Below are 56,414 nucleotides of genomic sequence, written 5' to 3' on the forward strand. Positions count from 1 at the left end.
CCCCTTCCTTTTCGATCACGCCTCTTGGACACTCGGCATGCTCACGTTTCCCCCCACCCCAAGAGGTCCCCGCACTCATGCCTGAACTCAATCGCCGCCGCTTCCTCCAGATCGCCGGCGCGTCCGCCGGCGCCGCCGCACTGGCCGGCAGCATCGGCCGGGCCGCGGCCATCCCCGCCAACCGCCGCTCCGGCACCATCGACGATGTCGAGCACATCGTCGTCCTGATGCAGGAGAACCGGTCCTTCGACCACTACTTCGGCGCGCTGAAGGGCGTCCGCGGATTCGGCGACCCGCGCCCGGTGCAGCTGCCCAGCGGCAAGTCCGTCTGGTATCAGTCGGACGGCGCGAAGGACGTACTGCCCTACCACCCGGACGCCGACAACCTCGGGATGCAGTTCATCGCGGGTCTCAACCACGACTGGGCGGGCGGTCACAAGGCCTGGAACCAGGGCAAGTACGACAACTGGATCCCCGCGAAGTCGACGGGGGCGATGGCGTACCTGACCCGCGAGGACATCCCGTTCCACTACGCGCTCGCCGACGCGTTCACCGTGTGCGACGCCTATCACAGCTCGTTCATGGGGGCCACCGACCCCAACCGCTACTACATGCTGTCGGGCCACACCGGCAATGACGGCAAGGGCGGCGGCCCGGTCCTGGGCAACGACGAACTCGGGTACGACTGGACGACGTACCCGGAGCGGCTGGAGCAGGCCGACGTCTCGTGGAAGGTCTACCAGGACATCGGCGACGGCCTGAACGCCGCGGGCAAGTGGGGCTGGATCGAGGACGCGTACCGCGGCAACTACGGCGACAACTCGCTGCTGTACTTCAACACGTACCGCAACGCCGAGCCCGGCAACCCGCTCTACGACAAGGCCCGCACCGGCACCGACGTCAAGAAGGGCGGCGGCTTCTTCGACATCCTCAAGGCCGACGTCGCGGCCGACAAGCTCCCGCAGATCTCCTGGATCGCCGCCCCGGAGGCCTTCACCGAGCACCCCAACTTCCCGTCGAACTACGGGGCCTGGTACATCTCGCAGGTGCTGGACGCGCTCACGTCCAACCCGGAGGTGTGGGCGAAGACCGCCCTGTTCATCACCTATGACGAGAACGACGGTTACTTCGACCACGTCCCGCCGCCCCACCCGCCGGCCTCCGCCGCCCAGGGTCTGTCCACCGCAGACACCGCGCTGGACAACTTCGCCGGTAACGGCAGTTATGCGGCCGGCCCCTACGGCCTCGGCCAGCGCGTGCCCATGCTCGTCGTGTCCCCCTGGAGCACCGGCGGCTTCGTCTGCTCGGAGGTCTTCGACCACACATCCATCATCCGGTTCATGGAGAGCCGCTTCGGCGTCGACGAGCCGAACATCTCGCCCTGGCGGCGCGAGGTCTGCGGCGACCTCAGCTCGGCCTTCGACTTCGGCCTCCAGGACACCGCCCCCGCCGTGCTCCCGGACACCGACGGATACACCCCGCCGGACAAGGAGCGGCACGACAGCTATGTGCCCAAGCCGCCCGCCAACCCCGCGATGCCCAAGCAGGAGAAGGGGGCGAGGCCGGCCAGGCCGCTGCCGTACGCGCCCCTGGTGGACGGCGTGGCGACGCCGTCCACGGGGAAGTTCACGCTGACCTTCAGCGCGGGCGAGCAGGCCGGGGCGTGTTTCTCCGTCAGGTCGGCGAACCGCACGGACGGGCCGTGGACCTACACGGCGGGGGCCGGTAAGAAGCTCTCCGACACCTGGAGCACGAAGTACTCCAAGGGCGCGTACGACCTCTCCGTGTTCGGCCCGAACGGCTTCCTGCGCACTTTCAAGGGCCCCGGCACCACCGCGGGCCCGGAGGTGGGCGCCCGCCACGACGCCGCCAGTGGCCGCGTCGTGCTGACCCTGACGAATCCGACGGGCGCGGACTGTCACCTCACGCTCACGAACGCGTACGGCGGCAAGAAGGAGACGTTCACCGTGCGGGCGGGTGGCAAGGTGGTGCACCCGGTGGACCTACGCGGCAGCAAGCGGTGGTACGACCTGTCCGTGGTGTCCGACAAGGACGCCTCGTTCCTGCGCAGGTTCGCCGGGCACGTGGAGACGGGTGAGCCCGGCGTGAGCGACCCGGCGATCATCACCGGCTAGTTCCCGCGTCGCGGTGGGTGTCCGCGGCTGTCCGTGCCCCGGCCCCCGAGGAGAGTCGGGGCGGGAGGCTCAGCGGGGGCCGGGTGGCCGGGACGCTCAGCGGGGCAGGGTGGTCGAGTCCACGAAGGCCGGTACGGCCGCCTGCGGCTGGTTGCGCGCGGGGCCGTCAGCGGGTCCCAGGCGTTGGTGTGCCAGACGTTCTGCATGAACGCCGAGGGCTTCTTGGGGATCCGGTTGGGGGGTGTCTCTCCCCCATGCCTGCCGTGCGTGTTGTGCCTGCACCCTGCCGGTGATGCTGCTTCGAGAACGCTTTGAGAATGCTTCGTGAGTGCCTTGTGAGTACCTTGAGGGCGCTCTCACGGCACTCACGGAGTGGCGCTGCGTGGCGTGCCTGTCAATGGTCTAGACGAGACGCCTCGGGGCTCCCACGAGAGAGGCGCGGGCCGCACACCCGTACGGGTGACAGCGCGGCGTGGCCGTTTGCGGGCCGCTGTTGCGCCGGATGGCCTGGGATCTCCCCGACACCGAGCCCCAGGAGTTCCGGATGACACCCCGAGCCGCCTTCTTCGCCGCCGCGCTGCTCACCCTCGTGGCGTCCGCCCCGGCCGCCGCGGTCCAGCCGGCCGAGGGCTCCGCCCCGGCGCGCAGCCTGTACCTCGCCATCTCCGGGTCCGAGCGCACCTGGAGCCGCAGTGTCATCCTCGACTGCCCGCCCGGCGCCGAACCGCCGCACCCTCGTGCGCGGGCCGCGTGCGACGCCATCACCTGGGCGCGCGGCGACCTCGACGCGCTGCGGGGCGAGCCGCACGCCTGCACCATGGAACTCGACCCGGTGACGGTGAGCGCCACGGGCCGCGGGCAGAGCGCGCCCAAGGCCTGGCGCAAGACCTACGCCAATGCCTGCGTGATGGACGCGACCACCGGCCCTGTCTTCCGCTTCTGACCCGCACCACGCCCGCGTCGCGCGTACGGAGGCGTTTCAGCTGCTGCGCGACGCGACCATCCCGAGAGTCACCAGACCGAGCAGCACCCAGCCGAACCACAGCCAGCCGTTGCTGCCGAGTGCCGCCGTGTACGCCGTGACTACCACCAGCGTCCCGACGGTGAGCACCCCCATGGACTTCGTGGAACCGGGCATGCGCGCCCCCTCCTTCGGAGTGGATGCCATCGTCACCCGTGGAACGCTCCGGCGCTACCGTGCCTACCGGACCCGCGGGTCCGAAAACCGCTGGCCGGGCTACCGGCTTCGCGCGTTCAGCGAGGCCAGATAGGCGTTGTACGCCACCAGCTCCTTGTCGCCGTCACGGTCCGCGGCGCGGTCCGAGCGCCGCGCCACCCGCTGCTCGGACCGGTACCACTGGAAGACCAGCGCGATCAGGACCAGCACGGACGGGATCTCGCTGAACGCCCAGGCGATGCCGCCCGCCGCGTTCTGGTCGGTCAGCGCGTCGATGCCGAGCGACGCGGGCGGGTTCTCGTACGTGCTGATCATGGGCTGGGTCGCCATCATCAGGGCGATGCCGAAGAACGCGTGGAAGGGCATCCCTGCGAACAGCTCCAGCATCCGCATCACATAGCCGGGGCGGTGCGGGCCCGGGTCGATGCCCATGATCGGCCAGAAGAAGACCAGGCCGACGGCGAGGAAGTGCACCATCATCGCGAGGTGCCCCGGCTTGCTCTCCATCAGGAAGTCGAAGAGCGGCGTGAAGTAGAGCCCGTACAGGCTCGCGATGAACAGCGGGATGGTGAACGCCGGGTGCGTGACGATCTTCATATAGCGGCTGTGCAGCAGCATCAGCAGGATCTCGCGCGGGCCCTTGCGATTGCCGCGCCCCGCCACCGGCAGCGCGCGCAGCGCCAGCGTGACCGGGGCGCCGAGCAGCAGCAGGATCGGGGTCAGCATGCTGATGATCATGTGCTGCACCATGTGCACGCTGAACATGACCATGCCGTAGTCGTTGAGCTTGGTGCACATCACCAGCGCGATGCTCAGCACACCGATCACGTAGAAGATCATCCGGCCGACCGGCCAGCTGTCGCCCCGCCGGTGCAGCCGCACCACACCCCAGCCGTAGGCCCCCAGGGCCAGCACGCAGCCGATCAGGAAGAAGGGGTCCGGGGAGAACTCGAGGCCCCGTCCCAGCGTGAACGGCGGCAGATCCATGTTCATGCCGTGCCCGCTGTGATCCATCTGTCTCTCCCGAGGGGGTTACGCATTTCGTGCCGGTTGTCCGCTCCAGACTAGAACCGCCCCCGGCCGCTCTTGCGGCCGGGGGCGGTCGGTGGAACGGGCAATAAAGTCAGAGCACGCACTCGGCCTCGGCGTACCGCTCGCTCGGCACGGTCTTCAGCGTTTCCACGGCCTCGGCCAGCGGAACCATCGTGATGTCCGTGCCGCGCAGCGCCGTCATCATGCCGAACTCGCCGCGGTGCGCCGCCTCCACCGCGTGCCAGCCGAAGCGGGTCGCCAGCACCCGGTCGTACGCCGTCGGGGTCCCGCCGCGCTGCACATGGCCGAGGATGACCGGGCGGGCCTCCTTGCCGAGGCGCTCCTCCAGCTCGACCGACAACTGCGTGGCCACGCCGGTGAAGCGCTCGTGGCCGTAGACGTCCTTGACTCCGACGTCGAAGTCCATGGAGCCCGCGCGCGGCTTGGCGCCCTCCGCGACCACGACGATCGCGAACCGCTTGCCCGCCGAGAAGCGCTTGCCGACCAGCGCGGTCAGCTCGTCGATGTCGAAGGGCCGCTCGGGGACGACGATCGCGTGCGCGCCGGCCGCCATGCCCGAGTGGAGCGCGATCCAGCCGGTGTGCCGCCCCATGACCTCGACGATCAGCACGCGCTGGTGCGACTCCGCGGTGGTCTTGAGCCGGTCCAGGGCCTCGGTCGCCACTCCGACGGCCGTGTCGAACCCGAAGGTGACATCGGTCGATGAGATGTCGTTGTCGATGGTCTTGGGTACGCCGACGATCGGCAGCCCCGCCTCGGCGAGCAGGTTCGCCGCCTTCAGCGTGCCTTCGCCGCCGATCGGGATGATCGCGTCGAGGCCCAGGTCCCTGACATGGCCACGGGCCTGCTCGACGCCGCCGCGCAGCTGCGCGGGCTGCACCCGCGAGGAGCCGAGGATCGTTCCGCCGCGGGCAAGGATGCCGCCGACCGCGTCCAGGTCAAGCTTGCGGTAGTCGCACTCCAGAAGACCCTTCCACCCGTCGTGGAAGCCGATGACCTCGTCACCGTGGTCGACGACGGCGCGGTGTACGACCGAGCGGATGACGGCGTTCAGGCCGGGGCAGTCGCCGCCGGAGGTGAGTACACCAATTCGCATGCCCGAAAACCTTTGCAACGTGGGCCGAGGACCGGACCACGTCGTCCGGGTTGGGTCCCGTCACCCTACTCGCGCAGGGTGACGGGACCGAACTGGACGTCCGACTGCTGGACACCGCAAATTTTGTACGAACCCACCAGGAGCCCGGCGGTGGGTCAGGCGGGCTGCGTCGCTGCGCCGATGCGCTCGGCGCGCAGCGCCTCGTACCACCGGTCGTCGGCGGGCGGCAGCGCGTTGACGTCGAGGGCCAGCTTCAGCAGCAGGTCCGCGATGAGCGGGTTGCGGGCCAGCACCGGGCCGTGCATGTAGGTACCGAAGACGGTGTCGTTGTACGCGCCCTCCGTGCCGTCGCCGGTTCCGTTGCCCTTGCCGATCTGTACCCGGGCGAACGGCCGCGCCGTCGGGCCGAGATGGGTGATGCCCTGGTGGTTCTCGAAGCCGGTCAGCTGCGGGAGGTTCAGCCGGTCGTCGATGTCGCCGAGGACATCGCCGACACACCGCTCGCCCTCACCGCGGGTGCTGACCACGTCGAGCAGCCCGAGGCCCTGCTCGCGCTCGCCGAGGTCGTTGACGAACTCGTGGCCGAGGATCTGGTATCCGGCGCAGACCGAGAAGACGATCGCGCCGTTGGACACCGCGCGGCTGAGGCCGCCGTCGCGGCGCAGCCGCTCCGAGGCCAGTCGCTGCGGCCGGTCCTCGCCGCCACCGATCAGATAGATGTCGCCCGAGGTGGGGATCGGCTGGTCGCTGCGTACGTCCACACGCTGCACGTCGAGGCCGCGCTGACGGGCCCGGCGCTCGACGACCAGGGCATTGCCCTGGTCGCCGTACGTGCTCAGCAGGTCCGGGTAGATCCACACCAGGCGCAGGCTGCTGTCGCTCATGCTTGCTTGTCCATTTCTTCCGGTGTACGCGGCCTGGTCCTAGTTGCCGACGCGGCGGCGCAGGTCCTGGAAGGCGGTGTAGTTGGCGATCGTCTCGATCCGCCCGGGGGGTGCGAGCTGCACGGCCTCGTCGAGGGTCTCGCACACCCGGAAGTCCAGGTTCGCTACCTCCAGGCGCACGGCCAGGTCCAGCTTGCGGTCGCCGAGCACGAAGATCGGGTGACCGGCGAGCCTGGTGTAGTCGACGTCCCACAGCCACGAGGTGTCCGTGCCGTCCGCGCCGCGCGCGTTGACAGCCAGGATCACCGGGGTGGGCGGCGGGTCGATCAGGGAAAACGTTTCGAGCCAGCCCGCCGGGTTCTTCGCGAGGAGCAGTCGCAGGTCGCGGTTCTGGAACTGCACCACGTCGTAGCGCCCCGCCACCGCCTGCACCTGGTACATGCGCTCCAGCGCCACCTGTGGCGGCACACCGAAGGTGGCGGCGACCGCGGCCGAGGTGGCGGCGTTCGCCTTGTTGGCGCGGCCCGGCAGCTGAAGATGGATCGGCCAGGCCGAGCCGTGCGGGTCCAGAACGTGGTCGCCGCTCAGCACCCAGCTGGGGGTGGGACGGCGGAAGCCGCAGTCGCCGCAGTACCAGTCGTCGCCGGGGCGCTGCATCACACCGCCGCAGGACGGGCAGGACCAGGCGTCGTCCTTCCACTCCTGGCCGGCCGCCACCCACACCACATTGGGGGAGGAGGAGGCTGCCCAGACGATCAGCGGGTCGTCCGCGTTCGCGATGACCACGGCCTTGTTGCCCGAAAGACCCTCGCGCCAGTGCTCGGCGAGCATCCGCGTCTCCGCGGCCCGGTCGAGCTGGTCGCGGGAGAGGTTGAGCAGGGCGATCGCCTTGGGCGTCACATCGCGAGCGACCCCCGCGAGGTACTTCTCGTCGACCTCGATCACGCCGTACTTCGCGTCCGAGCCGCCGGCCAGCGCGGACGTGATGCCCGCCGGCATGTTGGCGCCCAGCGCGTTGGAGACAACCGGGCCGCTGGCCCGCAGCGCCTCGGCGATCAGCCGGGTCGTCGTCGTCTTGCCGTTCGTCGCAGAGACAAGCACGACGTCGAGATGCTGGGCGAGCCGCCCGAGCAGATCGGGGTCGAGCCTGAGCGCCACCTTGCCGCCGATCACGGATCCGCTGCCGCGTCCCGCGGCGCGGGACACCGCCGCCGCCGCCTTGCCTGCCGTCACGGCCAGCTTGGCCCGCGGCGACAACGGCTCCGTGTTGCCTGCCATCGTCACTGATCCTCCTTGCATCCGGCGCCGCACTTGCCCCAGGTCCACCGGTCAACAGTCGGGGCTCAGCCTATCGAGATCCAGCCGTGGCCCCGAACCGCGGCACCGCCCGGAGGCTGTGGTACCTGGCGGAACGTAGGCTTACGGCCATGCGACATCGCCCAATTCCCGGCAGTTCCGGGCTCGTACGACCCATGACCATGCTGGGTGATCCGGTGCTGCATGCCACCTGTGAAGCCGTGACCGAATTCGGCCCCTCGCTCGTCGGTCTCGTCGAGGACATGTTCGCGACGATGTACGCGGCCGACGGGGTCGGCCTCGCGGCGAACCAGATCGGCCTGCCGCTGCGCGTCTTCGTATACGACTGTCCGGACGACGAGGACGTCCGGCACGTGGGGCACATCGTCAACCCACGCCTGATCGAGGCGGAGGTCGACGCCATCACCGTACGCGGTCCCGAGGGCTGCCTGTCGCTGCCGGGCGTCGAAGCGGGCACCGAACGCTTCGACCACACCGTCGTCGAAGGGGTGTTGGTCACGGGCGAGCCGGTACGGATCGACGCCACCGGGTTCTTCGCCCGCTGTCTCCAGCACGAGTGCGACCACTTGGAGGGCCTGGTCTACACGGACCGGCTGGCCGGGTGGCGACGGGCGCGGGCACTGCGTGCGGCGCGGCGGGCGGGCCGGGGAGCGGCGCCGAAGGAGTGAGCGGGGCTCAGAAGCCGGGGCCGCCCGTGCGGTCGCCCGCGGTGGCCAGCCTGCCCCACAGCAGGTCCGCGAGGCTGGACACCAACTGGGCGCGGGAGCAGGGCCGTTCGCCCAGCCACCAGTCGCCGGCCGCGTGCATCATGCCGACGATTCCATGTCCCCATACCCGGGCGAGCTGCTCACTGCCTGGGCCCAGCTCCACCCGCTCGGCGATGACCTTCGCCAGCTCCTCGCCGAGCCGGCGCAGCAGCGGCGCCGAGTGCCGGCCGACGTCGAAGCCCTGCTCGGGCTGGTACGCCTCCTCGGAGGGGTGCATCAGGAACCGGTAGACCTGCGGCCGGGCCTCGATCGCCGAGAGGTAGGTGTCGAGCGTCGCCTCCACCCGCTCGCGCCGCTCGGCCGGCGCGTCGAGCGCCGCCCGCAGCGCGTCGAGCAGGGCGTCGGTGTGGCGCTTGGCCAGGGCCCGGTAAAGACCGCCCTTGTCGCCGAAGTGCCGGTAGAGAATGGGCTTGGTGATCCCTGCTTCGGCGGCTATGGCGTTCATGGAAGCCTGTGGGCCGTCCCGGAGTACCACGCGGTCGGCCGCTTCGAGCAGTTCCCGCCGTCGTCGTGCGGCCGCGGAGCGCTGCTGCGCATCCTGCTGTGTGGTGTCCATGGTGTGTCTCCCCGCCCAAGCGATTCCGTGACGCTTGGGAAACGTAACACTGTGGCCAAGGCCCGTGCCGATCCACCCGGCACTGGTTGACAGGGTCTACTTGCCAGTAACAGACTCGGGTTACCGTAAGTAACGTTGATTTTGAACGCAGTGCTGGAGGGGACATGGCCGAGTTCACGCTCGAACTCAACGATGACCAGAAGCAGGTCCGCGACTGGATCCACGGGTTCGCCGCAGATGTGATGCGCCCGGCCGCCGCCGAGTGGGACGAGCGTGAGGAGACTCCCTGGCCCGTCATCCAGGAGGCGGCCAAACTCGGCATCTACTCCCTGGACTTCTACGCCCAGCAGTTCTTCGACCCGACGGGCCTGGGCATCCCGATGGCGATGGAGGAGCTGTTCTGGGGCGACGCGGGCATCGGTCTGTCCATCGTCGGCACGGGCCTGGCCGCCGTCGGTGTCCTCGCCAACGGCACCGAGGAGCAGATCGGCACCTGGATCCCGCAGATGTACGGCGACGCCGCCGACGTCAAGGTCGCAGCCTTCTGCTCCTCGGAGCCCGACGCGGGCTCCGACGTGTCGGCGATGCGTACCCGCGCGGTGTACGACGAGGCCAAGGACGAGTGGGTGCTCAACGGCACCAAGACCTGGGCGACCAACGGCGGCATCGCCAACGTCCATGTCGTGGTCGCCCTCGTCGACCCCGAGCTCGGCACCAAGGGCCACGCCTCGTTCATCGTCCCGCCGAACACCCCCGGCCTTTCCCAGGGGCAGAAGTTCAAGAAGCACGGCATCCGCGCCTCGCACACCGCCGAGGTCGTCCTGGAGGACGTACGCGTTCCCGGACACTGCCTGCTCGGCGGCAAGGAGAAGCTCGACGAGCGCCTCGCCCGCTCCCGTGAGCGCGCCAAGAAGGGCGGCGAGCGCGTGAAGAACGCGGCGATGGCCACCTTCGAGGCGTCGCGCCCGGCGGTCGGCGCGATGGCCGTGGGCACCGCCCGCGCCGCGTACGAGGTCGCACTCGACTACGCCAAGACCCGTGAGCAGTTCGGCCGTCCGATCATCGACAACCAGGGCGTCGCCTTCCAGCTCGCCGACATGCGCACCCAGATCGACGCGGCGCGGCTGCTGGTGTGGCGGGCGTCCTGGATGGCGACGGCGGGCAAGCCGTTCACCTCGGCCGAGGGCTCCATGTCGAAGCTGTTCGCCAGCGAGACGGCCAAGACGGTCACGGCCCAGGCGATTCAGATCCTCGGCGGCAACGGCTACACCCGGGAGTACCCGGTGGAGCGCATGCACAGGGACGCCGCGATCTACACGATCTTCGAGGGCACCAGCGAGATCCAGCGCCTGGTGATCGCCCGCACCCTGTCGGGCATGCCGATCCGCTGATCCGAGCGTCAGAGGTACGAAAAGCGCCGCCCCCACTTCAATGAGACGGGGCGGCGCTTTCTGTATGAGGCGGGTCAGGCCGGAAGCTGCGCCTCGATGGCCGCGACGACCTCGGGGGCGTCGGGCTCCGTGCGCGGGCGGAAGCGCCCGACGATCTCACCCCGGGCGGAAATGACGAACTTCTCGAAGTTCCACTGGACGTCGCCGGCCTCGCCGTCCGCGTCCTTGACCTCCGTCAGCTCCTTGTACAGCGGGTGCCGGTGGTCGCCGTTCACCTCGATCTTCTCAATCAGCGGAAACGTCACGCCGTAGCTCGCCGAGCAGAACGTCTGGATCTCCTCCGCGCTGCCCGGCTCCTGGCCCGCGAACTGGTTGCACGGCACCCCGAGCACCGTGAAGCCGCGGTCCGCGTAGCTGTGCTGGAGCCGCTCCAGGCCCGCGTACTGCGGCGTCAGGCCGCACTTGGACGCCACGTTCACCACCAGCACCGCCTTGCCCCGGTACGCCTCCAGGGTCACGGGCTCGCCGGTCAGGGTGTTCAGCGGGATGTCGTACAGGCTCATCGCCGTCTCCTCATGTGCGGGTCGGTACAGGTCGGGCAGTGGTACGTACTGTTCCAGAGGCGGGCCGGCCCGAAGCCGACGGGCCTGCTCCGGCGAGCGGTTGCCGGCCGGCCCCTCACGCGTCGAGCGTGCGGAAGAGCCCCTCCTGCACCACGGAGACCAGAAGGTTGCCCGCACGGTCGTAGATCCGGCCGCGCGCCAGCCCCCGCGCGCCCGTCGCGATCGGCGACTCCTGGTCGTAGAGGAACCACTCGTCCGCGCGGAACGGCCGATGGAACCACATCGCGTGGTCCAGCGACGCGATGTCGAAGCTGCGCGGGCCCCAGAGCGGCTCGACCGGGATCCGGACGGCGTCGAGCAGCGTCATGTCGCTCGCGTACGCCAGCGCGCAGGTGTGGACGAGCTGATCGTCGCCCAGCGGCCCGACCGCGCGCATCCACACCGCGCTGCGCGGGTCCGCGCCCTTGATCTCGTCCGGCGTCCAGCGCAGCCGGTCGACGTAGCGGATCTCGAAGGGCTGGCGCCGCGCCATGCGCTCCAGCGACTCCGGGAGGCCGCCCAGGTGCTCACGGACCTCGTCGGCCACGGTCGGAAGCGACTCGGGGTCCGGCACCTCGCGGGCCGGCGGCAGCTGGTGCTCGAAGGTGCCCTCCTCCGGTTTGTGGAAGGAAGCCGTCAGATTGAAGATCGTGCGGCCCTGCTGGATCGCGGTGACCCGGCGCGTGGTGAAGGAACGCCCGTCCCTGACCCGCTCGACCTGGTAGACGATCGGCACCCCGGGGCGGCCCGGCCGCAGGAAGTACGCGTGCAGCGAGTGGACCGGCCGGTCGCCGTCCGTGGTGCGGCCCGCCGCGACCAGCGCCTGGCCGGCGACCTGCCCGCCGAAGACCCGTTGCAGGGACTCCTCGGGGCTGCGCCCGCGGAAGATGTTGACCTCGATCCGCTCCAGGTCGAGCAGGTCCACCAGATGCTCGGCGGGGGTCGGCGTGTGCGTCATCGCGGGCCTCTCCACTCTCACAGCCGGCCGACGTCGGTGACCCGGACGACGGCGCGGCCCTCCTCGTCGGAGGCCGCGAGATCGACCTCCGCGCTGATACCCCAGTCATGGTCGCCGTTCGGGTCGGCGAAGGCCTGGCGGACGCGCCACAGGTCGTGCTCGGCGTCCTCCTCGATCATCAGAAGCTTGGGGCCGCGCGCGTCGGGGCCCGTCCCCAGGTCCTCGTACTCGTCCCAGTACCCGTCCATCGCCTTGCCCCAGGCCTCTTCGTTCCAGCCGGACTCGGCGTCCAGCTCGCCCAGCTCCCGCACCCGGTCCAGGGCGGCCATCTCCACGCGGCGGAACATCGCGTTGCGTACCAGCACCCGGAAGGCCCGCGCGTTCGCGGTGACCGGCTTGACCTGGTCGGCGCGGTCCTGCGCCTGCTCGGCCGTCTCCACCTCGGGGTTGGCCAGCTGCTCCCACTCGTCGAGGAGGCTGGAGTCGACCTGGCGGACCAGCTCGCCGAGCCACGCCGTGAGGTCCTCCAGGTCCTCGGACTTGAGGTCGTCCGGGATGGTGTGCTCCAGGGCCTTGTACGCACCCGCCAGGTACCGAAGGACGATGCCCTCGGTGCGGGCCAGCTCGTAGAAGGACGTGAACTCGGTGAAGATCATGGCGCGTTCGTACATGTCGCGGATCACGGACTTCGGCGACACCGGGTGGTCACCGACCCACGGGTGGCTCTGGCGGTACACGTTGTACGCGTGGGCCAGCAGTTCCTCCAGCGGCTTCGGGTACATGATGTCCTGGAGCCGCTCCATGCGCTCCTCGTACTCGATGCCGTCCGCCTTCATCTGGCCGATCGCCTCGCCGCGCGCCTTGTTCTGCTGGGCGGCCAGGATCTGACGCGGATCGTCCAGCGTGGACTCCACGACGGACACCATGTCCAGCGCGTACGAGGGGGAGTCGGGGTCGAGCAGCTCGAACGAGGCCAGCGCGAACGTCGACAGCGGCTGGTTCAGTGCGAAGTTCTGCTGGAGATCGACCGTCAGCCGCACGATCCGGCCCTCGGCGTCCGGGGTGTCGAGACGCTCCACGACACCGCCGTCGAGCAGCGAGCGGTAGATGGCGATGGCCCGCCGGATGTGCCGCAACTGCGCCTTGCGCGGCTCGTGGTTGTCCTCCAGGAGGTGCCGCATCGCCTCGAAGGCGTTGCCGGGCCTGGCGATGACCGAGAGCAGCATGGTGTGCGTCACCTTGAAGCGCGAAGTCAGCGGCTCCGGTGCGGAGTTGATGAGCTTTTCGAAAGTGGCGTCGGACCAGGCGATGAACCCCTCGGGGGCCTTCTTGCGGACCACCTTGCGGCGCTTCTTGGGGTCGTCGCCCGCCTTGGCGAGCGCCTTCTCGTTCTCCACGACGTGCTCGGGCGCCTGGGCGATGACATAGCCCGCCGTGTCGAAGCCGGCCCGCCCGGCGCGGCCCGCGATCTGGTGGAACTCACGGGCGCGCAGCGTGCGTACACGGGTGCCGTCGTACTTCGACAGGGCCGTGAACAGCACTGTGCGGATGGGTACGTTGACGCCGACGCCCAGGGTGTCCGTACCGCAGATGACCTTGAGCAGACCGGCCTGCGCGAGCTTCTCCACCAGGCGGCGGTACTTGGGGAGCATGCCGGCGTGGTGGACGCCGATCCCGTGGCGCACATAGCGCGACAGGTTGCGGCCGAACTTGGTGGTGAAGCGGAAGTTGCCGATGAGCTCGGCGATCTGGTCCTTCTCCGTGCGCGAGCACATGTTGATGCTCATCAGCGACTGCGCGCGCTCGACGGCCGATGCCTGTGTGAAATGCACGATGTAGACCGGCGCCTGCTTGGTCTCCAGGAGCTCGGTCAGCGTCTCGGTGATCGGCGTCTTGCGGTACTCGTACGACAGCGGGACCGGCCGGGTCGCCGAGTGTACGACGGACGTGGGCCGGCCCGTGCGGCGGGTCAGGTCCTTCTCGAACATCGAGACGTCACCGAGGGTCGCCGACATCAGGATGAACTGGGCCTGCGGCAGCTCCAGGATCGGAATCTGCCAGGCCCAGCCGCGGTCCGCTTCGGCGTAGAAGTGGAACTCGTCCATCACGACCTGGCCGATGTCCGCGTTCTTGCCGTCACGCAGCGCGATGGAGGCCAGCACCTCGGCGGTGCAGCAGATGACCGGGGCATCGCTGTTGACGGACGCGTCGCCCGTCAGCATGCCGACGTTCTCCGTGCCGAAGATCTTGCACAGGTCGAAGAACTTCTCCGAGACCAGCGCCTTGATGGGCGCGGTGTAGAAGGTGACCTTGTCCTGGGCCAGGGCGGTGAAGTGCGCACCCGCCGCGACCAGACTCTTTCCGGAGCCGGTGGGGGTGGACAAGATCACGTTCGCCCCTGAGACCACCTCGATCAGCGCCTCTTCCTGGGCGGGGTAGAGGGTGATGCCCCGGTCCTCGGCCCATGAGGAGAAAGCCTCGAAGAGGGCATCGGGGTCGGCGGTCGGAGGCATCTGATCGATAAGGGTCACACCCCCCATCTTGCCTGCCTTCCGCCCGGATGAGGGAACCGGACGACGGTACGAAGATCACGAGCGCTACGCTGCCTTCTCGGCAGGGCGTCGACAGGGCGTCAACTCGGCCTCGGCCGAGGCACGTACAATTGCAACGGGGCGGAACGACCATGATGGGACCGGCGCACTCACTGTCAGGAGCAGCGGCCTGGCTGGGGGTGGGGGCGGCGGCCGCCGCGGCCGGCCATCCGATGCCCTGGCCCGTCCTGGCGGTCGGAGCCCTGATCTGTGCGGGCGCCGCGCTCGCTCCCGACCTCGACCACAAGTCCGCGACCATCTCGCGCGCCTTCGGTCCCATCTCCAAGGGCCTGTGCGAGATCGTCGACAAGCTGTCGTACGCCGTCTACAAGGCGACCAGGAAGCAGGGCGACCCTCGCAGGACCGGTGGCCACCGCACGCTCACCCACACCTGGCTCTGGGCGGTCATGATCGGCGCTGGAGCGTCGGCGGCTGCGGTCACCGGCGGTCGCTGGGCGGTCCTCGCGCTGCTCTTCGTCCACCTGGTCCTGGCCGTGGAGGGCCTGCTGTGGAAGGCCGCCCGGGTCTCCAGCGACGTCCTGGTGTGGCTGCTCGGCGCGACGAGCGCCTGGATCCTCGCCGGCGTACTGGACAAACCGGGCAACGGCGCGGACTGGCTGTTCGCGGCGCCGGGCCAGGAGTACCTGTGGCTCGGCCTGCCGATCGTCCTGGGCGCCCTGGTGCACGACATCGGCGACGCGCTCACCGTCTCCGGCTGCCCGATCCTGTGGCCGATCCCGATCGGCCGCAAGCGCTGGTACCCGATCGGACCGCCGAAGCTGATGCGGTTCCGGGCCGGCAGCTGGGTGGAGCTGAAGGTGCTGATGCCCGTGTTCATGCTGCTCGGGGGAGTGGGCGGGGCCGCCGCGCTGAACTTCATCTGATTCCGCTCTCCCCGCGGGATCCAGCAACCTGTACCTGCTGAACCGTCACCTGCTGAACCCTCATCTGCTGAAGGGACCGAGAAGTGACCACCGAACGTCCGGCCCCACCGCTCACCGGCGGCGAACGCGAGATGCTGCGCGCCTTCCTCGACTACCACCGTGCGACGCTCGCCATGAAGTGCGACGGCCTCGGTGACGAGGACCTGCGCCTCCGGTCCATGCCCCCGTCGACGCTGTCCCTGCTCGGCCTGGTGCGGCACATGGCCGAGGTGGAGCGGGTCTGGTTCCGGCTGGTGATCGACAAGCAGGACGTCGGGCGTGTCTGGTCGGACGACGGCGACTTCCAGGCGGCGTACGACGCGAGTGCGTCGACCCGGGCGGAGGCGTTCGACGCCTGGCAGGCCGAGGTCGCGCACGCGCGCCGCATCGAGGAGCAGGCCCCCTCCCTCGACGTGACGGGCTTCCACGCCAAGATGGGCGGGGAGGTGTCGCTGCGCCTGGTGATGCTGCACATGATTCACGAGTACGCCCGGCACAACGGCCACGCCGACTTTCTGCGCGAGGGAATCGACGGGACCGTCGGGGCCTGAGGGGGCGCGGCGCGGCGTACCGCAGGAGTCGAGGGACCGGCTGCGCCGCATCGGGCGGGTCGTCGGCGGGGATCCCCGGCGCAGCCCTCAGCTGTTTGCGCGCGGCTGCCGCCGACGTGCTCTGGTCAGGCGCGGCGCGCGGCCCACCCGGTGCGTTCGGTACGAACGGCGAGGTCGGCGCGGCGCAGGATGCTCAGCGGGCTGTCGGTGTCGAGCAGCTGGTCGAGGGCGGTGAGGTCCTCGGCGCCGAGCCTGGCGGCGGCGCTGTCGCGCAGGCGCTTCAGGCTGCTGAGCGCGTAGGGGCCGACCGCCTCGCTGTGGGAGCCGTCGACGTTCACGGTGATCGTGCGCTCGCCTTCGACGGTGGACCCTGCGGTGGCCGGCATGGGGCCCAGTCCGCACCGCGGTGCGGCACGTGCTCGGCGTGGTGGTGCGCGAGGGCGGTGTGGCAGCGCTCCTCGAGGCCGGGCCGCTCCTTGGGAGCGTCGCCGGGCAGGAAGCGCGGGAGCCATGAGCGGCCCCCTTGGCGGGACGTTCCCGGGGGGTGCCCGGACGGGCGGCGAGGCGCCGGGGACAGCACCACGTGCTGTCCCCGGCGCCCGTTGCGCGCCCTACCCGTGCCAGGAGCGCCAGAGCGCCGCGTACGCGCCGTCCGCCGCCACCAGCTCGTCGTGGCTGCCCAGTTCGCTGATCCGGCCCTCCTCGACCACCGCGATCACATCCGCGTCGTGCGCGGTGTGCAGCCGGTGCGCGATGGCCACGACCGTACGGCCGTCGAGCACCCGCGCCAGCGAGCGCTCCAGGTGCCGGGCCGCACGCGGGTCCAGCAGGGACGTCGCCTCGTCCAGGACAAGGGTGTGCGGGTCGGCGAGGACCAGCCGGGCCAGCGCGATCTGCTGGGCCTGCGCCGGGGTCAGTACGTGCCCGCCCGAGCCGACCTCGGTGTCCAGGCCGTCGCCCAGAGCCCGCGCCCAGTCCTGCGCGTCGACCGCGCTCAGCGCCGCCCACAGCTGCGCGTCGTCGGCGTTCGTCCTGGCCAGCAGCAGATTGTCGCGCAGGGACCCCACGAAAACGTGGTGCTCCTGGTTGACCAGCGCCACATGCTCACGCACCCGCTCGGCCGGCATTCGCGACAACTCGGCCTTGCCCAGGGTCACTTCACCGGCGCGCGGCGCATAGATCCCGGCCAGCAGCCTGCCCAGCGTGGACTTGCCGGCGCCCGAGGGCCCGACCAGCGCGAGCCGGGTCCCGGGCGCGACGTCCAGCGTCACCCGGTGCAGCACGTCGACGCCCTCCCGGTAGCCGAAGTGCACCGCGTCGGCCCGAACCGCACGGCCGTCGGGCTTCACCAGCTCGTCGCCGGCGTCCGGCTCGATCTCCCGGACGCCGACCAGGCGGGCCAGCGACACCTGGGCGACCTGGAGTTCGTCGTACCAGCGCAGGATGAGGTTGACCGGGTCGACCAGCATCTGGGCGAGCAGGGCGCCCGTCGTGAGCTGCCCGACGTTGATCCAGCCCTGCAGGACGAAGACGCCGCCGAGGAGGATCGTCGAGCCCAGGATCGTCATGTGCGTGACGCTGATGACGGGGAAAAGCACGGACCGCAGCCACAGCGTGTACCGCTCCCAGGCCGTCCACTCCTTGATCCGCTGCTTGGACAGGGCGACCCGGCGGTCACCGAGGCGGTGCACCTCGACGGTCCGGCCCGCGTCCACCGTCTCGGCGAGCATCGCCGCGACCGCCGCGTACCCGGCCGCCTCCGAGCGGTAGGCCGACGGGGCGCGCTTGAAGTACCAGCGGCACCCGACGATCAGCACCGGCAGGGCCACCAGCACGGCCAGCGCCAGCGGCGGCGCGGTCACCGTGAGTCCGCCGATCAGCAGACCGGCCCAGACCACGCCGATCGCGAGCTGCGGCACGGCCTCGCGCATCGCGTTCGCCAGCCGGTCGATGTCGGTGGTGATGCGCGACAGCAGATCACCGGTACCCGCCCGCTCCAGCACCCCCGGCGGCAGGCCGACCGACCGTACGAGAAAGTCCTCGCGCAGGTCGGCCAGCATCTCCTCGCCGAGCATCGCGGCCCGCAGCCGCATCTGCCGGGTGAAGAGCGTCTGGACGACCAGCGCGATCCCGAACACCGTGGCGACCCGCCCCAGATGCAGCTCGCGCACCCCGTTCGCCAGGTCCTCGACGAGCGAGCCCAGCAGATAGGGGCCCGCCATCGAGGCGAGCACCGCGAGCGCGTTGAACACCACGAGCACGGTGAACGCCCGCCGGTGACGCCTCATCAGTTCACGCACATAGGTCCGTACGGTCGCCGGACTGCCGACGGGCAGCGTCGTCGACGACTCCGGTGCCGCCGGGTCGTACTCCGGTGGTGCCACGCCGATCATGCCGATTCCTCGATCTCTTCCAGTGCGGCCTTCTCCTGCACGGCCTTCGCCTGCGCCCACGCGATCTCGATCTCGTCCTCGGTCTCGCGGGTGACGGCCGCGCGGTAACGCGGTTCGGTGTGCAGCAGCTCGCGGTGCACACCCACTGCGGCCACCTCACCCTCGTGCACGAACACGACCCGGTCGGCGTGGTCGAGCAACAGCGGCGACGACGCGAACACGACCGTCGTACGTCCCGTACGCAGCCCCTTCACGCCCGCCGCGACCCGCGCCTCGGTGTGCGAGTCGACGGCGGAGGTCGGCTCGTCCAGGACGAGGACCTGCGGGTCGGTCACCAGCGAGCGGGCCAGTGCCAGCCGCTGGCGCTGACCGCCGGAGAGCGAGCGCCCGCGCTCGGTGATCCGGGTGAGCATCGGGTCGTCGCTGTCGTCGGCCGAGGCCTGGGCGAGCGCGGCGAGCACATCGGCGCACTGCGCCGCGGCCAGTGCCTCCGCCGCGCTCACCTCGCCGGACGCCGGTACGTCGAGCAGTTCGCTGAGCGTGCCGGACAGCAGCACCGGATCCTTGTCCTGGACCAGTACGGCTTCGCGTGCGGCGCCGAGCGGCAGGTCGTCGAGCGCGACCCCGCCGAGCAGCGCCGATGCGACGGTCCTTCGCGCCGGTCCGCCCGAGGTGTCCGGGGCGCCCTGTGTCTCGCCGTCGGTCGTGGCGTGGCCGCCCATACGCTCCGCGAGCCGTCCCGCCACATCCGGGTCGCCGCACACCACGGCGGTGAACCGGCCCGCCGGAGCGAGCAGCCCGGTCGCCGGGTCGTACAGGTCGCCGGAGAGAGGCTCCTCGCCGGAGCCCGCCGTACCGTCCGTCGCGTACGCCGAGCGCTCCAGCGCCAGCACCCGCGCCGCCCGTACCGCGGACGGCCGTGAGAAGGAGTACGCCATGGCGATCTCCTCGAAGTGGCGCAGCGGGTAGAGCAGCAGGGTCACCGCGCTGTACACGGTGACCAGTTCGCCCACCGTGATCCGGCCGTCGAGGGTGAGCCTCGTGCCGTACAGGACAACAGTGATCAGCAGCAGACCCGGCAGCAGCACCTGGACCGCGGAGATCAGCGCCCACATCCGGGCGCTGCGCACGGCGGCTTCGCGCACTTCCTGGGAGGCGCGCCGGTAGCGGCCGAGGAACAGCTCCTCTCCGCCGATGCCGCGCAGCACCCGCAGGCCCGCGACCGTGTCGGACGCCAGCTCGGTGGCCCGGCCGGCCTTGTCGCGCTGGATGTCGGCCCGCCGCGTCGCCCTGGGCAGCAACGGCAGTACGGCCAGGGCCAGTACGGGCACGCCGATCGCGACCACGACGCCGAGCTCGGGCTGGTAGAAGAACAGCCCGATACAGACGATCACGAGCGTCAGGGCGGCGGCGGCGAAGCGCGAGAGTGCCTCGACGAACCAGCCGATCTTCTCGACGTCACCGGTGGAGACCGCGACGACCTCGCCCGCGGCGACCCTGCGGGTCAGCGCCGAGCCCAGCTCCGCCGTCTTGCGGGCCAACAGTTGCTGCACCCGTGCGGCGGCGGTGATCCAGTTGGTGACGGCGGTCCTGTGCTGCATGGTGTCGCCGAGCGCGACGGCCACGCCGAGCAGCGCGATCAGCCCGGCGGCGACCGCGAGGCCACCGCCCGAGCGGTCCACCACGGCCTGCACGGCGAGGCCCACTCCCAGCGGGAGAGCGGCGACACCGCACTGGTGCAGCAGCCCCCAGGCGAGCGCCTTGAGCTGCCCGCCGAGCTGATTGCGCCCGAGCCACAGCAGGAAACGGGGCCCCGACCTGACGTCGGGGACGCCTGGATCGGAGTACGGAAGTTCGCGAATCTGCATGACGTCCCACGGCTCGGTGTGTGCTCGGTGCTGGTGTGTACGAGTGGCTCAAACCGTGCAAGGTTCGTCCTTCGGCACTCCCGAAAGCAATCGATTTACGGGCCCGGAGCACCAGATCGAGCCACATCCGGGCAGCTCGCTCTGGTGCTCCCCGGCCGTCGCGCGCTTCACTCCCGTCGCATGAGACCAAGGAAAATCATGTGCATGATCACGGGTCTGGTCCTGGCGGCCGGGACGCTGCTCGGCGCGGGACCGGCAGCCGCGGCCACCGGGCAGCCACCGCCCGCGGAGTTCGGCTCCGACTGGCACGATCCGGTCACCGCCGCGCCGCCCGTCGAGAGGCCGGACACCCGCTCCTGCCGGGTGACGCTCGCCGCGGCACAGTTCCGTGACTTCACGCCGTACAGGGGCGGTTACCGGCCGCCCGAAGGCTGCGGCAAGCGGTGGAGCAAGGTGGTGCTCGAACTGGAGGGCAAGGTCGCGGGGCGGCAGTACGACCGGCTCGGCTACCTCCACGTCGGTGGCGTCGAAGTGCTCCGCACCTCCACTCCGCAGCCCTCGCCCGACGGCATCACCTGGTCGGTGGAGAAGGACGTCACGCGCTACAGCGACACGCTGCGCCGCGAGCAGCCCGTCGAAATGCTCATCGGCAATGTCGTGAATGAGACATACACCGGCGTCATCGACGTCAGGGCGACCCTGACCTTCTACGCCGCCGATGGCCGCACCGCGCCCGCCGCCGTACCGGACCGGGTGCTCACCCTCGACGGCGACGCGCTGACCACCCCGCGCGACTCCGAGCGCATCGTCGCCGAGGTGTACGCGACGGGCTCCGGAGGAGGCTGCGAGGAGTACTGGTACCTGGCCGTGCCCCAAGAGGCGCCGTACTCATGCAAGGCGGCGGGCGGCCCGTACCGCGAGGTGCAGATCAAGTTCGACGGTCAACTCGCCGGTATCGCGGCGCCGTTCCCCACGGTATGGACCGGAGGCTGGTCCAATCCCTTCCTCTGGTACGTGGTCCCAGGGCCGCGCGCGTTCGACGTGAAGCCGATCCAGTACGACCTGACCCCCTTCGCGGGCCGCCTCAACGACGGCCGCCCGCACCGCGTCGAGGTGTCGGTCGTCGGTGTCCCCGAGGGGCAGAGCGGGTGGAGCACCCCCGTCAATGTGCTCGTCTGGCAGGACAAGGGCCGGGAGGTCGTCACCGGCGGCCTGACCCGAAACCTGGAAGGTGCGCCGGTCAACTCGACGACGTACACCGCGGGTACCGCGCACCGCCTCGACACCCGGGGCGGCCACCGGCTGACCGTCTCCGGCTGGGTCGAGACGTCGCACGGGCGGGTCGCCACCACCGTCACCCGCTCGCTCGCCAACGCCTCCGCGCACCGCTGGACCGACGGCGAGAGCATGGACGCACTCAAGGGGATGTGGACGGACGACGAGACGGTCACCACCGACGGCCGCGGCCCGGCCCGGGTCGCCTCGGAGCGCCGTACGTACACGATGGACGGCACGACGACGCTCGGCGCGGGCGACCGGCTGCGTACGGTCCTCGCGCTCGTGGACCGCGCGGACAGCAAGGTCGTGCACGGTGGTAGGCGTACCGCGTGGTCGCGGTCCGACGACGCGTACCGGGGCGACGCGACGTACACGGCGAACGTCCCTCGCGAGGACCGGCACGCGGTCGCCACCACGAGTGGGCGCCACCGGCTGTCCGGATCGGGGGGCTGCTACGACCGGAGCCTGGAAACGGTCCAGGGGGCGGTGACGGGGGACCGGCGGCGCTGTTGATCCGTCCGGCTCTTGGAGCAAGATCCAAGATTTGAACGGGGGAGGATTCTTTCACCGGAGTGCGGCATTCCGCCATAGTGGCGCATTGCGGAATTTGAATTCTGCATGGCAGAAGTCGACTTGGGGGAGTGCCCGTGCCGCACGCCGTCCCATCCCTCGTCCGCCGCACAGCCCGTCTCGTGCTGTCCTGCCTGGTGGGCGCCGCGCTGCTGCACCTCGGCCACACCAAGGTGCCCGCGATCCTGCCCGCCATCGACCAGGTGCAGGACGTGGTCTTCGCGATCGTCGGCTTCATCATGAAGCTCTTCCCGCTCGCGGTCTTCGGCGCGACGGCATACCTGGTGGGGGAGTACGGGCTCGGCGCGCTGTCGGCGACGGCATCGGCCCTGGGGGTGATCCCGGCGGGAGCGGTGGCCGTGCTGCTCGGCGTCGACCGGATCATGGACGCGATGCGGGTGGCGACGAATCTGCTCGGCAACTGTGTGGCCGTCTTCGCGGTGTCGCGCTGGGAGGGCGCGCTGGACAAGGAGAAGGCCCAGAGATGCTGTACGGGGAGATCGCCTTCGTGCCGGAGGAGGCCGAGCCGGTGCCGGTGGTGCCGCTGTCCGGGGCCGAAGAAGGTCCTGATCCGGTCGCCAAGAAGCTTCCCGCGCAGACGAGTTGAGCGGAGGGGCCCGGCCCACTCGGCCGGGCCCCTCGGCCCGCTACTCCTTGGGCTTCTCGGAGTCCATGCCGGGGCGCGACTTTTTCCACTCGCCGCGGGTGAAGTCCGGGATCTGCTGCGGCATCCCCTTCGCCTTGATCGACAAGTGGCTGAGCGGCACGGGCGCCGTCCATGTCGCCGCGTCGTACACGTCGAAGTCGGGGACCAGGCCGAGCCGCATGCACTGCATCGTCCGGTAGACCATCATGTAGTCCATGCCGCCATGGCCACCGGGCGGGTTGGCGTGCTCCTTCCAGAGCCAGTGGTCGAACTCGGGGGCGTACTTCGAGAAGTCGCCCCATTCGTCGTCCTGGTGGTCCGGCTCCAGATAGATCCGCTCGGGATAGTCCTCGAAGACGCCGCGCGTGCCGCCCAGACTGTTGATCCTGCTGTACGGGTGCGGGGTCGAGACATCGTGCTCAAGTCGGATCACCCGGCCCTTGGCCGTCTGGACGAGGCTGATCGTACGGTCGCTCTCGATGTACGACTCCTTGAAGCTCGGGTCGCCCGGCGGCATGTTCTCCGCGCGGTACTGGGCGAGACCGAGCGCGGGGGAGCCGACGCTGGTGATGCTCACCGCGCGGTCGCCGCGGTTGAGGTCCATGTAGTTGGCGACCGGGCCGAAGCCGTGGTTCGGGTAGAGGTCACCGCGTAGCCTGGTGTGCCACAGCCGGCGCCAGGGGCCCTCGTAGTAGTCCGGGTCGAACATCAGGCCGCGCAGATCGTGGTTGTACGCGCCCGCGCCGTGCAGCAGATCACCGAACTTGCCCGCGTGGGCCATGCGCAGGACACGCATCTCGTTCTTGCCGTAACAGCAGTTCTCCAACTGCATGCAGTGGCGCCTGGTGCGCTCGGAGAGGTCGACGAGCTCCCAGAGCTGGTCCAGTTGGAGCGCGACCGGACACTCCACGCCGACGTGCTTGCCGTTCAGCATGGCCGTCTTCGCCATGTCGAAGTGGAAGTCCCAGGGCGTCGCGACGTACACGAAGTCGATGTCGCCGCGCTTGCACAGATTCTTGTAGTCGTCCTCGCCCGTGGTGTAGACGGCGGGCGCGGGCTGACCGGCCTTGACGACCTTGGCGGACGCCGCCTCCGTCTTCGACTTCACCGGGTCGCAGATCGCGACGACCTTGACCCCCGGCACCGCCAGGAACAGGTCGATCATGCTGCAGCCGCGGTTGCCCAGGCCGATGATGCCCACCCGGACCGTGCTGCGCCGTTCGAAGGGGACGCCGACCATGGTGCGGCCGTGGCGCTTGGGCGCGGCGGCCTCCGCTCCCGCTCCCGCCTCCGCGGCCGTCACGGCCGATTCGGCGGCCGATGCGCTGCCCGCCGTACCGAGCGCGCCGAGTCCGATTCCGGCGCCTGCCGCGCCCGCGGTCCACAGGACCGAGCGGCGGCTCGGCGGGGTGTGGTCGCTGCCTTCGCTGCCGTCGTGCTGCGGGGTCTGCGGTGCTGCGTCGTTCATCGAGCCTCCAGGGGAACTGGCGGTGCGCTGCTGGGACGTGAACATCGGTGACGTGAGGTGACGTGAGGTGGCGTGACGTGAGAAGGCGTGGAGCGAGAGGGCGTGGAGCGAGAGCCGGGACGCGATGTTCGGGACGCGAACCTCGGTAAGGACCTTGGTAGTTGTGGCTGCTGATGCGCAAGAGCGGCAATTGGACTCTTGGAACGGGCTCATGGACTCTTGTCGCCGGCCCCCGACGCACCGGGTGCCCGTGACGTGGACGTCACGGGCACCCGGTGGCGTATTGACCGAGGAATCAGCAGATCAGACAGGCCGGTCCGGCCGTGTCACACGCTCCAGCTCCAGCAGCACCGAGCGGTAGTGGCGGCCCGTCGCACGGTCCATGCCGACCTCGCACATCCGGTTCGCCGAGAGATATGCGTCGTACTCCATGGCGACGACCTCAGCCGCCTCGTGTGCCGTCGCCGACTCCGTCAGCTCCTTGTGCAGCATGCCCCGGTCGCCCGCGAAGGCGCAGCAGCGCACATCGTCCGGTACGACGACCTCATCCGCGCACGCCTCGGCGACCGCGCGCAGCTGCTCCTCGTCGCCCAAGTGCCGCATCGAGCAGGTGGGGTGGAGCACGGCGGAGCCGATCCTGCGCCCCGCCGGCAGATGGGGAAGCAGCTCCTCGGCGGCCCAGACGACGGAGTCGACGACGGTCAGCTCCGCGTGCAGTGCCCGGTTGTCATCGGTGAGATACGGCACCACCTCCTGCGCCAGGCCCAGCGTGCACGAGGAGGCGTCGACGACCAGGGGCAGGAGGCCGCCCGCCGTCCAGCCCCAGGCGGCCTCGACGATGCGGTTGGCCATGACGGCATGGCCCGCGTCGTACCCCTTGGAATGCCAGATGGTCGCGCAGCAGGTGCCCGCGACGTCCTCGGGGATCCACACCGGCTTTCCTGCGCGCGCCGACACGGCGACGACCGCCTGCGCGAGCGAAGGCCCCCAGTAGCCCTCGGGCTCACCGAAGATCCGGTTCACACAGGCCGGATAGTAGACGGCGCGGGCGCCCACCCGTGCGGTTCGCGGCAGTGTGCGGGCGGCGGCGCCGGGGATCTCCGGCAGCCACTCGGGCACCAGATCCGGGCGCACGGCCCTGCGGGCCAGCCCGGTGACCCGGGTCAGCAGCCGGTCGCCCAGGAGGTCGGCGGCGGCCACCGCGAGCCGCGCCGAGGCCTCGACCGCCTTGAAGTTCTTCGCGGCCAGCGCGGCGACGCGCTCCTCGCGCGCCGAGTGCCGCCGGTGGCGGAACTCCTTCATCAGGGCGCCGGTGTCGATGCCCACGGGGCAGGCGATCCTGCACGTCGAGTCGCCCGCGCAGGTGTCCACGGCGTCGTACCCGTACGCTTCCACCAGGCCGTCCTGGACCGGCGAACCGTCCGGCTGGCGCATCATCTCCCGCCGCAGCACGATGCGCTGGCGCGGAGTGGTCGTCAGGTCACCGCTGGGGCACGTCGGCTCGCAGAAGCCGCACTCGATGCACGGATCGGCGATCAGCTCGACCTTGGGAATCGTCTTGAGGCCGCGCAGATGCGCCAGAGGGTCACGGTCCAGGACGATGCGCGGCGCCAACACCCCGTCCGGGTCGATGAGCTGCTTCGTACGCCACATCAGCCCGGTCGCCCCCGGCCCCCACTCCAGCTCCAGGAAGGGCGCGATATTGCGGCCGGTGGCGTGCTCCGCCTTGAGCGAGCCGTCGAAATGCTCGACCGTCAGCCGGCAGAAGGCGTCCATGAAGGCGGCGTAGCGCGTCACGTCCGCCGCTTCGGCGGCGTCGAAGGCGAGCAGGAAATGCAGATTGCCGTGCGCCGCGTGGCCCGCGACGGCGGCGTCGAAACCGTGCTCCGCCTGCAGCCGCAGGAGCGCCTCGCAGGCCTCGGCGAGCCTCGACGGCGGGACGGCGAAATCCTCGGTGATCAGCGTCGTGCCTGCGGGCCGGGCGCCGCCGACCGCAGTGACGAACGCCTTGCGGGCCTTCCAGTACCCCGCGATGGTCGTCGCGTCACGGGTGAACCCATTGGTCACCGAGGCGACGGGCGCGACCAGGTCGAGCCCGGCCAGGGTCTCGGCGGCCACCCGCTCGTACGCCTCCTGCTCCGCCTCGTCCGGCGCCCGGAACTCCACCAGCAGCGCCGCGGTCTCCCTCGGCAGCCCGGCCCAGTCGGCGGGCACCCCCGCGACACTCACCGAGGCGCGCAGCGTATTGCCGTCCATCAGCTCGACGGCGATGGCCCCGGCCTCGTTGAACAGGGGGACCGCGGCGGCAGCCGCGGGCAGCGTGGGAAAGAAGAGCAGCGCCGTGGAGAGCTCGCGGTCCAGCGGCAGGGTGTCGAAGACGACCTCGGAGATGAAGCCGAAGGTGCCCTCGGAGCCGACCATCAGGCCGCGCAGGATCTGGACGGGCGTCGCGCCGTCCAGATAGGCGTCCAGCCGGTAGCCGTTGGTGTTCTTGATTTCGTACTTGGCGCGGATCCGGGCGGTGAGCCCGGCGTCCGCCTCGATCTCCGCCTTGACCGCCAGCAGGCCCGCACACAGCGCCGGTTCGGCGTGCGCCAGCTCCTCGTCGGCGGCCGGGTCCCCCGTGTCCACGACCGTGCCGCTCGGCAGCACGAAGGTGAGCGAGGAGACCGTGCGGTACGAGTTACGGGTGGTGCCCGCCGTCATGCCCGAGGCGTTGTTCGCGACGACGCCGCCGATGGTGCAGGCGATGGCGCTCGCCGGGTCCGGGCCGAGCACCCTTCCGTGCCGCGCGAGCGACGCATTGGCCCGGGCGACCGTGGTGCCGGGGCCGATACGGGCCCGCTCACCGCCGCCGATGACCTCCACCCCCGCCCAGTGCCGCCGCACGTCGACCAGGATGTCCTCGCCCTGCGCCTGACCGTTGAGCGAGGTCCCGGCCGCCCGGAACACCACTTCGCGGCCCTTGCCGTGCGCGTACGAGAGCACCGCCGAGATGTCGTCGATGTCCTCGGCGACCACCACGACACGGGGAACGAAGCGGTACGGGCTGGCGTCGGACGCGTACCGCACGAGGTCCGAGATCTTCCACAGCACCTTGTCCGCGCCGAGCAGCGCGACCAGTTCGCCGCGCAACGGCTCGGGGGTGCCGCCGGCCAGCGCGTCCGCCACCCGGTCGGGCGCCGGCGCCTGCGGGCCCAAGGGGCGCAGCGCTCCGGACTTCGGCTCCAGCAGAGGCATCTCGCGGTCCTCTCGGTGGCGGTGGGCGGGCGCCGGGCCCCACTCAGCAGCTGCGCTCCGGCATCCCGTCGACCAGGGTGGACATCAGCCCGCCGAGCACCTCGCGCTGCGCGGCGGTCAATGGGGCAAGGATCTCCTCCGCGGCGTCGCGGCGCGCGCTGCGCAGCGACCCGAGAGTGGTCCGGCCGGTGTCGGTGAGCTCGATCCTTATCACCCGGCGGTTGGTGGGATCGGGCACCCGGCGCACCCGACCGCTCGCCTCCAGGCCGTCGACCAGGGTGGTCACGGCGCGTGGGACCACGTCCAGACGCCGGGCGAGATCGGCCATCCGCGGCGACTCGTCGTGGTGCTGGTGGTGATTCGAGACGGTGCGCAGCAGCCGGGACTGCGCGGGGGTGATGCCGATCGGCTCCATCTGCCGGCGCTGGATGCGATGGAGTCTGCGCGTCAGCCGCAGCAGTTGCTCGGCCAACAGGCCGTCGGCGTCGGACGTGACGTCGGAGGTGCTCATACCGGGAACAATATCAGGACCTTGTGCATTGTGAGTATGGGTAACAATGAGCTAAGCTCTTGAAATCCCGCTTTCTCACCCTGAAGGAGCCCATGAACCCCGATCGATCCTCCTGGACGCCCCCACCCCGTGACCCCGCGCAGCCGGAAGAGCCCGCGCAGGTGCGTCGCATCCTCCGGCTCTTCCGCCCCTACCGTGGGCGCCTGCTGATCGTCGGCGTGCTCGTCGCGGCCTCGTCGCTCGTCGCCGTCGCCTCGCCGTTCCTCCTCCGCGAGATCCTCGACACGGCGATCCCGCAGCGCCGCACCGGGCTGCTCAGCCTGCTCGCCCTCGGCATGATCCTGACGGCCGTGGTGACGAGTGTCTTCGGCGTGCTGCAGACCCTGATATCCACGACGGTCGGCCAGCGCGTCATGCACGACCTGCGCACCGCCGTGTACACCCAGCTCCAGCGGATGCCGCTGGCCTTCTTCACCAAAACCCGCACCGGCGAGGTGCAGTCCCGCATCGCCAATGACATCGGCGGCATGCAGGCGACGGTGACCTCCACTGCGACGTCCCTCGTCTCCAACCTGACCGCGGTCCTGGCCTCGGTCGTCGCCATGCTGGCCCTCGACTGGCGGCTGACCGTCGTCTCTCTGCTCCTGCTGCCGGTATTCGTCTGGATCAGCCGCCGGGTCGGCCGTGAGCGCAAACGGATCACGACGCGCCGGCAGAAGCAGATGGCATCGATGGCCGCCACTGTCACCGAGTCGCTGTCCGTCAGCGGCATCCTGCTCGGCCGCACCATGGGCCGCTCCGACTCGCTCACCAAGGCCTTCTCCGACGAGTCCGAGCGGCTCGTCGATCTCGAAGTGCGCTCCAACATGGCCGGGCGCTGGCGGATGTCCACCATCGGCATCGTCATGGCCGCGATGCCCGCCGTCATCTACTGGGCCGCGGGTCTGACCATGCAGTCCGGCGGGGCCGCCGTCTCCCTCGGCACCCTCGTCGCCTTCGTCACGCTCCAGCAGGGCCTCTTCCGGCCCGCCGTGAGCCTGCTCTCGACCGGTGTGCAGATGCAGACCTCGCTCGCGCTCTTCCAGCGGATCTTCGAGTATCTGGACCTCCCGGTGGACATCACTGAGGTCGACAAGCCGGTCCGGCTGGAGAAGATCCGCGGCGAAGTGCGCTTCGACGGCGTCGACTTCGCCTACGACGAGAAGAACGGCGACACGCTCAGCGGCATCGACGTCACAGTGCCCGCAGGCACCAGCCTCGCCGTCGTCGGGCCCACCGGCTCCGGCAAGAGCACCCTCAGCTATCTGGTGCCCCGGCTGTACGACGTCACCGGCGGCCGGGTCACCCTGGACGGCATCGACGTGCGCGACCTGGACTTCGACACCCTAGCCCGCGCGGTGGGCGTGGTCTCCCAGGAGACGTACCTCTTCCACTCCTCCGTCGCCGAGAACCTGCGCTTCGCCAAGCCCGACGCGACCGACGCGGAGCTGCGCGCGGCGGCCGAGGCGGCCCAGATCCACGACCACATCGCCTCCCTGCCCGACGGGTACGACACCCTGGTCGGTGAGCGGGGGTACCGATTCTCCGGCGGCGAGAAGCAGCGCCTGGCGATCGCCAGGACCATCCTGCGCGACCCGCCCGTGCTGATCCTCGACGAGGCGACGAGTGCCCTCGACACCCGTACGGAACACGCCGTGCAGCAGGCCATCGACGCGCTCTCGGCAGGCCGTACGACCATCACCATCGCGCACCGCCTGTCCACCATCAGGGACGCCGACCAGATCGTCGTTCTCGACCACGGACGGACCGCCGAGCGCGGCAGCCACCAGGAGCTGCTGGAGAAGGACGGCCGGTACGCCGGCCTGGTCCGCAGGGACACCGAGCTGGCCCCCGCCGCGTCCTGACGGGGTGGACGCACCCCGCCCACCGGGAGCCTCCGCGGCTACGGAATGATCGCCGCCCATGAGACCACTGCATGGGGTGGAACTGCCGGGCTACCGGTCCGTGGACACTGACGCGTGGGCGAGCAACGCGGGTGACCTGCTGTCGCTGTACTACTTCGGGCTGCCGCCGGATCTCCCGGCAGCCCTGGACGACGGCCCCTCGCTGAGAGCGGCGCTCACCGGCTTCGTCGCGGAAGCCGGGGGTGGGCTGATCGAAGCCTCGCTGAAGACGCTGGGACAGCTCCCCGCCGTCCGCCAGATACTCAAGCTGCCGCTCCCGGGACAGCCCAACGGCCAGGTCTTCATCGGAGCCTCACCGTGCCGCGCGCCGGCTGCTCCGCCGTCGTCAAGATCCAGGCGCCCGAGCGCGGTATGACGGGGATGCGGGAAGCCGTGGTGCTGGCGAAGGTCGGCCCCGAGCAGTACTTCAGACCGCACCCCTACGCCCCGGACGTCCGGGGCGGGCTGCCCTTCCACGCCGGGGCCCATGCCCGCTGGGACGCCGAGTTTCCCGACCACCCGTTGACGCGGGTGCGGCGCACGCTCGACCAGCTCGTGGAGTCGGTACGGGTCGATCCCGGATTCGCGGCGCTGCCGCCCTTCGATGGCCCGCGGCGCAAGGCCTGAACGCGGCGGCGCCGCCACCCCCCCTGGGACGGGGGAGTAGCGGCGCCGGGTGAGACCTCGGTCAGACCAGCCAGCCCAGGAAGTGGAAGACGCCGGCGAGAAGGTCGGTGATGAGGTTCATGAGCTTGGGTTCTCCTTGTGCTTTGTTCATCTGCGGGACTGCGCAACCACGGTATGCAGCCCGTCACTTGCACACCGTAAGCATCTTGCGCGGCACGGCCGTCGAGCAACGAAAACGACCACGACCACGCGTTCGAGCGAACACCCGATCCCCCGTTCGTGTGTTCCCTGCGTTCGTGTCGGTGTTCCCGGCTCCCGAAAACGGCGCATCGCGCGGGTTAGCGTGCCCCATGAAGAACGAATCCCTGCCAAAACGACCCAAACGTAAGCCCCGTCTGACCCGCCGCGGTCGGCTGCTGCTGGTGGTGGGCTCGACGGTCGTGGTGGCGGCCGCCGTCCTTGTGCCGGTGCTGCTGTTCGGGGGCGACGAAGCACGGGCGCAGAGCCTGCTGGTTCCCGAGGGGTGGCGCGCCCCGCAGGTGTACGCCGCGGTCGACAAGGCGCTGGAAGCCGCATCCGGCACCACGGAGAAAGCCGTCGCGAAGGCGCGGCTGAGGCTTCCGGGGGAGGCGGGGGCCAATCCGGAAGGCTTCCTCTTCCCGGCCACCTATCCGGTCGACGAGAAGTCGACGCCCGCGAGCCTGCTGTCGTTCATGGTCAATACCGCGGACAAGAAGTTCGGCACGGCGCCGACGGTCTACCGAACCGTCACCATCGCCAGCATCGTCCAGGCCGAGGCCGACACCCCCGAGGACATGGGGAAGGTGGCCAGGGTCGTCGACAACCGGCTGCTCCGCGGCATGCCGCTGCAGATGGACTCGACCCTCAACTACGCGCTCAACCGAAGCACCCTCGACACCACCCACGAGGACACCAGGATCAACCACCCCTACAACACCTATGAGCGCACCGGTCTGCCGCCGACGCCGATCGGCAACCCCGGGCAGCAGGCGATGGACGCGGTGCGCAATCCGCCGCCCGGGAACTGGCTCTACTTCGTCACCGTCGCCCCGGGCGACACCCGCTTCACCGACAACTACGCCGAGCAGCAGAGGAACGTGCGGGAGTTCAACAGGAACCGCAGCGGCGGCGCCTGACGGTCAATCCGACACCGCCGCCACGACGGACGGCGCAGCCGCCGGCTCGGCCCGGCGCTCCAGCAGCCGGGTGATCACACGCACGGCCGCCCGCCCCGCCCGGTTGGCGCCGACAGTGCTGGCCGAAGGCCCGTACCCGACCAGATGGACCCGCTCGTCGTGCCATGCACGCGTGCCGTCCACCCGGATGCCGCCGCCCGGCTCGCGCAGCTTCAGCGGCGCCAGGTGGTCGATCACGGGGCGGAACCCGGTGGCCCAGAGGATCACGTCTGCCTCGACCGTGCGCCCGTCGTCCCAGGCCACACCCTCGGGGATGATCCGGTCGAACATCGGCAGCCGGTCCAGGATGCCGTCCGCGCGGGCCCGCGCGACGGCCACGGTCACCGGCAGGCCGGTCACCGACACGACGCTCTGCGGCGGCAGCCCGCGTCGTACCCGCTCGTCCACGAGGGCGACCGCGGCACGCCCCTGGTCCTCGCCGAACGGCCCTTCGCGGAAGAGTGGCGCGCGCCGCGTCACCCAGGTGGTCGCGGCGGCGGTCCCGGCCACCTCCATCAGATGCTGTACGCCGGAGGTCCCGCCGCCCACGACGATCACGCGCTGCCCGGCGAACTCCCGAGGCCCCGGGTAGTTCGCCGTGTGCAACTGCCGTCCGCGGAAGGTCTCCTGGCCCGGGTAGCGGGGCCAGAAGGGCCGGTCCCAGGTGCCCGTCGCGTTGATCAGGGCGCGCGCCGACCACACGCCCTGGGACGTCTCGACGAGCAGTCGCCCGCTCTCGCCCTCGCGCACCGCCGACACATCCACCGGCCGGCGCACCCGCAGCCCGAAGGCCTGCTCGTACCTCTCGAAGTACTCGCCTATGACCTCGGAGGAGGGACGGCTCGGGTCGGTGCCGGTCAGCTCCATCCCGGGCAGCGCGTGCATGCCGTGCACCTTCCCGTACGTCAGGGACGGCCATCGGAACTGCCAGGCGCCGCCCGCGCGCGGTGCGTGGTCGAGCACCACGAAGCCCCCGTCGGGGTCCAGGCCGGCGCGTCGCAGATGGTAGGCGCTGGACAGTCCGGCCTGCCCGGCGCCTATCACGACCACGTCCACGTCTGCGACTCGCACCCCGATGTTGTTCATGTTTCTACCAACAGTGCGGGGCCGGTGGATCTTCCCGCCGCCAAGTACTTTCCCGCGATGTGGGTACGGTGCCGGAATGACCACCGTCGAATACGTGTACCGGGTGGACGCACCCGCCGGAAGCGTCGGCTGGCGTCCGCTGGGTGAGCGCTACCGGGGCACCGTCATGACCGACACCCTGCCCGAGGACGCCGAGTCCGTCGCCGCGGGGGTGGTGCGAGAGCTTGCGACGGAGTGGGACCACAGCGGCACGGGCGTCCATCACGTCCGTATCTGCGTGTGGCGCGACACGGAGGGCGTGGGGCCCGAGGATGCGGAATGCACGGTGGAGGTGCAACCCGACCTGGATCAGCTCCCCGACGTCTGATTCGCGGCGCCCCGCCGGGAGCCGACGCCGGCCGTCCGTTCGCCGCGGGCACCACGCTCAGTGGTGACGTGAGCGTGCGCGGCAGCAGCCCGCGTCGCACCCGCTCGTTCACGAGGGCGACCGCGGCGCGCCCCTGGTCCTCGCCGAGCCGCGACAGCGCCGAGACCAGCGCCAGCGCGGTGCCGATCACGACGCCGAGGAGCAGCCCCGCGGCGACACGCTGGAGCGAGACATTCATGGCGTTCGGCAGGGTGCCGTCGGCGATCAGGTCGGCGCCGGCCCGGGCGATGGTGCCGGGCGAGGCGAGGATGTCGGGGTGCATGACACCTGTCGCGCTGAGCAACTGCCACAGGGCGAGCAGGGTGACGGTGCGGCGCAGCCAGCGGGGTACCGAACGGCGACGGCCGCCGGGGGGCGAGGTCGGATGCGGCAGGCGCGGTTGCGGCGGCAAGCCGGATTTAACATATATGTCCGGCGGGGCATGGCCGAGGCTCATTGCGGGCTCCACGGGCAGGAGGCGGCGCGCCTCAGCTGTTGTGCGCGGCGTTACGGCACGGAGTCAGCGAGGCGGGGCGCTGTGGGGACAACTGGCGGGGAAGCCAGCGGCGCGGCAGGCGCGCGAAGGGTATGAGAGGGCGTCAGCAGCCGCGGCGACACGCGGCGGAGGCCACTCGCAGCAGGTCGATATGACCGCGCGTAGTGAGTACTACTGAACGCAACATGCGCCAGAAGGTAGCGAGGCGGTCGGGCCGTGGTCAATGCCATTTCGACACGCGGACACGGGCTCTTGAGGGATGGGCAGTCCGGCCCGCTGGACGAGGATGGGAGAATGGGGAGATGTCCGATGTCTTCACCACCCGCATCCTGCGCGTCATGACCGGTTCGGACGAGACCGTGAGTGACCTTACGCGCGACATTGAGCAGTTCCTCGACGAGGCGGCGCACGGCAGGAACGGCCTGCTCAATGTGTTCGTTCCGCATGCGACCGCCGGAATCGCGGTCATCGAAACGGGCGCGGGCAGCGACGACGACCTGCTCGCCGCGCTGCACACCCTGCTCCCGGCCGACGACCGCTGGCAGCACCACCACGGCAGCCAGGGCCACGGCAGGGACCATGTCCTGCCCGCCCTCGTGCCGCCGCACGCGACACTGCCCGTCGTCGGCGGCCGGCTGGAGCTGGGCACCTGGCAGTCCGTCTGCCTCGTCGACACCAACAAGGACAACCCCGACCGTCAGGTGCGGCTGAGCTTCCTGGGCTGACGCCCCCGGGTCGTTGGCGCGCTGCCTGCGGTAGGCGTCGGCGCGCCGCACGAAGATCTCGCGCAGGGTCGTGCGCCGCCCCCGGCGCGGAGCCGGCCAGGGGGCGCTGAAGCGTCAGGAGGACATCGGTCGTCGCAGCCGCCGGCGGGCGTTAGGTGATCACTCCGCAGCGCTCCAGCGGGTCACCGACGATGCTGAAGTCCGGCAGCACCGTGGAACCGAGGTCCTCAGCCACCATCAACTTGCCCATTTCCGCGCCGTCGGTGGAGTACGGGAAGGCCGGGTCACGCCCGTCGAGCAGACGGTGGACATAACGGTGCATGACGTAGCCGGAGCGCATCACGATGAGGGGCTCGCCCAGCAGGTCCTCGACGCTCACCGTGCTCAGGGCCCGTCAACGGGCTGCCGGTCCGCAGGCAGACCACGGGGCGCCCCCGCAACAGCTCGGTGGTGTGCAGGCCGGGTGGTTTGTCGTCGCCCTGGAGGTAGTTGACGAGACCGAGGTCCAGGCTGCCTTCCAGGAGGTCGCGGTGGATCCCGGCCTGCTGGTCTCCGGTCACCTCGATCCGGGTCTCGGGGTGTGACGCCCGGAACTTCTGGATCGTCGGCACGAGCAGGGGAACGGTGGCCGAGTTGACCGTGCCGAGCCGGATCATGCGGCTGTTTCGGTGCTGGTCGTCTCGGCCCTGGCGAGCCTGAACCTGAACCGGTACTGGCGCGACGCGCGCACTGACACCCTGCACGATCCGGCCCGCTGGAAGGTGCAGCACATCGGCCGCTACGTCCTCAGCGGCACCCGGCCGCCCCGCCACGGCCTGCTCTGAGGGCACCGGCGCGTTGCCCGAACCCGCCCCCGAACCCGGAGATTTCAGTGAGCCTCACCTTCCACTGGCTCCTGCCCACCTACGGCGACAGCCGGCACGTCCTCGGCGGTGGTCACGGCCTGCCCGCCGGTGCGGCGGGCGGCGAGCGCCCCGCCACCCTCGGGTATCTCACCCAAATCGCCCGTGCGGCGGAGCAGTTGGGATTCGAAGGAGCGCTCACCTCCACCGGGGCCTGGTGCGAGGACGCCTGGCTCACCACCGCGATGCTGGCGCGCGAGACGGAACGCCTGAAGTTCCTGGTCGCCTTCCGCCCCGGCTTTGTATCCCCGACCCTCGCCGCCCAGGTGGCCTCGACATTCCAACGCCACGCGCCCGAAAGGCTGTTTGCTCAATGGTGTCACCGGGGGAGAGGCCCACGAACAGCGTGCCTACGGTGACTTCCTCGACAAGGGCGACCACCGGCTCGGCATCGACGTGTTCATCCTGTCGCGCCATCCGCACGTCGAGGAGGCCTACTGGTTCGGGGAGGGTGTGCTGCCACTGCCGGCCGAAGCCGGTCTGTGGACCCACCCCGCCGTGCTTCCCGTGCAGCCCGACCTCCAAGTGCCGTTCAGCGCAGGGGTGTCCCGCTGACCAGCCAGGATCGACCCCGCTAGCCCCGCAGTACGACCGTGAAGCTGCGGCCGTACGCGTGACGGGTGTCGAAGTCCAGCCGGGTTCCGCCGGGGACCCGGCTCACCCGTATCCCGTCGTCCGATGTGACCTTCCTGAGGGACCGGCCCCGGACGAGGACACTGACCTGGTCCCGGCCCATGGTCGGGTCCGCCACGGCGACGGTGGTCGGACCGCGCCGAACCCGCTGAACGATCACCGACGCAGGTCCCTCGACTCGCATCCCGGCGGTTTCGTGGCGGCCGGGCGCGAAGGAATTGACGGCCGTCAGACCGAGCCGGGTGTGGGTGACGGCCTGTAGGCACGGTGTGTTCGCCAGGATTTTCAATGGGCCATCACCGTCGGATCCGTCGCCGCGATGCCGGTCGCCGTAGGACCTCAGGCACGCTTCGTCCGCGTTCGGCACCAACGCGTAAGCGAGGCGGGAGGGCCGGGCTCCGGGCGCCAGGTCACAGGTCACGCCGAGGACCGTGCGGGACACGGCGGTGTCCGGGTTCGACGTACGGACGACCCGGCGGCTGCGTGTGACCCCGTCCAGAGAGACCCTCACCCGCGGAGTATCGAGGAAGAGATAGCCGACAGCGGCGCCCCGGGTGGCGTTGGCGTAGCGCAGCCAGCGCAGGTCGGCCGTGCCGGGGCCATTCCAGGGGCGGCCGTCGCGGAGCATCCCGGTGACGGCGAGCCGGTCGTCCGGTGCGGCGGTGCGCGCATCGACCGTCGTGGTCACGGCGCGTCCGGTGGTGTCGCCCACCCCGGCGGCGAGCACCACGATCTCGTCGTCGAACAGGAACCACGACTTGGTCGCCGTCGCGTTGCGGTAGGCCACGAAGTCTTCCGGCAGCACGCCCGCCGCCTTGTCGCGGTGAGCGACATCGCCGGACTGGACCATGCCGATCGCGCCGTACGCCCCGAGCACCGCCCCGCCCGAGTGCCGGGCGGTGCCGCACGGGAAGTACACATAGGTGTTCTGCGACGCGGACGAGGAGGTGAAGTTCAGCGGGTGGCCGGAGTCGTCGTAATACGGCTTCCCGTACAACTCAGGGATCGAACGCCGCTGTTCGACCGGCGCGGTGACACCCGCGAGGCCGTACGGCGGGACCGTGGTGAAGTAGTCGACGCCGTACGCCCGGGTCTGGTCCTGCCCCGCCAGGTAGAGGTAGTACGCTCCGTCGCCCTGGAACCACGGCATGAGGTTCTCGCCGCTCATGTACTCGTACTTGCTGATCCGCTCGGAACTGCGCGCCAGCGCGAAGGCGTAGCCGGGCCTGCGGTGCACGTTCCGGTCCATGGCGTTGAAGGCGACGCTGCGCGAGGCGGGGTTGAGGTCCGCGGGCGGGACCGAGTCGTCGCCGAGGATGTCGGCGTAGCGCACGATGCTGACCGGGGAGACGAAACCGGCCGGATCGAGTGCGGCGCGCGACGTGGCCCGCAGGTGTTTGACGTAGCTCTTCAGCGCGGTGGCGTCGGCGCCGCTCGCGAGCGAGGAGAGGTCGACGACGGCCTCGACGACCACCGTGACATCGGTGTAACCGGTGTCCGGACGCGACACCGCCCGCCCCTTGACGATCTCCATCATCCAGCCCTCGAAGATCAAGGGGGCGAAGCCGTTCCGCACCCAGCCCTGCACGGTCGGCACCAGTTCCGCGCCGTGCGCGAAGCCCGTACCGCCGAGGATCTTCAGCGTCTGGACGATACGGGTCAGCAGCCCCTTGCCGTACGAGCCGGTGTAGGCGACGGAGGCATGCTGGATGAAGGACCCGTCGGCGTAATACCCGTCAGTGACACCGTGGTTGAGGCGGTACGGGTCGATAGTGGCGAAGACCGTCAGCTGATCGGTGAGTGCCTTGCGGATCCGTGACTCGTCACCTAGGAGGGCGCCCTGCAGGATCCTGTTGGTGGTGATGTCGGCGAGGTTGGCGCCGGTGTGGAAGCGCGAGTCCAGGTTCACGTCGCCGTTGAGGCCATTGCGGAGGTACGCGTCCATCGAGGCGACGTAGGTGGGAAGGAGCTCGGGACGCTCTGCCCGCACCCGGTCGTCGAGGAGTACCAGGGTCCTGCTGATGTGCTGGGAGATGCCGATCTCCCAGTGGAACCAGTTGCCGTAGTAGCCCCGGGACTGGTCCCCGTAGTACTGCTCGTGCAGCCTGACGAGACCGTCGAGCACCCGGCGTTGCGCAGCGGCGCTTTGGTGCAGATCCGGGGCGGCGCCGCCCGGTATGCGGGTGGCGAGTGCTATCTCGTACAACTGCCGGAAGGCGGTGCTGAGATTGGCCTCATTGGCGCCGAGGGCCAGGCCCGCGAACAGCTCGTCCGGCCCTGCGGCGTCCATCGAACCGAGGTGGGCCCGCGCCCTGTTCTCGACGGCGGCGAGCTTGACGGCCGTCTCCGGCCGGGCGTTGGACTCGGCGGTTCCGGCAAAGACCGCCACGGTGTTGGAGAGGAGACGCGCGCCGTCGGCGGCGGCGTTCGCCGGCCGCGCGGGGATCACCGTCAGGAGACCGGCGGCGGACAGGGCGGACAGCAGGAATCTGCGGCTGATCTCCATGGCGTCCTCCGCCGTTGGGGCGACACTCCGGCGCGCGGAGTCAAGCAGATGCCTCGGCCGGCGACAAGGTCCACAGCGTGGCCATGTCCACCCATGGGCGGCTCGACGTCGCGTGTTGTGGACGGGAGTTGCAGCTCCGCGGACGTGCCGCGTGGGGCCGGGGGATTCCGGACAGCTTTCGAATGTGAGCGCAGCCACGCCATTTGGGGTGCGGCAGGAGATCCTTCACGAGATGGCCGCATCTTCCGCAAGAAGTCCTGATGGAACGCCGTTTCGCCACCAGGACAGAAAGATCAGCTTCGTTCAATTCTGCACTTCGCATACCCGTCTGTCCGTATAGCGGTGAACCAACCCGCTGCGACTACTGCTTACCGGACGTCTGGCTGTAGGCATATGCCAGGACGGCCCACCGGGCTGCGCCGGCCCTGACCGAGCCGAACACGCCACCGGTGACACACCGTCAATGACGAGGATTCCGAGGCCTTCTGCCTCCGAGTCCACCGAAGCGCAGTCATATCTGGGGGATTTTCCATGTCTCAACTCACCCGCCGTCGCGCCCTGGGCGCCGCAGCGACCGCTCTGACCGGCCTCGCTCTGACGGGCTTCGCGCGGACGGCCGGCGCGTCCGGCCCGCGGACCGCAGGGCAGCATCCCGAAGAGCACTCGGGACACTCCGGCCATGATGGGCCGCAGTCGTTCAGCGAGACCTTCCAGGGGCGTCGCATACAGGGCGCGCCGTCGGACGGCGGAGGCCACCACGGGGGGCACGGGGGCGGCTACTCCGTGCGGATCGACGGCGAGGAACTGCACGTCATGCGGAACGCGGACGGCACGTGGATCAGCGTCGTCAACCACTACGAGACGTTCGCGAACCCGCGCGCGGTGACCCGCGCCGCCGTGATCGAGCTCCAGGGCGCCCAGCTCGTCCCCCTGGTCTGATCCCGCAAGGCATCCCGCAACGCGCGATTCCGCCGTCCATTTCCTGAACCGGGGAGCACCCTCATGACCGTACGCAAGAACCAGGCGAACCTCACCACGACCGAGAAGCGGGCCTTCGTCGACGCGCTGCTCGAACTCAAGCGCAGCGGCCGGTACGACACGTTCATCACCACCCACAACGCCTTCATCATGAGCGACACCGACAACGGGGACCGGGTGGGCCACCGGTCGCCGTCCTTCCTGCCCTGGCACCGCAGATTCCTCATACAGTTCGAGCAGGCGCTGCAGGCCGTCGACCCGACCGTCGCACTGCCCTACTGGGACTGGACGGTGGACCGCACCGCCGCCTCCTCCCTGTGGGCGCCCGACTTTCTCGGGGGCACAGGTCGCAGCAGGGACGGACAGGTCACCGAAGGGCCGTTCGCCTTCGGTGGCGGCAGATGGCCGGTCACGGTAAGGGTCGACGGTCGCGGCTTCCTCCGCCGGGCCCTCGGGTCGGGTGTGCCGCAACTGCCCACGCGCGCGGAAGTCGACTCCGTGCTCGCCATGCCCACGTATGACACCGCGCCCTGGAACAGCGCCTCGGACGGGTTCCGCAACCATCTGGAGGGCTGGCGCGGCGTCAACCTGCACAACCGGGTGCACGTCTGGGTGGGCGGACAGATGGCCACCGGCGTCTCGCCCAACGACCCGGTGTTCTGGCTGCACCACGCGTTCATCGACCGGCTCTGGGCCCAGTGGCAGGCACGCCACCCCAACTCCGCCTATCTGCCGGCCGCGGGGACGGCCAACGTCGTTGACCTCCATGACGTCATGCGCCCCTGGAACGACGTGACGCCGGCCGACATGGTGGACCACACCAAGCACTACACCTTCGACACCGTTGCGTAGCTGGTGCCGCGGCAGGTGACGTCTGCCCGTCGAGGAGCGGTGTCCGGTGCGTGCTCTCGGCGTGCCGGCCGGAAGTCCTCGTACTGGACCGTACTTGGGCTTTCGGCCGGTGCGGCGAAGGGGGTCCTTCGCTGTTCGAGCGAAGCCGAGAACTTGGGGGCGCGTGCCGGGCGTCGTGACGGGGCCAATGTTGCCTGGCGCGGCACTAGGGAGTTGACGGGACGGGCGCCGGCCGGCGGAGCCAGTCGTACGCCGCCTGTGCGGTGAACTCGCCCTGCCCCCCTGGGAAGAGCAACTCGGCCGCGGTGAACGCCGGGTCGCCCTCGGTGCCGCGCACATAGGGGACGGCGATGCAGCGCATACCCGCCGCGCGCGCCGCAGCCGCGCCGGGTGCGGCGTCCTCCAGGACCACACAGTCCGCCGGATCGGCGCCGATCCGGCGGGCGGCCTCCAGGAAGATGTCGGGAGCGGGCTTGCCGTAGGGGACTTCCTCGGCGGAGACCACGGTGGTGATCAGCGCGTCGAGGCCGGTGCCGGCGAGTACCGCCTCAATGGCGGCGAGGGAGGACCCGGACGCCACGGTCATGGGGACGCCGTCGGCGTGCAGCCGCTGGACGAGCGCGAGCATCTGGGGGAAGACCTCGGTGGATACGCGGGCCAGCTCCAGGTAGAGCCGGTTCTTCCGGGCCAGCATCTCGTCCAGCGGCGCCTCGATCCCGTACTGCGCACGCAGGACTTCCAGGGTCTCGCGGGTGCCGATGCCGATGAAGCGACTGTGCTCCTCCCAGCGGAAATCCGCGACACCGTACTGGGCGAGCAGGCGCTTGCCCGACTCGTAGTAGTTCGGCTCGCTGTCCACGAGGGTGCCGTCGAGATCGAAGATGACCGAGATGCCGCGCGGAGTGCTCATACCCCCAGCATGCCAATCCGGTGATCAACGCGACGTACCGGCCGCCCTGCCCACCGCCTCGACCAGCGGAAGCAGCCGGTGCGCGACGCGCTCGCGCAGCGCCACCTCGGTGCGGGTGCGCACCACGCCCGGCAGCTGGATCAGGTGCTGGATGATGTCCTCCAGGTGCCCGTTGTCGCGCGCCGCCACCCGCGTCAAGAGATCGCCGCCGCCGGTGATGGAGAACGCCTCGATGATCTCGGGAACGGCCGCCAGGGCGTCCCCCACCTCGTCCAGATGCCCCTGGGTCACCTCGACGTGGACGAAGGCCAGCACCGGGTGGCCGAGTGCGGCGGGGGACAGGGACGGGCCGGTTCCGGTGATCACACCGTCCCGCTCCAGCCGGTCCAGCCTGGCTTGAAGAGTGCCCCGCGCGATGCCGAGGATCCGGGCGTATTCGCGCACGCTGCTGCGCGGCTGCTCGATGAGCAACCGCAGGATGCGCGTGTCGAGCTCGTCCACTGCCATGATCCGTTGGTCTCCCTGTGGCTCGACTGTCGCGGCTTTGACTGTACCAATGGCACAGTCGTGGGGAGCTGAGTTGAGCCACCGACCCACTAGATGCTTTCCTCTGGGTATTGATGGCGCCGCGCAGCGCCGGGACGGCGACGAAGCCGCTTTCCGGATCCGCGGCGCCTTTGCCATGCCTGCGGGGACACCCAGCGGAACAAGGGGGGCGGCGGACCGTCGTGAAGAGGATGTTTGTGGCTCCGGACCCGGGGCGCGTGCGGCTGCGCTTCGCAGCCCGTGGTGTGCTGGGGATCGGCCTCGCAGTGGTGGTGTGCGGTCTGGCCGGGCATTCGCTGACCGCGTCCATCACGGGCGGTCTTGCGGCCCTCCTCGCGCTCTTCACCGTCGCGGATCCCACGATCCGCGGCCAGGCTGTCACTACGGCACTGCTACCCGCCGTCGGATTTCCCGTGCTGGCCTTGGCGGCAGCGCTGCATGACGGCCCGCTTGCGCGGAACGCGGCGTTCTTGGTGATCGTGGGCGTTGGGGTCTATGCCCGTAAGTGGGGGCCGCGGGGGCATGCCCTCGGGATCTTCGGGTTCATGACCTTCTTCGTGACGCAGTTCTTGCACACGGTTCCCGGTCAGCTGCTGGAGCTGTACGGCTCGCTGCTCTTGGCGCTCGCGTCGTCCTCTGCCGTGCGCTTCGTGTTCTGGTGCTACGAGCGGAGCGTCGTTGTGCCGGCCGTACCGGTCATCTCGGCCGGCAGAGGTCTGGCACGCGTGACGACACGGCAGGCGGTGCAGGCAGCCATTGCCGGCGCCTTCGCGCTCGGCATTGGCCAATTCCTCTCCGAGGACCGCTGGTATTGGGCGGTCGGCACCGTGTGGTGGGCCTTCGTGAACACCACGTCGCGCGGTGAGACCCTCGTCCGTGGTTTTCGGAGAGTGCTCGGAACTCTGGTCGGAATCGCCGTCGCCATGGGGATCGCCGTGCCGCTGCACGGCGCGCCGCTGCCTACCGCTGTTCTGCTCGCCATATGCGTCTTCGCGATCTTCTACACAGCTGCGGTCTCGTATTCCTGGATGATGCTCGCGGTCACCCTGATGACCGGCCTCCTGTACGGAATGCTCGACGTTCTCGACGCGGAACTCCTCGCACTGCGCCTCGCTCAAACCGGCGTAGGAGCGCTCGGCGCGGTACTCGCGGTGCTCCTGATCCTTCCGGTCACCACCCACGAAACCACCGACGCCTGGATACGCCGCGCCCTTCGCTGTGTCCAGTCCTGCACATCCGAGGCAGCCGCTCGACTCGCCGGCACCCCGAATGTGGACCCTGCCCCACGCGTGGCCGAACTCGAACTGCTCCTGGGACGCGTCAGGCTCTCACTCGCCCCCCTGGTGCACCCGTTCAACCCGTTGCGCGCACGCAAGGCGCGGGCTCACCAGATCCTCGTACTCCTGGACCTGTGCATGCGAGAGGTGCGGGGGCTGGCCAATGTGGCAGCCGATCCGGCCGCCTCACACGACATCCGTCTCGCAGCCGCCTGCTGGCGCGTCGAGGCGGCCGTGGAAGCGCTGATGAACCCACAAGGCTCTGCAGCCCCGATACTGGCAAAAGCCGAAAGCGCCGCAGCGCATATGGACCACGCCGCCCTGACGCACCTGCACGGCCTGGAGCGAGCCCTTGCCGGACTTGTTACGCCTCTGCACAGCATCCCGAGGTCACCCTTTACCGGGATGTCGGCTGCGCGGTAGCACCGCGAGCAGGCGGACATCGAAGGGGGCCAGGCGGCGCAGGACGCCGAGACCGATACGGCCGGCGGCGACCGTACCGACGTGCATGCCTTCCAGGTCGTAGGAGCGGGCGACGTAGTCGGCGATGTTCCAGCCGCCGTCGAGAACCCACTGGTGGGAGGGCAGGTAGTTGCGTACCAGGGAGAGGGGCATCATCACGACGTGCTCGGCGACGCTGATGCTGTGCGGTAGGTGACCTCGGCGACGGTGACACCCCCTGTTGTGGCGCCGTCGAGATCGACATGGTCCGAGCCGATCCCGGCGGTGATCGCGAGCCTGAGGTTCTTGACCGCCGCGAGACGCTCGGCAGTGAGATACGCGGGCCACAACGGCTGGGAGATCACCACGTCGGCGTCGGGGAGTTCGCGGTCGAACACTGAGCCTTCGCGGTCCTTGTCGGAGGTGACGACAAGCGTGTGTCCCCGGCTCTCCAGGAAGGAGCGCAGGCCGAGTTCACCGGAGACGCTGCCGAGCAGATGCCCGGGCGTGAAGTCCGTGGCGGACGGCGTGGGGGTGGTCTGGCCTCCGGGGTAGCGGGTCGATGCGCGGGAGGTCGTCGCGGGCGTAGCTGGTGGGGTGTCCGTCGACCGGGTCGGCGTACAGCACTCAGAGGATCTTGGCCATGGCTGGGCGGCTCCTCATCCGTTTGCTGCGGGAAGTGCCTCTCACGGTGCCCGCTGCCTGAGACCGGGGGCAAAGCGAACGTTTCTATGTCGGAGTAGGAGAGAACTATGCGGGCCGATACGGGTGTTGGCCGAAGTGGCCGTCGACGAGCTCGTCGAGCGCGGTGCGAACCGGGATCCGGCGCGCGAGTACCAGGAGGGCCTTTGCCATGGGGGACTCGGAGCTGCGGTCGGCGACGGCCAGGCCGACATTGGGCCCGGGCGCCGGGTACGCCATGGGGACCACCCGCATGCTGTCCGGGACGCCGAACATGTGCAGCCAGGCGTGGGAGATGACGCTTGACCACTGCCCCGCTCCGAGGTGTGCGTACAGACCGGCCACGGTGTCCGTTTCGATCGCGGGTACGACGGTTGTCCCCTCGGCGGCGAAGCACTCGTCCATCAGCCGCCGGTTGCGCATCTGCGGCGAGAGCAGGCGCAGCGGTAGCGCCGCCACTTGTGCCCAGTTCGTCACGCGGAGATCCGCCAACGCACCCCGCGCCGGGCACGAGCAGCAGGTACCGCTCCTCGTAGAGCGGGGTCCTGCGGACGCCGTGCAGGCTGTCGTCGTCCAGGTAGGTAAGGGCTATGTCCAGTTCGAACTCGGTCAGCCGACGGGTGATGTCTCGCGAGGACAGGGACCGCAGGGACACGGGTGCCTGCGGGTGCCTCGAGCGGAACGGTGAGGTCAGCAGCGACGCGGCCGGCAGCGCGGTGGGGATCGTGCCCAGCCGCAGTGTCCCTGTCCGCGCACCGCGCATGGCCGACAACTCGTGTTGCAGCACGTACCGTTCGGCGAGAATCCGGTGTGCCACAACAGCGCCCGGTCGTCTTCGGGGGCAGCCCCTCGATGCGGCGGCCCCTGCGCACGATGGGTACGCCGAGTTCGTGTTCCAGCTTGCGTATCGCGGCCGACAGCGGCGGCTGCGACACGAAGCAGGCGGCCGCCGCGCGGGCGAAGTGCCGCTCCCGGGCGAGCGCGACCAGGTATTCCAGCTGACGCAGTAACACGCTTGGCTCCCCTTGCCCTTCGGGTACTCGTTGGTCATCCTGCGCCCGGTTCGCGTCCGACGGGAACTGCTCAGAGGGCTACTACCGTTACTTCGGTCGCTTTGACACTGCTCCAGACGGGAGTCCCTTCGGCGAGGCCGAGCTCGGCGACAGCCTGCGGGGTGATCTCGGCGACGAGATCCGGTGCCTGATCCGAGGTGATCAGGACACGCAGCCGGCTGCCGCTGGTGGTGATCTCCCGTACCGTGCCGCGCCAGACATTGCGGGGGCTGCCGGTGGGCTTTTCCCGGTGTACGGCGACGGCTTCCGGAGCGATGATCGCGAGGCAGTTCGTGCCGGGCGGGAGCGGGTCCGCGGCAATGAGGGCGCCGCCGCCGGTGAGCTGGAGGCCGTCGTCGGTGGCTGTGCCGGGCCAGGCGTTCTTGCCGAGCATGCGGGCGACCCATGGGGAGCGGGGGTGGCGGGTGACTTCGGTGGGCGGGGCGTCCTGCAGGGCCCGCCCGTCATCGAGGACGAGGACCCGGTCGGCGAGCGCGACGGCCTCGACGGGGTCATGAGTGACGATCAGGCATACACCGCCGAAGCCGTCGAGATGGCGGCGAAGGGTGTGCCGGACGTGAGCGCGAGTGGTCTGGTCGAGGGCGGCGAGCGGTTCATCGAGCAGGAGCAGCCGGGGGCGGGCGGCCAGCGCCCGGGCGAGCGCAACGCGCTGGGCCTGGCCTCCGGAGATCTGAGCCGGTCTGCGGTGCGCGAGATGGCCCACGCCGAGGCGATCCAGCCACTTCTGGGCGCTGTGACGGGCCTCGGCGCGCGGCACACCGTGAGCGCGGAGCCCGTACGCGGTGTTGGCCAGCGCGTTCATGTGGGGGAAGAGGGCACCGTCCTGCGGGACCCAGGCCACGCCCCTGCGGTGCGGGGGCAGTGCGGTGACGTCGGTGTCGCCGAGCCGGAGTTCGGCGTGGGCGCGCGGAGTGAGGCCGAGGAGTGCGCGCAGCAGTGTGGTCTTGCCGGCGCCGTTGGGGCCGACGACCGCGATGGTGGTCCCGGCATCCGCGTCGAGGGTGAGGCTGTTGAACCCGGTGACTGTGGCGTGGAGCGGCCAGCTCCCCCCTGCGCCGTCGGGGCCGGACGTGACCGCCGGTGCGGTAGGTGTGTCCTTCAGCGGGGCGGGGCCGGAATCGTCCGTCGGAGTCTGCGGCTGTGCTGTGGCGGTAGTTGGGATGCCGGTCCAGCGTCCGCGCAGTGCGATGAGCACGACCATGGCGATGGTCAGCAGGAGCAGGGAGACCGAGGTGGCGGCTTCCGGGTTGTCCTGGAGGAGCAAGTACACCTGGAGTGGGAGGGTTTGGGTGGTGCCCGGGAGATTGCCGGCGAAGGTGATGGTCGCGCCGAACTCGCCCAGGGCTCGCGCCCAGGTGAGCGCTGCGCCCGCCGCGAGTCCGGGGGCGACCATGGGCAGGGTGACGGTGAAGAACACCCGTACCGGCGAGGCCCCCAGGGAGGCTGCTGTTTCCTCGTAACTCGGGCGGAGCCCGCCCAGCGCCCCTTCGAGGCTGATGATCAGGAAGGGCATCGCGACGAACGTGGCGGCGAGGACGGCGCCGGAGGTGTGGAAGGGCAGCGTGATGCCGAAGGTGTCCTCCATCCACGGCCCGAGGAGGCCGCGCCGACCGAAGGCGAGGAGGAGAGCGACGCCGCCGACCGTGGGAGGCAGCACCATCGGCAGCAGGACCAGGGAACGGACGAACGCCTTGCCGGGGAAGTCGACACGGGCCAGCAGCCAGGCCAGCGGGACCCCGAAGACGATGGAGAGGCCCAAGGCCCACGCGGAGACGACCAGCGACAACGTCAGCGCTTGAGTCGTGCCTTCACTGGTCAGGTGAGAGCCGAGTCCGCCCCAGGAGGTACGGGCGAGGATCCCGATCAGGGGCAGCAACAGGAAGGCGATGGCCAGGAGCGCGGGGATCGCCAGGGCGATCGGTGCGCGGGGGCCCGTGGTGCGGCGGGGGAGGCGTTTCATCGTCGTGTCCTGAGGCTGGAAGACCGGTGCGCGTGGCCTTGGCTTCATGCAGCCGGGGCCACGCGCACAAACACCTGTCGGTTACGGCTGCTGGAAGCCGGCGTCCGCGAGGATCTTCTGCGCCTCGGGGGTGGACAGCCACGCCACGAACGCGGTCGCGGCCTCGCTGTGCTTGGACGTCTTCAGGGTGGCGGCCGGGTAGGAGGCCACGGCGTTCTGCGCGTCGGGGATGTCGATCGCCTCGACCTTGTCGGTGGCCGTGGCCGCGTCGGTCTTGTAGACGAGACCGGCGTCGGCCTCGCCGAGCTCGACCTTGCTGAGGACGGCGCGGACGTTGGGCTCCTGGGAGACCGGCTTCACGTCGATCTTCTGGGCGTCGAGGATCTTCTTGCTGTAGCGGCCGACCGGCACCTCGGGCGCGGCGAGCACCACCTTGAGCTTGGTGTCGGCGAGGTCCTTGAGGTTCTCGACCTTCTCCGGGTTGCCCTTGCCGGTGGCGATCACCAGGCGGTTCTTGGCGATGACGGTCGGCGCTCCGGTGTCGGACTTCAGCCCGTCCATCGTCTTGGTGTCCGCGGTCACCAGCGCGTCCGCGGGCGCACCCTGCTTGACCTGGGCGGCCAGCTCCTGCGACCCGGCGAAGGAGAACTTCACCTTCGTACCGGGGTTCTTCTTCTCATACGCGGCGCCGGCCGATTTGAACACGTCGGTGAGCGAGGAGGCGGCCAGCACCGTCAGATCGGCCTTCGGCGCCCCGGTCGCCGACGCGCTGGGCTTGGTCGCCGAGTCCTTCGTGTCGTCGTCGCTGCCGCACGCGGTCAGCGGAAGGAGCAGGCCCGCGGTGACAAGAGTGGCTGCGGCACGGCGTCTGGTGAAGGTGAGGAACATGAGGGTGGAACTCCTTGGGGACGCGGCCGGCTGGTGCCGTCCGAGCGGATGGTGGTGAGCCGCGCCGAATGGGGCCTCCCCCGCTCAAGGCCGTTCGAGAGCTTGGGGAAGGGCGACGTCGCTTGGGTGGCGGAGCGGATCAGGTGCGGTCGATGTGCACGCTGGTGGACTTCACGCGGGCGGTGGCCTGCATGCCGACTTCCAGTCCCAACTCCTCGACCGCTTCCCGGGTCAGGAGCGAGACGAGTCGGTGCGGGCCGGCCTGGATCTCGACCTGGGCCGCGACGTCGCCCAGCTTGACGGCGGTGACGATGCCGGGGAACGCGTTGCGGGCCGAGGTGTAGGACGTGTCGTCCTCCCCGGCACCGCTCTGAGCCACCTCGATGGAGAACGCGGCCAGGTCGCGCCCGTCGATGAGGCGGCGCCCGCTCTCCTCGCGGTGGGTGGCGACCCGCCCGGCATCCGCCCAGCGGCGGGCTGTGTCGGGGCTGACGCCGAGCAGACGAGCGGCCTGCCCAATGGTGTAGGACTGCATGTGCCACATGTTAGGCACTTTGAGCTTGCATTTCCAATGCCTGATGTGAAACTCCATAGCAGATGCGAGACCAGTTGGAGGATCGCCCGAAGCGCGCGCGAAGGAGTTGCGTCGGGGTGAGTGCGGGGCGCGAACCCGTTGCCTCTGCTTTGCCAGGCGACTCGCCTGTTCGGCCTCGCGCCTGCGTCGGGCGGCCGACCTGTTGGCCGCAGGGTGGTTAGGGTGAGGAATGCAGACCGGAAAATACCCGGCATTTCAGCATGAATGCGAGGCGCCTCCTTCATGGACCTGAGCATCCGTAACCAGATCCCCGGCACCGTCACCTCCGTCACCGCGGGCGAGGTGATGGCCACCGTCAAGGTTCGCCTGACGGGTGGTCAGGAGATCACGGCTGCGATCACGCGCGAAGCCGTCAAGGAACTCGGTCTCGCCGAGGGGACCTCGGTGCGCACGCTGATCAAGTCCACCGAGGTGTCCGTGGCCACCGGCGCCGTCCAGGGCCTGAGCATCCGTAACCAGATCCCCGGTACGGTCACCGACGTCGCTACCGGCGGCGCCATGGCGAGCGTCAAGATCTCCGTTCAGGGCGGCGAGCTGACCGCGGCCATCACCAAGGACGCTGTGACCGATCTTGAACTCGCCTCGGGTGCATCCGTCACCGCTCTGATCAAGTCGACGGAGATCTCGCTGGCCGCAGTCTGACCGGGCGCCGCGCCGTCGGCCTAGTCGGTCATCGGCCAGGCGCCGACCCACACCCGGGTGATGGCGCTGATGTAGCCGCACCGGTCGGCGGGCACCACCAGCTGGCTGCCCGCACCGTCCAGGTCCTGGTCGTCCAGCCGGGTGGCCAGTAGGACGGGGATGTTGCCGAAATCGGCGTCGATCTCCGCCCAGGGCCGTGCCCATGCGGCTCTCGGGAAAACCCGCCAGGCCGTCGACGACTACGACACGGCCATCGCGATCACACCGCTGCCCCAGTACCTCCTCGGCCTGGGTGAACTCCAGCAGTCCCTCGGCCGTAAGGAACAGGCCGAAACGCAGTACGGGCTGCTGCGCGCCCAGGACCGGGTGCGTACCGCGAGCGGAGCCTCTGCGGACGTTGACGCGATCCTCTTCGAGGCCGATCACGGCGCCCCGGAAAGAGCCGTCACCATGTGCCGCCGCGCAGTGCGCGCCAGGCTCTTCATCGCCATGCGCGACGCCTGCGCCTGGGCCCTGCGTCGCGCCGGCCGTGCCAGGCAGGCACTGGTCCACGCCGACCAGACACTCGCGCTGGGCACACGCAGCGCTCCGTTCCACTACCACCGGGCAAAAGTCCACTACGCCCTGGGGGATGTGACCGCCGCCCGCAAGGACTTCGGCCAGGCGATGGCCATCGACCCGCGCTTCCACCCGCTGCACGCCACGCACGCACCATGCTCCGCAGAACGGCACTCGATGAACCTGGCCTCTCGCCGCACCGCATCCGGCCTCGTAACGGCCTTGCTGGTCTGCGCGTCCGCGGTGGCTGCGGCTCCCGCCGCCACTGCTCACCCCCTGGGAAACTTCACGGTCAACCACTACACCGGGCTGACCCTCCACCCCGGCCGGATCGACGCCCTGGTGGTTGTCGACCGGGCCGAGATCGCTGCCGCGCAGGAGCACCCGCTCGTCGACCAGGACCACAACGGACGCATCGACACAGGGGAAGGCGACGCGTACGCCTCACGCGCCTGCACGGCACTCGCCGCCCAACTGCGGGTGGTGACAAGGAGACACCCGTAGGGTCAGAGCGTGCCGGATACCGGCCCGTGCCCGCACAGGCCCCGCCAAGCACCCCGGGGCCGACGCGGCGCTCAGGGACGTCCATGAGCTCGAAAGGGCGCTGCGAGCTCGCAGCGCCCCTGCGCGCGCTCTCGCGCGGGCCTCTTGTAAGCGCCTGAGCTGGGGCCTGGACAGCAGGTCCTTGAACAATGCACATGTACCCGGCATCCACAGGGTGGATCAGCGCACCCAGGGGGTAACCCGGCGGCATCAAAGGGGTGACCGGCGCGGGTCGCGCGGGAGCGGTCCGTATCCCCTTCAGTCCGGGGGTGCACGCCATGTGGAAGTACCGTCGTCGATTCGTGGGCCAGGACTCAGTGCAGATCCCTCCCACGCCGCACACCGGGCAGCGCGAGAGGCCGGCCGGGGCGCCGGACACGCACGTGGGGTGCCCGGTCGGCCACACGCAGAGCCCGGACCACGTGCCCGGCACGCTGAACCGGCAGGCCGAGGAATTCATCCTGCTCCACCACCGTGAGGAGCACGCCGCCGCCGACACGGGCGACACGGAGCGCCGGCTCGCTGTCGTACGGGCCGAGATCGCCGCCACCGGAACGTACCGGCACAGCGCCGCGGAACTCGTCTTCGGGGCGCGCGTCGCCTGGCGCAACAGCAACCGTTGCATCGGCCGCCTCTACTGGCGGTCCCTGCGCGTCCGCGACCGCAGGGACCTCGGCGAAGCCCCGGACATCGCCCGGGAGTCCGCGGACCATCTGCGGGAGGCCGGCAACGGCGGCCGGATCCGCCCGCTGATCACCGTGTTCGCTCCGGACACCCCGGGCCGCCGCGCCCCACGCATCTGGAACGAACAGCTTGTGCGGTACGCGGGCTACGCCACGGCCGACGGCCGCGTCGTCGGCGACCCGCGCAACGCCGGGATCACCGCGCTCGCGCTGCGGCTGGGCTGGCCGGGCGGCCCCGGCACACCCTTCGACGTACTGCCCCTGATCGTCCAGGACGGTGAAGGAACGCCGCACTGGTACGTGCTGCCGGACGACGCGGTGCTCGAAGTCGAGCTGCGCCACCCCGAGGGCGGCTGGGGTGCGGAGTGGGGACTGCGCTGGCACGCCGTGCCGGCCATCTCCTGCATGTGCCTGGAGATCGGCGGCATCTGCTACCCGTCGGCGCCCTTCAACGGCTGGTACATGGGCACCGAGATCGGCGCCCGCAACCTCGCCGACACCGACCGCTACGACCTGTTGCCGCGCGTCGCCGAACGGCTCGGGCTCGACACGTCGAGCGACCGTTCGCTGTGGAAGGACCGCGCGCTCGTCGAGCTCAACCGCGCGGTGCTGCACTCCTTCGACCGTGCGGGCATCACCATGTCCGACCACCACACCGAGTCGTCGCGCTTCCTCACTCATCTCGACCGGGAGGAGGCGAAGGGGCGCGGAGTGGGAGCGGACTGGTCGTGGATAGTGCCGCCGATCTCCGGTGCGGCGACCCCCGTCTTCCACCGGACGTACGACACGACCGAGCGGCGGCCCGCCTACGTGCACCACCCGGAGGCGCTGGCGCACACCCGGGGAGAGCCTTTGGTCTAGACCGCTCGGCGCCCTGCTAGCGTCGGCCCCGCAGCACGATCAACTGGCGGAAAGGGGCTCCACGGTGAGCAGCAACAACGCGGCCGGGCGCGCATTCATAGGGTCGTTCACCTCGGCAGGGGGGCACGGGATCATCGCAGCGGCCGTGGACGGTGAGACGGGCGCGCTGACCCGGCTCGGGGCGACGGACACGGTCCAGGACCCGTCGTTCCTGGCGATCGCGCCCGGCTCCTCGGTCCTGTACGCCGTCAGCGAGACCGAGGACGGGGCCGCGGCGGCGTTCGACGTGTCCGGTGACGTGCCCCGGCCGCTCGGCGGCGCGGTGCCGGTGGGCGGTGCGTCGCCCACCCACCTCGCGCTCGCCGCCGGGCATCTGATGACCGCGAACTACGGCTCGGGGAGCGTCACCGTGCTCCCCGTGCGCGCGGACGGCGCACTGGAGGCCGCCACCTGCGTCCTGCACCACCGCGGCAACGGCCCGCGCGCCGACCGTCAGGAGGGGCCGCACGCGCACCAGGTGCTGGCCGGCCCCGGCGGGCGATGGGTGCTCAGCGTCGACCTCGGCACCGACTCCGTGCGGGTCGGCGACCTCACCGCCACCACCGGCACCCTACGCGTGCACGCCGAGACCCCGCTGCGGCCGGGCACTGGGCCGCGCCATATGGCCTTCCATCCGGACGGCGGTCACGCTTACGTCCTGAACGAGCTGGAGCCCACCCTCACCGTCTGCCGGTGGGACGCCGAGTCCGGCATTCTCGTACCGCTCGACGAGACGCCCGTGGTGGCGGCCGGCACCGAGGGAGAGGTGCACCCCTCCGAGGTGGTCTCCGCGCACGACGGGCGGTTCCTGTGGGCGGCCAACCGCGGTCACGACAGCATCGCCGTCCTCGCACTCGACGCGACCGGCGCCAAGGCGGAGCTGGTCACGACGGTGCCGTGCGGCGGCCACTGGCCCCGCGACCTGACGCTGGACCCGACGGGACGTCGGCTGTACGTCTCCAACGAGCGCTCCGGAGACGTCACCTGGTTCGACATCGACCAGGAGACAGGCATCCCGCACCGCACGGGCTCCATCGAGGCGCCCGCGGCCTCCTGCGTCGTCTTCGGCTGACGGGCGTCGCGCGGGTGCACAGGCCCGCACAAGCCCCAGGAGCGGCACGAGGAACGCGTGAAGGGCCCGCACCGAGTGATGAGTGATCGGATGCTGTTGGTTAATTCGGGTCCTGCTTCGCCCCGCCGGATTTATCCGGTGGGGCGAAGTGCTGCGAAGTGGCGGGTGCGGGTGCGGGCCCGTGGTGTTTCGGTGAGGTGGGCGTCGATGCGGGCAAGGTTGATCGCGGCGCCGGTGAGCTGGTGCTGGAGGCTGGTCTTCGCCAGGCCCCGGTAGTGGGATCTGCGCTGGCCGCAACGTGCAACGCTCTGGGAGATGGTGCCTTCGACGCCGGCACGGATCTTGTAGCGGGTCTTCCAGCCGTCGGTCTGCTGGAGAGCGCGGGTGTGCTGGAGGGTCTGGTGCTCGTCCTGCTGGCGCAGGGTGAGTTCTCTGCGTTCGGCCCTGGGTGAGCTGACGCAGTCGCGCAGTGCGGGGCAGGAACGGCAGTCGGCAGGGGAGGATCTGACCCGGATCACCCCAAGTCGCTGCTGAGAACTGCGCAGGGCCCACTAGGTGCTGGTGGCTCCGTTCGGGCAGGTGACGTGCTGCCGGTCCCAGTCGATGGTGAAGGCGTCCTGTCCGTGGCCGCCACCGTTCTTCGACTGGGCGACGGTGACCGCTTGCAGCGGCCCGTGCAGTTCGATGCCGTGCTCACGCCGGGCGGTCGCCAGTGCGGCGGCGCTGGGATATCCGGCATCGACCCAGTGCTCGCCGGGCAGGCAGTCCCGCGCGGCGAGGGAGGCATGGATCGGGCCGGCCATCACGCGGTCCGGGACGGTGGCGTCGGTCGTGGCCACGTTCGTGATCAGGTTCGGGGTGTCCGGCTCGCAGGTCTCGGTGAGATGGGCCTTGTATCCGTCCCACAGGATGTCGCGCTTCTTACGACCTCGGGGGCTCGGGGTCATAGGGCGTGACCAGGCGCGTCGCGCCCGGCGGGCGGTCTTTTGGGTCCCGCCGCCGCACCTCGCCCCCGACCGGGTGGAAATACTGGACCCACATCTGCCGCAGGATCTTCACCCGCTCCAGCTCCCGCAGCCCGGCCGGTGCCCGGGTCGAGAAGACGGCCTCAAGCAGCCGCGTTCCGTCCCTCCCGATCCGCTCACCGACCTCCACCCGCCTGGCGTGCGCCTTGGGGAACCGGGAGTCCTCGGCCCGGGTGGTGTAATGCCTGAACCAGTCGGGTTCGGCGATCTCCACCAACCAGTCGGGGGCAGCCTGCGCGAGCGCGTTCAACGCCGAACGGAGCGTCTCCGCGACCATCTCCAGCCAGCACAGTTCCCGTGCCGCGGACTGCACATGCGTGGCGTCAGTACGGGCCCGGCCCGCCGTCTTCAACAGACCCTTGTCCCGGGCCGCGTTCAGGATGCCGTCCAACACCCGTCGGCCCGCGTCCGCTTCGACGAGACGGTCCCGGAACTCCGACAACACCGAGAAATCAAAGCCTGGATCACCGAGTTCCAGCGCGAGCGCGTATTTGAAGTCGATCCTCGCCCGCACCGCCTCCGCGGCCTGCCGGTCGGTGAGCCCCTCCACGAACTGCAACACCAGCACCAACGCCAGCCGCCCCGGTGACCAGGCAGGCTTCCCCCGCGCCGGGAAGAGATCCGCGAACTCCTCGTCGCTGAACCACGGACCCAGCTCGTCCCGGACCCGGATCGCCAGGCTCCCCTTCGGGAACGCGGCCCGCGCCACCCGCACCGTCTCCGCCGGGACCTCCCCCGACCCCTTCGGCCGCATCGACATCTCCACCCACCCCATACGACAACGTCGGCCTTCAAGACCACAACCAGGTCTTGAAGGCCGACGTCACGCTCAGGCCCGAATTAACCAACAGCGTCCGAGTGATCGGTGCGGGCCCTTCGACGGCTCCCGGCGGTCAGCGGACCGGCGCCCCCTGGGTCTGCTGCTGCGGCGCGATGCCCAGCGCCGTCGAGTAGTGCGACAGCACGAGCTTGCCGATCGCGGGGTACGCGCCCAGCGGCTCGGCCGTCGCGCAGTCGGCCTCCTTGACGGCGGTTTCGAGCAGGCTGTCCGGTACCTCGGGGCCGATCGCGTACGGAGCGAGCGCCAGTTGCGCCGAACCCGAACCACGCAGCTCCTCGGCGGCGGCTGCGATCGAACCCTCCTGGTCGAGCGCGGCGGCCAGCACCGGCACGGCGAGCCGCGCGGCCAGCAGCATGCCGGTGATGCCGGCGGCCTGCACGGCCTCGTCGCCGCCCACAGTGGCCAGGATGATGCCGTCGGCCGCCGTGGTGACCGTGAACAGCCTGGCGCGGTCGGCGCGGGCCAGACCGGCCTCGGAGAGGCGTACGTGCAGCGCCTCGGCGAGCAGCGGGTGCGGGCCGAGGACATCGGTCAGCTCGGCCGCGGCGCGGCTGTCCATGACGGCCTGACGTATCCGGCGCATCAGGGCGTTCTCCGGGCCCGCCAGCAGCGGCACCACGACGGCGACGACGCCCTGCGGCTCCGTGGCGTCGCGGCCCGCGGCGAGTGCCTGCTCGTAGCGGGCGGTGCGCTCGGTGGCGGCGTGCGCGAGCACGCTGCCGAGCGAGGGGTATTCGGCATCGTCGCCGTCGAGGTAGCCGATTCTGGCGTCAAGGCCGGGCAGCTCGGAGCGGGCGATGCTGATGACTTCTTCCGCCAGGCTGCGCGGAGCGCTGCCCGGGGCGCCGGGGACGGCGAGGACGAGCGCGGGCGCGCCCTCGGGCGCCACCGCGGGTTCCGGGCGGCGGTGCCGTCCGGACTGGCGGGGTCGCGGCATTCGTACAGGCAGGCCGGATGCTGGCCCAGTGGGGGAGCTCATGGCGCCGCATGCTACTGGCTTTGGGTGCCCGACCGTTCGGGGAGGGCCCAATCAAGCGGTATCTGTCCCTCTTTGTCCCGTGAGTCGCTTTGAGTTCAACTGCCCTGCTCTGTCGGTACGTGCAGCAGGCGCGCATCGAGCGGCAGGCGCAGGCCCCCGGTGGTCAGCGCCGTCGCGATGAGCACCGCCCCGTCGAGCGGGTCACCTGCGGCCATCACCGTCCGGGCCTGCGGCAATCGCGCGGCGAGCTCGTCCCGCAGGGGTGCGAGGAGGGGGTCGCCCAGCTTGAACAACCCGCCGGCGAGGCCGACTTCGCAGTCCCCGGACGGCGGGCACACGGCGTCAGCGGCGTCGGCGATGTGCCGGGCGGCCTCCCGCAGGATCCCAGTGGCGACCGGATCGGCCGGCTCGGCGGCGGCGCAGCGGGCCACTTCCGGCGCGAAGGAGGCGAGCACCGCGGGCCGGTCGGTGCGTG

General features: G+C 70.2%; 43 protein-coding genes and 11 pseudogenes (1 of these 54 running past the window's edge). 22 read left to right on the forward strand and 32 right to left on the reverse strand.

Features of this window, described 5'->3' with window-relative positions; genetic code table 11:
* The first annotated feature begins 77 nt into the window (after positions 1-77).
* Together QMK30_RS19250 and QMK30_RS19255 are read left to right on the forward strand one after the other, a co-directional pair.
* Positions 78-2,135, forward strand: coding sequence for a phosphocholine-specific phospholipase C (locus QMK30_RS19250; RefSeq protein ID WP_283519529.1), 2,058 nt, complete (start codon positions 78-80; stop codon positions 2,133-2,135).
* A gap of 544 nt (positions 2,136-2,679) precedes the next feature.
* Positions 2,680-3,078 (forward strand): SSI family serine proteinase inhibitor, encoded by a 399-nt coding sequence (locus tag QMK30_RS19255; RefSeq protein WP_283519530.1) that lies wholly within the window; start codon positions 2,680-2,682, stop codon positions 3,076-3,078.
* 36 nt (positions 3,079-3,114) lie between these two features.
* On the opposite strand, the gene QMK30_RS19260 is transcribed toward QMK30_RS19255, so the two are convergent.
* The 5 genes from QMK30_RS19260 to QMK30_RS19280 all read right to left on the reverse strand — a co-directional run bounded on the left by QMK30_RS19260 (position 3,115) and on the right by QMK30_RS19280 (position 7,623).
* Positions 3,115-3,273, reverse strand: a complete 159-nt coding sequence (locus QMK30_RS19260; RefSeq protein WP_283519531.1) for a hypothetical protein — start codon at positions 3,271-3,273, stop codon at positions 3,115-3,117.
* 99 nt (positions 3,274-3,372) lie between these two features.
* The gene (locus QMK30_RS19265; protein WP_283519532.1) at positions 3,373-4,326 is read right to left on the reverse strand and encodes a cytochrome c oxidase assembly protein; all 954 of its coding nucleotides are present in this window, start codon (positions 4,324-4,326) and stop codon (positions 3,373-3,375) included.
* Between the two features lie 109 nt (positions 4,327-4,435).
* Positions 4,436-5,461, reverse strand: a complete 1,026-nt coding sequence (locus tag QMK30_RS19270) for a 6-phosphofructokinase (RefSeq protein ID WP_283519533.1) — start codon at positions 5,459-5,461, stop codon at positions 4,436-4,438.
* Positions 5,462-5,616: 155 nt separating this feature from the next.
* Complete coding sequence (locus QMK30_RS19275) at positions 5,617-6,345, reverse strand: type 1 glutamine amidotransferase (RefSeq protein WP_283519534.1); 729 nt, start codon at positions 6,343-6,345, stop codon at positions 5,617-5,619.
* Between the two features lie 39 nt (positions 6,346-6,384).
* Positions 6,385-7,623 (reverse strand): MurT ligase domain-containing protein, encoded by a 1,239-nt coding sequence (locus QMK30_RS19280; RefSeq protein WP_283519535.1) that lies wholly within the window; start codon positions 7,621-7,623, stop codon positions 6,385-6,387.
* Between the two features lie 149 nt (positions 7,624-7,772).
* Between QMK30_RS19280 and def the strand changes: the two genes are divergently transcribed.
* Entirely contained in the window at positions 7,773-8,330 is a 558-nt protein-coding gene (gene def, locus QMK30_RS19285; protein ID WP_283519536.1) for a peptide deformylase, read from the forward strand.
* Between the two features lie 7 nt (positions 8,331-8,337).
* On the opposite strand, the gene QMK30_RS19290 is transcribed toward def, so the two are convergent.
* Positions 8,338-8,985, reverse strand: a complete 648-nt coding sequence (locus QMK30_RS19290; RefSeq protein WP_283519537.1) for a TetR/AcrR family transcriptional regulator — start codon at positions 8,983-8,985, stop codon at positions 8,338-8,340.
* 164 nt (positions 8,986-9,149) lie between these two features.
* Here QMK30_RS19290 and QMK30_RS19295 point away from each other — a divergent pair, with 164 nt between their 5' ends.
* Positions 9,150-10,376, forward strand: coding sequence for an acyl-CoA dehydrogenase family protein (locus QMK30_RS19295; protein ID WP_283519538.1), 1,227 nt, complete (start codon positions 9,150-9,152; stop codon positions 10,374-10,376).
* 74 nt (positions 10,377-10,450) lie between these two features.
* Here the strand turns inward: QMK30_RS19295 and QMK30_RS19300 are convergent, their stop codons facing one another.
* The 3 genes from QMK30_RS19300 to QMK30_RS19310 form a co-directional block, all read right to left on the reverse strand.
* The gene (locus tag QMK30_RS19300) at positions 10,451-10,939 is read right to left on the reverse strand and encodes a glutathione peroxidase (RefSeq protein ID WP_283519539.1); all 489 of its coding nucleotides are present in this window, start codon (positions 10,937-10,939) and stop codon (positions 10,451-10,453) included.
* A 115-nt stretch (positions 10,940-11,054) separates the two neighbouring features.
* Complete coding sequence (locus tag QMK30_RS19305) at positions 11,055-11,936, reverse strand: acyl-CoA thioesterase (RefSeq protein ID WP_283519540.1); 882 nt, start codon at positions 11,934-11,936, stop codon at positions 11,055-11,057.
* Between the two features lie 17 nt (positions 11,937-11,953).
* Positions 11,954-14,467, reverse strand: coding sequence for a DEAD/DEAH box helicase (locus QMK30_RS19310; RefSeq protein WP_349362083.1), 2,514 nt, complete (start codon positions 14,465-14,467; stop codon positions 11,954-11,956).
* Positions 14,468-14,619: 152 nt separating this feature from the next.
* Here QMK30_RS19310 and QMK30_RS19315 point away from each other — a divergent pair, with 152 nt between their 5' ends.
* Positions 14,620-15,411, forward strand: a complete 792-nt coding sequence (locus QMK30_RS19315) for a metal-dependent hydrolase (RefSeq protein ID WP_283519542.1) — start codon at positions 14,620-14,622, stop codon at positions 15,409-15,411.
* An 83-nt stretch (positions 15,412-15,494) separates the two neighbouring features.
* Positions 15,495-16,001 carry a DinB family protein gene (locus QMK30_RS19320; RefSeq protein ID WP_283519543.1) on the forward strand — a complete coding sequence of 169 codons (507 nt, stop codon included), beginning with the start codon at positions 15,495-15,497 and terminating at the stop codon, positions 15,999-16,001.
* Positions 16,002-16,126: 125 nt separating this feature from the next.
* On the opposite strand, the pseudogene QMK30_RS19325 reads toward QMK30_RS19320, so the two are convergent.
* From QMK30_RS19325 to QMK30_RS19335, 3 genes and pseudogenes are all read right to left on the reverse strand, one after another.
* A pseudogene (locus tag QMK30_RS19325) lies at positions 16,127-16,515 on the reverse strand (SAM-dependent methyltransferase); the annotation flags it as partial.
* Positions 16,516-16,612: 97 nt separating this feature from the next.
* The gene (locus QMK30_RS19330) at positions 16,613-18,394 is read right to left on the reverse strand and encodes an ABC transporter ATP-binding protein (RefSeq protein ID WP_283519544.1); all 1,782 of its coding nucleotides are present in this window, start codon (positions 18,392-18,394) and stop codon (positions 16,613-16,615) included.
* Positions 18,391-20,262, reverse strand: a complete 1,872-nt coding sequence (locus tag QMK30_RS19335; RefSeq protein WP_283519545.1) for an ABC transporter transmembrane domain-containing protein — start codon at positions 20,260-20,262, stop codon at positions 18,391-18,393. The genes QMK30_RS19330 and QMK30_RS19335 overlap by 4 nt, the downstream gene beginning before the upstream one ends.
* Positions 20,263-20,442: 180 nt before the next feature.
* Here QMK30_RS19335 and QMK30_RS19340 point away from each other — a divergent pair, with 180 nt between their 5' ends.
* Complete coding sequence (locus tag QMK30_RS19340) at positions 20,443-22,053, forward strand: peptide-N4-asparagine amidase (protein WP_283519546.1); 1,611 nt, start codon at positions 20,443-20,445, stop codon at positions 22,051-22,053.
* 176 nt (positions 22,054-22,229) lie between these two features.
* Positions 22,230-22,717, forward strand: a pseudogene (locus QMK30_RS19345) (cation:dicarboxylate symporter family transporter); the annotation flags it as partial.
* Positions 22,718-22,757: 40 nt separating this feature from the next.
* Here the strand turns inward: QMK30_RS19345 and QMK30_RS19350 are convergent.
* The 3 genes from QMK30_RS19350 to QMK30_RS19360 form a co-directional block, all read right to left on the reverse strand.
* Positions 22,758-24,224 carry a Gfo/Idh/MocA family protein gene (locus QMK30_RS19350; protein ID WP_283519547.1) on the reverse strand — a complete coding sequence of 489 codons (1,467 nt, stop codon included), beginning with the start codon at positions 24,222-24,224 and terminating at the stop codon, positions 22,758-22,760.
* A gap of 303 nt (positions 24,225-24,527) precedes the next feature.
* Positions 24,528-27,464, reverse strand: coding sequence for an FAD-binding and (Fe-S)-binding domain-containing protein (locus QMK30_RS19355; RefSeq protein ID WP_283519548.1), 2,937 nt, complete (start codon positions 27,462-27,464; stop codon positions 24,528-24,530).
* Between the two features lie 43 nt (positions 27,465-27,507).
* Entirely contained in the window at positions 27,508-27,975 is a 468-nt protein-coding gene (locus QMK30_RS19360) for a MarR family winged helix-turn-helix transcriptional regulator (RefSeq protein WP_283519549.1), read from the reverse strand.
* 92 nt (positions 27,976-28,067) lie between these two features.
* Between QMK30_RS19360 and QMK30_RS19365 the strand changes: the two genes are divergently transcribed.
* The 3 genes and pseudogenes from QMK30_RS19365 (at position 28,068) to mltG (ending at position 31,702) form a co-directional block, all read left to right on the forward strand.
* The gene (locus QMK30_RS19365) at positions 28,068-29,879 is read left to right on the forward strand and encodes an ABC transporter ATP-binding protein (protein WP_283519550.1); all 1,812 of its coding nucleotides are present in this window, start codon (positions 28,068-28,070) and stop codon (positions 29,877-29,879) included.
* A gap of 58 nt (positions 29,880-29,937) precedes the next feature.
* Positions 29,938-30,545, forward strand: a pseudogene (locus tag QMK30_RS19370) (hypothetical protein).
* 350 nt (positions 30,546-30,895) lie between these two features.
* The gene (mltG, locus tag QMK30_RS19375; RefSeq protein WP_283519551.1) at positions 30,896-31,702 is read left to right on the forward strand and encodes an endolytic transglycosylase MltG; all 807 of its coding nucleotides are present in this window, start codon (positions 30,896-30,898) and stop codon (positions 31,700-31,702) included.
* A gap of 3 nt (positions 31,703-31,705) precedes the next feature.
* On the opposite strand, the gene QMK30_RS19380 is transcribed toward mltG, so the two are convergent.
* Entirely contained in the window at positions 31,706-32,827 is a 1,122-nt protein-coding gene (locus QMK30_RS19380) for an NAD(P)-binding domain-containing protein (protein WP_283519552.1), read from the reverse strand.
* A 76-nt stretch (positions 32,828-32,903) separates the two neighbouring features.
* Between QMK30_RS19380 and QMK30_RS19385 the strand changes: the two genes are divergently transcribed.
* Positions 32,904-33,194: a hypothetical protein gene (locus tag QMK30_RS19385; RefSeq protein ID WP_283519655.1), complete on the forward strand. Its 291-nt coding sequence runs from the start codon at positions 32,904-32,906 to the stop codon at positions 33,192-33,194.
* A 638-nt stretch (positions 33,195-33,832) separates the two neighbouring features.
* On the opposite strand, the gene QMK30_RS38810 is transcribed toward QMK30_RS19385, so the two are convergent.
* Positions 33,833-33,916 carry a putative leader peptide gene (locus QMK30_RS38810; RefSeq protein WP_434600287.1) on the reverse strand — a complete coding sequence of 28 codons (84 nt, stop codon included), beginning with the start codon at positions 33,914-33,916 and terminating at the stop codon, positions 33,833-33,835.
* Positions 33,917-34,031: 115 nt separating this feature from the next.
* On the opposite strand from QMK30_RS38810, the gene QMK30_RS19395 reads away from it, so the two are divergent.
* Positions 34,032-34,454, forward strand: a complete 423-nt coding sequence (locus tag QMK30_RS19395) for a secondary thiamine-phosphate synthase enzyme YjbQ (RefSeq protein WP_283519553.1) — start codon at positions 34,032-34,034, stop codon at positions 34,452-34,454.
* 33 nt (positions 34,455-34,487) lie between these two features.
* Here the strand turns inward: QMK30_RS19395 and QMK30_RS19400 are convergent.
* A pseudogene (locus QMK30_RS19400) lies at positions 34,488-35,146 on the reverse strand (LysR family transcriptional regulator substrate-binding protein); the annotation flags it as partial.
* On the opposite strand from QMK30_RS19400, the pseudogene QMK30_RS19405 reads away from it, so the two are divergent.
* Together QMK30_RS19405 and QMK30_RS19410 are read left to right on the forward strand one after the other, a co-directional pair.
* A pseudogene (locus QMK30_RS19405) lies at positions 35,135-35,278 on the forward strand (SfnB family sulfur acquisition oxidoreductase); the annotation flags it as partial. The pseudogenes QMK30_RS19400 and QMK30_RS19405 overlap by 12 nt on opposite strands.
* Before the next feature lie 47 nt (positions 35,279-35,325).
* A pseudogene (locus QMK30_RS19410) lies at positions 35,326-35,732 on the forward strand (LLM class flavin-dependent oxidoreductase); the annotation flags it as partial.
* A gap of 198 nt (positions 35,733-35,930) precedes the next feature.
* Here QMK30_RS19410 and QMK30_RS19415 read toward each other — a convergent pair.
* Positions 35,931-38,495, reverse strand: coding sequence for a polysaccharide lyase family 8 super-sandwich domain-containing protein (locus QMK30_RS19415; RefSeq protein ID WP_283519554.1), 2,565 nt, complete (start codon positions 38,493-38,495; stop codon positions 35,931-35,933).
* 531 nt (positions 38,496-39,026) lie between these two features.
* On the opposite strand from QMK30_RS19415, the gene melC1 reads away from it, so the two are divergent.
* The gene (gene melC1, locus QMK30_RS19420; RefSeq protein ID WP_283519555.1) at positions 39,027-39,434 is read left to right on the forward strand and encodes an apotyrosinase chaperone MelC1; all 408 of its coding nucleotides are present in this window, start codon (positions 39,027-39,029) and stop codon (positions 39,432-39,434) included.
* Between the two features lie 63 nt (positions 39,435-39,497).
* Complete coding sequence (gene melC2, locus QMK30_RS19425; protein ID WP_283519556.1) at positions 39,498-40,325, forward strand: tyrosinase MelC2; 828 nt, start codon at positions 39,498-39,500, stop codon at positions 40,323-40,325.
* A gap of 205 nt (positions 40,326-40,530) precedes the next feature.
* Here the strand turns inward: melC2 and QMK30_RS19430 are convergent, their stop codons facing one another.
* Both QMK30_RS19430 and QMK30_RS19435 read right to left on the reverse strand, forming a co-directional pair.
* Positions 40,531-41,235: an HAD family hydrolase gene (locus QMK30_RS19430; protein ID WP_283519557.1), complete on the reverse strand. Its 705-nt coding sequence runs from the start codon at positions 41,233-41,235 to the stop codon at positions 40,531-40,533.
* A 24-nt stretch (positions 41,236-41,259) separates the two neighbouring features.
* Positions 41,260-41,742 carry an Lrp/AsnC family transcriptional regulator gene (locus QMK30_RS19435; protein ID WP_283519558.1) on the reverse strand — a complete coding sequence of 161 codons (483 nt, stop codon included), beginning with the start codon at positions 41,740-41,742 and terminating at the stop codon, positions 41,260-41,262.
* Between the two features lie 230 nt (positions 41,743-41,972).
* On the opposite strand from QMK30_RS19435, the gene QMK30_RS19440 reads away from it, so the two are divergent.
* On the forward strand, positions 41,973-43,481 hold the full coding sequence (locus QMK30_RS19440; protein WP_283519647.1) for an FUSC family protein: 1,509 nt from the start codon (positions 41,973-41,975) through the stop codon (positions 43,479-43,481).
* 9 nt (positions 43,482-43,490) lie between these two features.
* Here QMK30_RS19440 and QMK30_RS19445 read toward each other — a convergent pair.
* The 7 genes and pseudogenes from QMK30_RS19445 to QMK30_RS19475 form a co-directional block, all read right to left on the reverse strand.
* Positions 43,491-44,126, reverse strand: a pseudogene (locus QMK30_RS19445) (NAD-dependent formate dehydrogenase); the annotation flags it as partial.
* Positions 44,127-44,249: 123 nt separating this feature from the next.
* Positions 44,250-44,657, reverse strand: coding sequence for a LysR substrate-binding domain-containing protein (locus tag QMK30_RS19450; protein ID WP_283519559.1), 408 nt, complete (start codon positions 44,655-44,657; stop codon positions 44,250-44,252).
* 88 nt (positions 44,658-44,745) lie between these two features.
* A pseudogene (locus QMK30_RS19455) lies at positions 44,746-44,943 on the reverse strand (LysR substrate-binding domain-containing protein); the annotation flags it as partial.
* A gap of 148 nt (positions 44,944-45,091) precedes the next feature.
* Positions 45,092-45,193 (reverse strand): annotated as a pseudogene (locus QMK30_RS19460) (LysR family transcriptional regulator); the annotation flags it as partial.
* 70 nt (positions 45,194-45,263) lie between these two features.
* Positions 45,264-47,213, reverse strand: a complete 1,950-nt coding sequence (locus tag QMK30_RS19465) for an ABC transporter permease (protein ID WP_283519560.1) — start codon at positions 47,211-47,213, stop codon at positions 45,264-45,266.
* A gap of 81 nt (positions 47,214-47,294) precedes the next feature.
* Positions 47,295-48,101, reverse strand: a complete 807-nt coding sequence (gene modA, locus QMK30_RS19470) for a molybdate ABC transporter substrate-binding protein (protein WP_283519561.1) — start codon at positions 48,099-48,101, stop codon at positions 47,295-47,297.
* Between the two features lie 139 nt (positions 48,102-48,240).
* On the reverse strand, positions 48,241-48,636 hold the full coding sequence (locus tag QMK30_RS19475; protein ID WP_283519562.1) for a TOBE domain-containing protein: 396 nt from the start codon (positions 48,634-48,636) through the stop codon (positions 48,241-48,243).
* A 282-nt stretch (positions 48,637-48,918) separates the two neighbouring features.
* Between QMK30_RS19475 and QMK30_RS19480 the strand changes: the two genes are divergently transcribed.
* Positions 48,919-49,338 carry a TOBE domain-containing protein gene (locus QMK30_RS19480; protein ID WP_283519563.1) on the forward strand — a complete coding sequence of 140 codons (420 nt, stop codon included), beginning with the start codon at positions 48,919-48,921 and terminating at the stop codon, positions 49,336-49,338.
* Between the two features lie 20 nt (positions 49,339-49,358).
* On the opposite strand, the pseudogene QMK30_RS19485 reads toward QMK30_RS19480, so the two are convergent.
* Positions 49,359-49,529: pseudogene (locus QMK30_RS19485) on the reverse strand (molybdopterin-dependent oxidoreductase); the annotation flags it as partial.
* A 298-nt stretch (positions 49,530-49,827) separates the two neighbouring features.
* Between QMK30_RS19485 and QMK30_RS19490 the strand changes: the two are divergent.
* From QMK30_RS19490 to QMK30_RS19500, 3 genes are all read left to right on the forward strand, one after another.
* On the forward strand, positions 49,828-50,400 hold the full coding sequence (locus QMK30_RS19490; protein ID WP_283519648.1) for a tetratricopeptide repeat protein: 573 nt from the start codon (positions 49,828-49,830) through the stop codon (positions 50,398-50,400).
* A gap of 461 nt (positions 50,401-50,861) precedes the next feature.
* Positions 50,862-51,983 carry a nitric oxide synthase oxygenase gene (locus QMK30_RS19495; RefSeq protein ID WP_283519564.1) on the forward strand — a complete coding sequence of 374 codons (1,122 nt, stop codon included), beginning with the start codon at positions 50,862-50,864 and terminating at the stop codon, positions 51,981-51,983.
* Between the two features lie 64 nt (positions 51,984-52,047).
* Entirely contained in the window at positions 52,048-53,094 is a 1,047-nt protein-coding gene (locus QMK30_RS19500; protein ID WP_283519565.1) for a lactonase family protein, read from the forward strand.
* Positions 53,095-53,225: 131 nt separating this feature from the next.
* On the opposite strand, the pseudogene QMK30_RS19505 reads toward QMK30_RS19500, so the two are convergent.
* From QMK30_RS19505 to QMK30_RS19515, 3 genes and pseudogenes are all read right to left on the reverse strand, one after another.
* Positions 53,226-54,879: pseudogene (locus tag QMK30_RS19505) on the reverse strand (IS1182 family transposase).
* Positions 54,880-55,012: 133 nt separating this feature from the next.
* Positions 55,013-55,939, reverse strand: a complete 927-nt coding sequence (locus tag QMK30_RS19510) for a sirohydrochlorin chelatase (RefSeq protein WP_283519566.1) — start codon at positions 55,937-55,939, stop codon at positions 55,013-55,015.
* A 95-nt stretch (positions 55,940-56,034) separates the two neighbouring features.
* Positions 56,035-56,414, reverse strand: the 3' portion of a protein-coding gene (locus QMK30_RS19515) for an N-acetylglucosamine kinase (protein WP_283519567.1). Its footprint extends 739 nt past the window's final position; the window shows 380 of its 1,119 coding nt (coding positions 740-1,119); its start codon lies beyond the right edge, outside the window — the gene reads right to left on this strand; the stop codon is at positions 56,035-56,037.

It is taken from the genome of Streptomyces sp. H27-C3 (genome assembly GCF_030063415.1).
In the GTDB taxonomy this organism is placed as follows: domain Bacteria; phylum Actinomycetota; class Actinomycetes; order Streptomycetales; family Streptomycetaceae; genus Streptomyces.

What these genes read in the sequence shown, in the direction of transcription:
- QMK30_RS19250 (WP_283519529.1), top strand. Translation starts at nt 78, where the DNA reads ATGCCTGAACTCAATCGCCGCCGCTTCCTCCAGATCGCCGGCGCGTCC.
- QMK30_RS19255 (WP_283519530.1), top strand. Translation starts at nt 2,680, where the DNA reads ATGACACCCCGAGCCGCCTTCTTCGCCGCCGCGCTGCTCACCCTCGTG.
- QMK30_RS19260 (WP_283519531.1), bottom strand. Translation starts at nt 3,273, where the DNA reads ATGCCCGGTTCCACGAAGTCCATGGGGGTGCTCACCGTCGGGACGCTG.
- QMK30_RS19265 (WP_283519532.1), bottom strand. Translation starts at nt 4,326, where the DNA reads ATGGATCACAGCGGGCACGGCATGAACATGGATCTGCCGCCGTTCACG.
- QMK30_RS19270 (WP_283519533.1), bottom strand. Translation starts at nt 5,461, where the DNA reads ATGCGAATTGGTGTACTCACCTCCGGCGGCGACTGCCCCGGCCTGAAC.
- QMK30_RS19275 (WP_283519534.1), bottom strand. Translation starts at nt 6,345, where the DNA reads ATGAGCGACAGCAGCCTGCGCCTGGTGTGGATCTACCCGGACCTGCTG.
- QMK30_RS19280 (WP_283519535.1), bottom strand. Translation starts at nt 7,623, where the DNA reads ATGGCAGGCAACACGGAGCCGTTGTCGCCGCGGGCCAAGCTGGCCGTG.
- def (WP_283519536.1), top strand. Translation starts at nt 7,773, where the DNA reads ATGCGACATCGCCCAATTCCCGGCAGTTCCGGGCTCGTACGACCCATG.
- QMK30_RS19290 (WP_283519537.1), bottom strand. Translation starts at nt 8,985, where the DNA reads ATGGACACCACACAGCAGGATGCGCAGCAGCGCTCCGCGGCCGCACGA.
- QMK30_RS19295 (WP_283519538.1), top strand. Translation starts at nt 9,150, where the DNA reads ATGGCCGAGTTCACGCTCGAACTCAACGATGACCAGAAGCAGGTCCGC.
- QMK30_RS19300 (WP_283519539.1), bottom strand. Translation starts at nt 10,939, where the DNA reads ATGAGCCTGTACGACATCCCGCTGAACACCCTGACCGGCGAGCCCGTG.
- QMK30_RS19305 (WP_283519540.1), bottom strand. Translation starts at nt 11,936, where the DNA reads ATGACGCACACGCCGACCCCCGCCGAGCATCTGGTGGACCTGCTCGAC.
- QMK30_RS19315 (WP_283519542.1), top strand. Translation starts at nt 14,620, where the DNA reads ATGATGGGACCGGCGCACTCACTGTCAGGAGCAGCGGCCTGGCTGGGG.
- QMK30_RS19330 (WP_283519544.1), bottom strand. Translation starts at nt 18,394, where the DNA reads ATGATCGGCGTGGCACCACCGGAGTACGACCCGGCGGCACCGGAGTCG.
- QMK30_RS19335 (WP_283519545.1), bottom strand. Translation starts at nt 20,262, where the DNA reads ATGCAGATTCGCGAACTTCCGTACTCCGATCCAGGCGTCCCCGACGTC.
- QMK30_RS19340 (WP_283519546.1), top strand. Translation starts at nt 20,443, where the DNA reads ATGAGACCAAGGAAAATCATGTGCATGATCACGGGTCTGGTCCTGGCG.
- QMK30_RS19350 (WP_283519547.1), bottom strand. Translation starts at nt 24,224, where the DNA reads ATGAACGACGCAGCACCGCAGACCCCGCAGCACGACGGCAGCGAAGGC.
- QMK30_RS19355 (WP_283519548.1), bottom strand. Translation starts at nt 27,464, where the DNA reads ATGCCTCTGCTGGAGCCGAAGTCCGGAGCGCTGCGCCCCTTGGGCCCG.
- QMK30_RS19360 (WP_283519549.1), bottom strand. Translation starts at nt 27,975, where the DNA reads ATGAGCACCTCCGACGTCACGTCCGACGCCGACGGCCTGTTGGCCGAG.
- QMK30_RS19365 (WP_283519550.1), top strand. Translation starts at nt 28,068, where the DNA reads ATGAACCCCGATCGATCCTCCTGGACGCCCCCACCCCGTGACCCCGCG.
- mltG (WP_283519551.1), top strand. Translation starts at nt 30,896, where the DNA reads ATGAAGAACGAATCCCTGCCAAAACGACCCAAACGTAAGCCCCGTCTG.
- QMK30_RS19380 (WP_283519552.1), bottom strand. Translation starts at nt 32,827, where the DNA reads ATGAACAACATCGGGGTGCGAGTCGCAGACGTGGACGTGGTCGTGATA.
- QMK30_RS19385 (WP_283519655.1), top strand. Translation starts at nt 32,904, where the DNA reads ATGACCACCGTCGAATACGTGTACCGGGTGGACGCACCCGCCGGAAGC.
- QMK30_RS38810 (WP_434600287.1), bottom strand. Translation starts at nt 33,916, where the DNA reads ATGTTGCGTTCAGTAGTACTCACTACGCGCGGTCATATCGACCTGCTG.
- QMK30_RS19395 (WP_283519553.1), top strand. Translation starts at nt 34,032, where the DNA reads ATGTCCGATGTCTTCACCACCCGCATCCTGCGCGTCATGACCGGTTCG.
- QMK30_RS19415 (WP_283519554.1), bottom strand. Translation starts at nt 38,495, where the DNA reads ATGGAGATCAGCCGCAGATTCCTGCTGTCCGCCCTGTCCGCCGCCGGT.
- melC1 (WP_283519555.1), top strand. Translation starts at nt 39,027, where the DNA reads ATGTCTCAACTCACCCGCCGTCGCGCCCTGGGCGCCGCAGCGACCGCT.
- melC2 (WP_283519556.1), top strand. Translation starts at nt 39,498, where the DNA reads ATGACCGTACGCAAGAACCAGGCGAACCTCACCACGACCGAGAAGCGG.
- QMK30_RS19430 (WP_283519557.1), bottom strand. Translation starts at nt 41,235, where the DNA reads ATGAGCACTCCGCGCGGCATCTCGGTCATCTTCGATCTCGACGGCACC.
- QMK30_RS19435 (WP_283519558.1), bottom strand. Translation starts at nt 41,742, where the DNA reads ATGGCAGTGGACGAGCTCGACACGCGCATCCTGCGGTTGCTCATCGAG.
- QMK30_RS19440 (WP_283519647.1), top strand. Translation starts at nt 41,973, where the DNA reads ATGTTTGTGGCTCCGGACCCGGGGCGCGTGCGGCTGCGCTTCGCAGCC.
- QMK30_RS19465 (WP_283519560.1), bottom strand. Translation starts at nt 47,213, where the DNA reads ATGAAACGCCTCCCCCGCCGCACCACGGGCCCCCGCGCACCGATCGCC.
- modA (WP_283519561.1), bottom strand. Translation starts at nt 48,101, where the DNA reads ATGTTCCTCACCTTCACCAGACGCCGTGCCGCAGCCACTCTTGTCACC.
- QMK30_RS19475 (WP_283519562.1), bottom strand. Translation starts at nt 48,636, where the DNA reads ATGCAGTCCTACACCATTGGGCAGGCCGCTCGTCTGCTCGGCGTCAGC.
- QMK30_RS19480 (WP_283519563.1), top strand. Translation starts at nt 48,919, where the DNA reads ATGGACCTGAGCATCCGTAACCAGATCCCCGGCACCGTCACCTCCGTC.
- QMK30_RS19490 (WP_283519648.1), top strand. Translation starts at nt 49,828, where the DNA reads ATGCGCGACGCCTGCGCCTGGGCCCTGCGTCGCGCCGGCCGTGCCAGG.
- QMK30_RS19510 (WP_283519566.1), bottom strand. Translation starts at nt 55,939, where the DNA reads ATGAGCTCCCCCACTGGGCCAGCATCCGGCCTGCCTGTACGAATGCCG.